This is a genomic window from Bacillus cereus group sp. MG9 (assembly GCF_040459995.1).
Taxonomy (GTDB): domain Bacteria; phylum Bacillota; class Bacilli; order Bacillales; family Bacillaceae_G; genus Bacillus_A; species Bacillus_A mycoides.
Genome location: NZ_JARVHC010000002.1, coordinates 346,030 through 403,700 on the forward strand (window position 1 = coordinate 346,030; position 57,671 = coordinate 403,700).

The following is a 57,671-nucleotide window of genomic DNA, read 5'->3' on the forward strand; positions in this document are numbered from 1 at the left end:
TTACTATCACATGGAATTTCACAGGTCTCTCTGGACCAGTTACCTTGTATTCCTTGTGAGCCTTGTGGAAAGAATCCGTTTATGACTAACGGGTTCTTTTATTTATTCTTCATACAATAACTATTTTGTTAAATTTTCAATAGTGAGGTTAATAGCTCCGGCTTGATCTAAACCTACTAATAAATTCTCTGCTACTGCCTTTGCCATATGAGTAGCACATGCGATTTCCTTACCATCCACAATAATTTTTAATTCTTCTCCGAGATCTTCAATTTTTACATCCTTCATATTTTTCATTCCCCTTTACGAATAATCTTTTTTGTATTACACATACTACCTCTAAGCCGGTTTCTCCCCGGCTGCACTCTTTCAAATCGGAGAATTCTCCTTCGTGTGCCGTGCAAGAACGTAGCAGGTAAATTAGTCAATTACCTGCCGTTTTTGCGTAGAAGCGTATAATTTTTTAACAAAATAACGCTTTTGTTTGGTTTTATTCCGTAAATATAGGTAATGCAGTGTCTATATGAATCGCTTTTCCACCAATAACGCGAATATCTAACGTTTTATTTTTATTTTCGTCGTACTTCATACTGTAAATAACTGTTGCATTGTTGCATGTGTACACAAATTCATCTCCAACTTCCATTTGCTCACCATTCAATTCTTCATTTAATGCTTTAAAAAACAAATGCAATTCTCTCATCTTTCATTCTCCCTTTCTTAATAAAATTCAAATTTGGTCTTACTTCACATCGACACGGTTTTGACTTACTTCTCTGCTAAATCCGTTCGGAAATCGCTTCATTAACTTATGAATGTTCTTCTCTGCGATCTCATTTAAATCAAGATGGTGAGTTTCCGTTAATGCCGCCAGGTACCAAAGTACATCACCTAATTCCTTCTCAACCTCGTCTTCATTTAAATTGTGGCCATGATATACAGCCTTCTTGATATGGTCCGTAACTTCTCCTGCTTCTCCGCATAATCCCATAGCATAGTTTGTAGCGTTCTGCTCGTATGTTCTTCCTGCTGCAAATGTTCTTGTAACTGCTGTTTGATAATCTTTAAAATTCATTCCATTCCGCTCCTTATAAATAACTTTTCAATTTCTCTTTCTGTTTCTTCAACACTTCCAAGGAAAGTTTCGTCTTCCGCTTCTCGTTATCCAATCCCACCAAGTGATATTCCATCTTACGAATTTCACCCTCCACTACTTTGAGTTCGCTTTGCACCTGCACCGCAGTTTCTTTTTTCATTATTTACCTCCCTTTGCTTCGCTAATTAACTTCGTGATCTCGTATACACCGTTCTCCATCTCCATCATTCCTGATACACTCCTTTTATTAGATTCCACAACTCTTGTTCAGTCATCTCATAAAGTTGTCGCCCTGTCTTTTCTTCTTTAAAAATTCCTTTTTGTAGTAATACATCGATGTAGATTTGTTTCCTGTCCATGTTGCCTCCTAGCTGATTTGTTTCTTTTTATATTCCCTCGTAGGCTTTGTAGCCGCTTTTATCTCATTCCATCCAAGTGAAAGCCTCTTAAGGTATGTGTGATATGCAATTCCATTCTTTTTAGCTAAATCCACATAATATTTATCAAATTTATTCAATGGCTTTGTTATCGCTTTTTCTATATCCAAATTAAGGGATTGAACACGAGCATCTACATTGTTTTTGCTAATTCCGTTCCTTTTAGCTATTTCATAGTTTTCCCACGTTGGTACAGGTTTATATTTCACGCTTATCCCCCTAATCCAATGCCATAATTTCATCAAGAGATCTATCTGATATATAAGTATCAACAATCTGTATCTCACCATATTTTTTCCTAGCCATTCCCTCGGCTTCGCTCTTCGTCTTCGCTTCAAACCACCGTAACTTTTGTCGTTGGTCCTTATCGAAGATTCCGTTTTCTAACATTTCTCATTCCTCCTTGTTTTTAGGAGAAAACATTTGATATAATGTAAGTGAGTCATTACAAATGTGTTTTCTCCAAACCGTCCTAGGCATAGGGCGGTTTTTTATTTTCTCAATAGAAATTAATGAATAATTCTGTTAATATTTAATTACCGATATGTGTAACAACCTGCCTGTACTTCTGTACGGGCTTTTTATTATGCTAGTTTTTAACTAGCGGATACATTTTCCCCACCCTTTCTCGATGCTTTCACGCATTGAGAAAGGGTGGGAACCTATTTGCTAGGTGGGGAATACCATTGTATTCCTGAATATTCTGACAAGCGAAGGCTTGTCCATTGTTCATAATTCCGTAACACATATACACGAGTTCCTGTGTTAGACTAAGGTCATTCGAAGAAGTCATTCGTTATTAATAGAATCAACAATTCTTAATACCCCATCCCCTGCCCTAGCTCCCCTGCTAGGGCTTTTTGTTTTCTCTCGACTCTTTTTGGATTTCTAAAAGAGCATGGAACGTATTTCTTTTAATCGTTTCCAACAATCGAAAAGCTTCATGAGCTGTATAACCTTCTTCTTCAACTAATCTTGTAAGACCAGTGATTATTAGTTGTTGACCGAAACTATCTAGATTTAATTCATCTTTACTCATTTTTCACTCCCCTTTGTTCATAATTTCGTAATATCTATATATAAATTTTTTATAAATTATGTGTTACACTTTGTACATTCCAAGAAGTCCTTATGGAATCGACAACTCAATACCCTTAGTTATTACCCTGCATCCCCTGTAGGGTTTTTTCTTATTTAGCTAGAGTGATGATATACTTGTATGTTTCCTCAACCTTATCTGCGCTGTTATGTACTCCTCTAGCTCTTAAATCCTTTATGATCCACAAGATTTTCTTTCGTTCGTATTCATCACGCTGCTGTTTATTCATTATCTTCCATCCATCCTGCTTTCTTTGCTGCAGCATCTATTCGATGCACTAAGTATGCCGATAAACATATAGCTATCGCGACAATTATCAAAGATAGTGAGCTTTCCATCCTAAACCGCCTCCTGTTCCAGTTCTTTCTTCAGTCGGTCTATGATATAAGCTTGTCCTTTTGGCGTTACGTATGTTGTTGTCCATGTGAAAAAAGGATTTATGAGCTTATTAATAGCTACTACGTGTCTTATATTTACTGGTTGTTCAGCAGATATGAAAGTTGTAGAAGAAGATGCTACGGAGAAATTACAAGATAGCAAGTTGTCGCCGTATATTGAAGAGACTATTTACAAGGCCGGTAATAGGAATAAAGATGAAACCTCAGTAAACATTAAAATAAATGTAGATGAAGGATTCTCTGACTTAGAAAAAGTAGAGAAATACGAGGTAATGAGTGACGCTATTGCGAAATTGGTGGGGTCCTCTAATCTAATCAAATGTGGAGATGACAACTATTGTATTTACGACAATATACAGATTTCTTATGATAATAACAACTACAAAATGAGTGTTATTGATAAAGAATTAGTTATTAATGATAACGAAAGGTACACAAAGTCAGATTACAAGTCTGATATAGATCAAGTAAACAAAATAGATCCGTCTGAAAAATATAAGGGGAATTACAACTCAGTTCCTTCTTCTTCAACAGGGCAAGGACAATCATCCACAAATGCCCCTAAAAAGGACTCAGCTAACTATGATGCTAATGGTAATTATAAACCCGTTGACCAGATGAAACCTGAGGAAATCAAAAAAGAGTTAGAAGGAATGCTGGAGGAATCTTTAAAAAGGTAGTTTGAACAAAATATAGATTTGAATCATATTTCTCAATGAATACAATAACTTAACGTGGCAAAATATTATTGGGATGGAAGTCCAATACATATTATTAAAATTGAAGTGGTTCAAGTCGGAGAAAGGCACCTTAGGGTGTCTTTTTTTCTATCTATAATCCCGCTATTATTATATTTCAGGAGGAACATAAATGAACAAGAAACTAATCATTGGCATTATCGCCGTAATATTTGTTATCATTGCTTCCATATCTATTTTTAAGGATTCCAAATCAGAAGATATGAAACCTAAGTATTCACAAAAAGATATGGATAAACTTATCGATCAACACTTTAATGAACAGCAAGAATTAAAAACACAAATCAAAGAATTGAAATCTAAAGTAACCTCCTATGAAAAAGAGCAAACTAGGTCACTTCAAAAAACTACACAGCCGAGTCAAGAAACACCTAAACTGCAAGAACAACCAGCACAAGAAAAGCCTAAAAGTGAATCAACAACTACAAATGAGTATACTCTTCAACAATTAAAAGAGGCTTTCCCAGTTGGAATGGAATTTAATCAATATGTAGAGAAGAAAAAAACTATGCATGTAGATAATCCTTTTAGTATTTCTCTAAAAAAGGGCAATGTCGGAAGTGTTATTAAAGCTAAAGATGGATTATTAGCAGTATGTGTTGATGGTAACAAAATAATTGACCTAAAAACATTTGGATCAACTGATGAAGTTAAAGCATATGAACAGAGTCTACGAGGAAAATAAAATGCGGTTATTAAGCCGAGGAAGGCACCTTAGGGTGTCTTTTCTTTTGGTATTAAAAAGCACATGGTTATCTCCAAGTGCTAACAGCATTCACAACAAAAAATATATTAAATGTTTTTTACCAAAATAGAGCTTTCAAACGTAAACTTCCCATATATTTATAATTCTTATATAAATGATGGTTTTGAATTTTACTCAAAATCACCTTAGAAAAAGAATTATCACAACCTACTATTCCATCCTTATCTAAAGTGAAGCTTTCTGCATCTTCATTATCACCTTCGAAACCAATATCAATTGTTAATTCTTCTCCATCAGACATAACTCCCATTGGAGCAGCCCAATCAATATTACTCATTACCTTTCCCCCTTTAAATATTCCACAGCAATGAATCTTGTTTATGCTTACATTTCACATTTAACTTATTTCTTCCGATACGCTCGATAATCTCATCTTAAGAATGTAATAAATTAGAAATAGGCACTCAAAAGAGTGCTTTTACTATTTCTCAATACTCGAAATTATTTAACGTGGTAAAATAATAATTGGATTGGCATCCAATACCATATTACGATGGTTCAAATCGCAGGAAGGCACCTTAGGGTGTCTTTTCTTTATGTTATTTTTTTATTTATAAAGTGTTTGAATTCAAAAAATACATAGATTAGAACTTAATATAATAATCCTAATAAATCGATAATCTCAATAATTTTCTTATCTTCTACTCTACAATAAAGCCTTGTACCCTTGCGCTCACTAATTACCATATTACCTTTAGTTAGTTTGCGTACATGTTGTAAAGTCATAGGTTCCGAAATATGCGTCGCAGCACTCAACTGAGAAACTGTCAAAGTCCCACTTACAATCAATTCACGTACAATTAATAAACGACTTAAACTACCTAATAACTCTAAGATTTCAGCACCACTTTCATAATTACTAGGATCCATATTGAAATCGCCCGACATACTATTCATCTCCCTAATATCAATACAAATATTAAATAGCTTAACATAAAAACAAAAAGTATTCTCCTAATATTTTCTATAAAAATGCAAAAAAAATTCAAGTCGGAGGAAGGTACCTTAGGGTGTCTTTTCTTTATTTTTAAGAGGACCTGCTCAATTCATACGTAAAAACATAAGGTAAAGTGAATCCATTAAAATACATGAGTGACCTTGAATTTCCCCTCCTACTCAAAGGAGAGATTAAAATGGGCTTTGGTGGTAGTTGCGGCGGCGGTTTCGCTGGAGGCTTTGCTTTATTAGTTGTATTATTTATTTTATTAATCATCGTTGGAGCTTCTTGCTTCTGCTAAAAAACTATCGGAAAAGACACTCTTATATGGGTGTCTTTTCTTTATGCGTTAAAAAGCCCACCTATTTCCGTAGGTGGGCCTTATCTTTATTACACAATATCAAAGTATACTCTCTTTTTCTCATAAATTTTATGTAATTATACATACTCATAAAATTTACACTAAATGAATATTACATGTAGTAAAATATAACTTGTGGACACATTCTATAAAGCAGATTCTCTGATTAGAAGGCGTAACACATCACAACCATATAGATGTGGCGTTGCTTTAATCTAGCCAAGCAAACGATCTCGATTCTCTTGTATTTGTACACTAACAATCTGGTAAAAATAAATGATTCTGTTTTATAGGACGTGTTTATTTATGTTTACATGAAAAATAAAGTACGTGAAATCATTTTATTCTATATTGAAAATGCCCCTTTTAAGGAGCCACTTATTTTACAATGTACTGTTGTATTTTTTTTATTAATACTTTTGCCCCTTCTGGACTTAATGTTATCTTTGCGCTCGCTAGAGAAATGTTATCCTCTGAAATCTCCTCTGTTATAGCGCAAACACCTCCAGGTTGATACTTCTGTAAAACAATATTTTCGCCTTCCACAAAGATTTCTAATGGTGATTTTTCTTTCATACCTAGCGTAGTTCTAAGTTCCTTTGGTATTATCACACGCCCTAATTCATCTACTTTTCGATTCATTCCTGTTGATTTCATTTTGTTCATTTCCCCTCTTCATAATCTATTTTTCCCATGTTTATTCTTTGCTATTGTAACAAGCTTTCACTAAATATGAAAAACAAAATAATCGCAAAAATCATGGTAATTCTATACAAATAAAAACTCCATTATATTCTGTAACAAGACAGATGTAACGGAGTTTTTATTTGTATGTTCTATTTTACGAATCATCTAGCATTATGAACCCAGTTTTACAAACTAATAAAATATTATCTTTCTTTTCCTTCTGTTTGGTTAGCTTGGAACTCCATTTTTAAAGCGATACTATCTCCTTGAAAAACATTTTGGTCCATTCCATTGTCTTCAAATATAAACTTTATCCAAAACCAATCTGTTTTTCCAGCTTTTAGCCCTCCTGTTTCAGACCATTTTGAGTGAAAAACTTTTTTAGAGGCAATCTCTGGATGTTGTGATTTTAATTCCGCAAGAGTAGTTTCATATACAGGGTTCTTAGCTGGATCCCAATCCCAAAGGAATTGTACTTTAATATGTTTACCAAATTCTTCTGTGTTGTTGTCTTGTTTCAAATCATTCACCGTGTAGTCCATTTTCATAACAATATCTTTGATATCCAATGTACCACTATTTTTTAAATTGAATTTCTTTAATATCTTGTCCCCAGGTTTCAAATTTTCTAAATTTAGAGATGTTGTAGGCTGCATAACAAGATCTAGCGTACCAGCAGCAAATGTATTGTTTGTAACTACCTGATCGCTAAAGAATGCGTATGTTCCTCCACCTATTAAAGATAAACCAAGGGCAGCTGAGACAACCCCTACACCTAATTTCGTTTTAAATGACATTTTTATTCCTCCCTATCCCATTTTATTTTCTATGCAACTCCCTAACAAAAATAATAACCCCCAATATTGGTATACCATGTAATTCCATTTTTTTATATAAAATCAAAAAAATTCTTATTGAGAAAATTTTTGGTTGATCGAAAATAGATGTGACAATGGACAATCGACTACATTGTAGTTCCTAAGGAAACTACAATGGGATATACTCATATACATATCAAACAAGTGTAGGGAATAGGTAGGGAATCTCTATTGATGTGCCCTCAACTTGCTTATTTACGTTATGAATTTATACACAGTCGTTTTTTCTAAACCGTATATATGGGATGAAGGAATAAACGGTATCGATCAAAATTTGTACCCCTTAGAACAAAAAAAAGAGGGAATCTATTTCTAGATTCCCTCTTTTATATGCTATAGACGTTTATCTTTCTGGAAATTCAGCTGAAAATGATCTGCTTCATTATATACTCCAAATTCATATCCTTTTTCCTTATAAAACTTAATAATTTCTGGAAGTGCCTGTAATGTCTGTGGTTTTTCATGCATGAGAACAACTTCCACATCATCTGTCGTTGCCTTTTTAGCATTTTCTATAAGCTGGTTTGGATTATCTTTTAACTTCCAATCATTAGAATCAATTGTCCAGTCCCAAACTTTTATTCCAGCCTCTACAATTTGATTTCGAATTTCTTCATTTTTCAATCCTGGTGCTGAACCATACGGTGGACGAACCAATTTAGGACTTGTACCCGTAATATCATGGATAAGAGCTAATGCTTCTTTCATTTCTGGCACAAATTGCCCGGTTTTGTATAACTTGTTGCTATTATGTGTCATACTATGTGCACCAATATAATGCCCCTCTTTTATTGCTCGTTTTACATTTTCCTGAAGACTGGTATTTTGCAAATTACTTCCTTGCATAAAAAATGTTGATTTAACATTGTTCTCTTTTAATACATCTAAAAATTGACCAGTTAATGTGCTCGGACCGTCATCAAATGTTAAGTAGACTACTTTTCCTACAGGTTTTCCATCCGGCCTTTTTTGTCTTGTCGGCAGTGTTTCGTTTTTCTTCTCTTGTAGTTGTGTATTAACTTGTTTGGTACTTTCTTGAGCTCCCCCTTTCGCAGGAGTGGAGTTAAATTTTCCAATTAAAAAGAACATTAAAAAAGCCGTCGCTAGAACACCCCCTAACGATATTAGTGCTTTTATTATTACACTTGCTTTATTCTGGCTTCTTGATTTCTTCATTACTTATCTATCCTTTCTCACTTGATTTTTATATTCATTGTTTATAAATTCGAACCTTTATTTGGTTGACTCATTATTTCCAGTCGGTTCTTACAATAAATAGATTAATAGATAAAGATAAAGATAAAATGCAGATAATGTCGAAATCAGTTAAAGAATCATTCATTGTCTTCACTCTTTAATAATGTATGAAATAAAAAGTATTTTCCGTTCTATTAAAAATATTAGCTTGATAGCGATGGGGTAGCGCCAACAAAACGCGAATTTCGTACGCTAAACAAAATTTTATAAAAAAAGCCGGCTTCCTGTACGCTAAGGAGCCAACTTTTTTGGATTTAAAAGTTTGATTATTATATATGACTCTATTGCAAATTTACATTAAACATATTTCTTGAAGATTTTTACTAAAGAAGCCGTTTTCCCACTAAGAAAACGGCTTCTTCTTAATACTAATTCAGTTATTTTGCTTCTTCAGACCAGTGTTTCTATAAGTTATCTTAAATGGTCGACATTATAATTAATTCATTAATTTTTGGTTCGGCACTTTATCTTTTACTGAATTTAGTTTTAATGCAGAAGCCATTATAATTACCATGCTTACTAATCCAATCCAAACAAGTATTGATACAGGAGAACTCCAAGTTAATCCGTTACCGAGACATGAAAGTCCCTACAAAATTTGTAATAATGTTTAATTATCAACGTTTTTTTATAAATTTTTAGTTTAGAGATTCATGTCTTTCTACACCCATCTGTACATGTAGAAAGACATGAAAATGGGTACTAAATGAACTTTCTCTGTAGATAATTCAGCATTTTACACTATATAATTAGTTCTTACTTTCATGATTTTTTACAAACGACGTGAATCTCTAAACTGTTTTGATAGGAAAGTAAAAGATTTATTTACTTTCTATTTATCAACGTTTGTTAGTGTAATTTTAGTTTAGACTTTCATGCCATTCTACACTTCTTATTAGAACTGTATTACTCCATATTAATTTCTTCTAAGATTATAGATGGATTAACAACAAATATAATGAAGTTTAAATTTGTAGTATGTATTAGTATTCTATTCTTCGAGGAAGATGGAGTCCCAATATAAACAACATGATCGAGCTTATTATGAGGAACGTCATTCGTAGATATAGTAATTATATCTTTTAAAGGGATGGTAATCTCTGCTGATTGCCATGCAATCATTATACTATCTTGGGATTTTTTTATGCTAATTCTTGACATTTATATCAATCCTTTATTAGTTTTAGATAAATAATTAACCAATTATCTAAATTATTTTAAATTAACCATCTATTATGATATACGGATTTTAAAAATTTTTGCTTATGTATGCAAAATTACATGTGTAAACTTCTTATTTTCATAAAAATACATAGCATAAATGGAAAATAAGATAGCCATAATTCCAACAGTAAGCCCTAATATATATTCTGTTATTCTTCTTAAGATTAACATTCCTTAAAATACAATATTATTCGAAATTATTCTATTAAAAGTAAATTACAAATTATTTACTTTTATAGCTATAGTGATTTATATTTTTACGAACCAAAAAAGCACTCTTTCAAGTGCTTTTTCTAATACTGCATAAAAAATTATGCTTTTTCGATCTTAAAACATATTGTAAATAGAGTTTACTAACTACCTCAATTAGAATTATATAAAGGTATAAAAATGTAATTTTATTTAAACAAATCTAGCTTTAAATGACAAAGAAATTTTATATGAGTTAGTTTAAGCTATCCTCTTTCTAAAATGTTATCGAGGTATTTATTTAGAGAAATATTAAATACTTCTTTAAGAATCTGCTGATATTCTTCTTCATTTATAGTTCGTTTACTTTTTTGGCCTTTTCTTGTTTCTGTAAAACTTCTTTTAGTCACTACTCAGCCCCTCTATGAAAAAAAGCCAGAAAAGCATCTTTTTAAATGGGCGAGAGGGACTGGCCATGCATAGAAGCATTCAGGGCCTTTTCCTGCCACGCGCAAAGCTTTAAAACAAAGAAAGGCAGCGAGGTGTAGGTCCATTTTTATCTTCATGGCTGGAGGTATACTCCTTACCAAACTTCTAAATGAAATGTATAGCTGAGTAGTTACCTTATTTTTTAAAAAAACATTCTGACTATTTCTTTTTCACTTCTTCTACAAATTCCCATGTCTCTCCGTTATCTTTTGATTGATAAAGTGCACTACTATCGCCATTGTAGTCTCCATCTGCCCCTTGTCCAACTAACATATTAAAAACCCGATCTTTCTCATATGGCATACTAGGAGAATCAAAAGGACTTATTGTCGACTGTGTATGATCTAATTTCACTTCATGCGGCGGATATTCTACCTTTTTGAAAGATCCCCCCCCATCATCTGTGCGATATAACTCTCCCTCATTACCAGAAGGTCTAACTGCTCCTAAAAACCCAAGTTTATCATTTATAAAAGTGATTCCTGATACACTACCAATCCCCCTATTAAATGGGTCTGGATTGATAACCTCCCATGTTTCCCCTTCATCACTAGTCTTGCTTAATGAATAAAAGGCGCTCCCTAATGCTTTATCTGTCATATTTAGTTTATAACCAACTTCTTTTGATAGGAAAAACTGTTCTTTTTCATTCTTTAAATCTTGTTGTTTCTTCTCTTTAAGCCTATCTTCATTTGGAGGCGTCTTTGATTTACTCCAACTTGCGTCACATATTAAATTATATCTAGCAGGGACTAGCTCTTGCTCTTTTCCAGGGACAAATATAGATACAGTATATCCAATGATATTAGAAGCTGCTTCTTTAAGACTCTGCCCCTTACCATCCTCAGTAATATTAATAATTCCCTCTGTATTGGATCCCCAATTTCTTTTTCCATAATAAATCAACCCATACTTACTTTCATTCCACTTTCTAACCGTTTGCTTAACTGGAATTGCCTTAACCGTTTTAATTAAAGGTTCTACTAATTTATCATCATCATAATCAGGCTTTGCATATCCGTCTCGTATTATAGTAATATCTTCTGATTTCTTCTCATTATAAGAGATTAAATAAGTTTCTTCTTTCCCATCAACATTTTTCCCATAAACAAATGTATCAAACGCTGTGATTGTTCCATCTGAATGAAATGTAAGATCAAAATCAGTTGCCATATACAATTTCTTTGGCAAAGGATATTTTTTATTTATATCTTCAAAAATACCTTCTACTCCAGATTCATATATATTATTATGTTTAAGTTTAACTGACCTTTCATGTTTTAACCTTTCTATAAACCATGCTAATTTGCCATTGTAATTTATTGCACTTTTATAAATCTGCATCCCATAAAATGATGTAATTGCAACAATAATGATAATAGAAATGGATCTCCATGCTATTGAATTAGTTAATTTTTTAGATTCATATTCTCTATTTTTTATCACCCGCATTGTAGTAAATGTAGTCATGGATATAAAAAGTACTATACATAATAAAAAAATATAAATATTATAATTCATTCTTCCGTACTTACAGTATAAGGCTAACTCATAACAAAAAATCCCGTATACAATTATTAGTATTGGATTTGTTACTAATGACAGAAGTATCCTTTTTGCATTTTCCCTAAATATAGAAACCACTCCTAATTACATGAATTACTGATATTAAGTATACTTTATTGTAAAGTAACAAAAAAGCTATTTAATCTTGCCGCCAAAAATACAATAGACATCTGTCTATTAAAGCCGTTTAAAAATCTAGTTGTTTCATAGACAATGGATTTTTGAGTGAATACTAAAGTTGCTTCATTTGAGAGCCAAATAATGAAAATGAACCCTCATAATAAACATAACAAATAGAGTATTTGCATTTAAACTCTATAAAACTCAAATGTATTTTTTTCTAGACATATTGCTTCATCGGAATTTTTGATAATAATATCAAAACATTGACTGCATGGATGCTCTTTAAAAAAGCATCCATTTTCAGGTTTTACAATTGATTAATTTTTTTCATTTCCTTTTTACGCTCAGCTCGCAGTTGCTCTAAAAAGCCTAAAAGTCCTAACAAAGTAGCGAAGATAGCTGCTTCAGCAAAAACGCAGTTGAACCAAGTAACCGTGTTAAGAATTCACCGGAAAATATTTGTAATTATACGAATAATTAGATATTTATTTATCGAATCCCAAATATATAATATTTTAACAGAATATTTTAATATTTAAACGTAAGTGAAATAAAAATATTAGGAGGATTTGCAATGTTCAAAAAAATCATTTTATCTAGTACTATTCTTTTGGGAACTTTAGGTATAACAACTTTGTCTTTTCCAGAATTAAGTTTAACAAAAGCAGAAGCTGCGATTAATGATGCGAAGATTCAAAAGGTTAAGGTTGCTGGTAGAGATTATGAAAATGGAACTGATGTACCAGCTTATATGACAGGTTCTTTTTCTATGGTAGGAGATAAAGGAGTAACATATACTATTAAACAATATGAGTTTAATAAAGTTATTGGTACGACAAATGTTACTACAAAGGGGTTATCTTCTCCAGTTGTTTTCCCTATGCCAATCACAGAGGGAAATAAATATGAGGTAACTTACAATGGCCGAGTGATTAGTACTTTTGTTGTCCGAGGACATTAATTAATCAAAAAGAACTGAAGTCAATTTTGACTTCAGTTCTTTTTCTGGAACCTTATAATCCATTTTTTATTTAATTCGACCATATCCTGCAATATATTTACTCCAATACGTACTATCTAAGCTAGCTTCACCTACTCCGGAATTACTAGCATTATAAAACTTGTTATTACCAATATACATACCAACATGAGTAATACCTGATTTGCCCGCAACCGTTCCTTTAAAGAAAACTAAATCTCCTGGTTGAAGAGCCTTTTTTTCAACGCGTATTGTTTGATTATATTGATCTTGTGATGTGCGTGGTAATTTAATCCCTTGTGTTCCATATCCCCATTGCATTAATCCCGAACAATCAAATCCAGTTTTAGGACTATTTCCACCATATTTATATGGTTTACCGTCATATTTTTTCATCTCTGCATAGACTTTGCTAAACTGGCTCGCAGTTATTGATTTTGTGGTGGAAGTTGATATAGATTGTATAGTGTTTCCATTTTGAGAAACACTATCAAGTTCATCTGCAGATGCAAAACTACCACCCGATCCTAGCATGACACCTAACGTTAATGCCCCAATAATAATTTTCTTCATAAATTTCTCCTCCTATAATCTTTTGCAAGAATTTATTCTTCTCACCTAATAGATTAATTGGGATATACGGAGAAATAAACGTAGAGAATTAGACAATATTCAACATATTTTTATATTTTGTATATTTATCGATGTTTCATTTTCCTATATTTGTTTAAATTTGATAAATACAGGAACTAGATTAATGAATTATACAATAAAAGCATAAAAATTTATTATTAAAACATTCAGATATTAATTGAGAAATAAAAATAACTCTTTTATTTATTCCTTATTATCTTTAAGAAAAAGCATTAATTCTATTGGCGTTAGTGTTACAGATTCATTAGCTCCAATAATATGTAATTTGGTTTTTTGTGTGGTTGTTTTTCCAACAACTACGGGTTTTTATAAAATTTATGATAATGGCTATTTATCAACGATTGTTCATGAGATTTTAGTTTAGACTAGTATGTCTTTCTACATCAGATGTAAAAAGATATGAAACTAGAAACTTTTCAGACAAGAAAATGGGTACTAAATAAACTGTCTCCGTTGATAATTCAGCATTTCACACTATAAAGTAAGCTCATTCTTTCATTTTTAAAAGACTTAAATTCTATAACATACGCTTTAAAGTAGTATTTGTATCCATTAATAGATTGTAGGCCTTTAACCAGAGGGCCTCTTTATCACGATAATACCAGTTTCCATCTTTTTGAAACCATTTAACCCAAGGATATTTCTCACTAACTTCTTTTATATTAAAATATTATATTTTTAAACAAATAACATCCAGGCTAACTAAAAAAGATAGATGTAATTTAATATACTACTTTTACGTTTCTATATAATTCTAGTTTTTTTATTAGTCCAAACATTTCATATTGTTACCACATACAATATGAAATGTTTGAATTGTATTATATTAATCAAAACTTAAAGTTAGGAGGGCTTAATATGGCAGAATGTACAGGTTTAGCTTGTTTTTTATTCTCTTCGTGGCCAACAGGAACGGTTGTTACAATTACCACTAAATCAGGACAAATTATTGGACCTGCTACTTTTTCATTGTTCTTCCCGAATATTTGTGCGGTTGTATTAGTTGAAGAAGATGTGATAACCCCCTCTTCTACCAATACTATATTCATAAGTTGTGAAGATATTGAAAGTGTTACTTTAACCACCCCTTAAGATGCTTCAGGTGGTTAAAGTTCAATCTATAGTTAAGACATTCTAATGAATGTCTTAACTATGGATAATCTAATCAAAATGCTCCAAAGTGTATTATTCCATTGTATCTATCATTTCAATAAGTTGCTTTAAACTGAATTTTTTCCCTTCTAAAGGTTACTTGTCTACACATCCCTCTACATACTTTCATATGATATAGTATATTGTTTAAAGGAGGGATAAATTTGTTCTTATGTAATTTATTTCGTTGTTCAGGTGGAGTATGTAGTATTTTTAAAAATTTACAACCAGGCGAAGTCGTTACTGTGACTGGTAAATCTGGAAATATTATTGGACCTGCTATTTTTACAAATTTTAACCCTAATACTTGTATCGTCACATTAGAAGAGGAAAATTCAGTTACTCCTCCTACTACAAGTATTACTAAGATCAGTTGTAAAGAAATAGAAAGTGTTACATTTATCTCATAATATATTTTAAACCTAAAGCAGGGATTGAAATATGAAACTCTTATACATTACTTCTGGTTACTCAAAAATCTATCAATATCTAGATCAAAGCATACAGAGAACTCTTATCGATCAAAATTTCGAATTGTTAGCAGTACAGCCGAGTGAATTAATAGAGCAATTGGATTTCATTACAACAACGTTTCATCCTGATATTGTTTTCACCTTATTAGGTAATCATCTACCACAAAAAGCAATTCAATATTTTAAAAAAAGGAACATTAAATTAGCTGTCTGGTTAACAGAGGACCCATTTTATATAGATACCTCTCTTCTTCTATTAAATAACTTTGATTTTATATTTACTATTGATAGTGAAGCACTTAAATATTATTCAGGTTTAGGATATACCAATGTATACCACTTACCATTAGCAACTAATATAGATGTATTTAAGCCTGGTCTAAGAAATTCGAAATATAAAAGTGAAATATTGTTCATTGGATATCCTTATCCAACCCGAGTAAAATTGATGCAGTTTCTTTTGGAAAAAACCCCTTATCACTATACTGTTATTGGTCAACACTGGAGAAATAAGTTAATTAAAAAATGGAAAAATCACCGAAGAATTAAAATTATAGAAGAATGGATTCCCCCTCAAGAAGTTGCACTCTATTATAATAACGCTAGTCTTATATTAAACCCTCATCGTAGTCATCTATTTTCACAGAATAAAAATAAAAATAAAGTAAAAAATAATACCATTAATAATCGTACGTTTGATATTGCAGCTTGCCAAGGCTTTCAAATTATTGAAGAAAAATCTGACCTTTCATCTTTCTTCAATAAAGATGAAATTATATCCTATAATAGCTTTGAGGACTGTTTAAATAAAGTATCTTTTCATTTGAATGATACGATTCCGAAAAGATTAATGGTCGAAAAAATTCATACAAAAGTTATTACACAGCATACTTTTCATGAGAGAATCCATTTTATTACGACTATTTTACAATCACAACTTTATTAGGTTATTAAATTAAAAATATCTTTTTTTCTATAATCATTCTGAATAAATTAAAATGCCTTTTCATTAAATTGAAAAGGCATTTTAATTTATTCAACGAATTCCTAGTAGTATCTAATTGTACCCTATCAAATAAGATCCCACGAAACAGGCGTTCCTTTTTCAATGTCCTTATTCGCTTTCTTTCCGATAATTTTGGATAGGTGTTTTGGTAATAAGCCATTACCTGGTCTAATAGCTTTAATATTTTCTATCGTGAAAGCCTCTCCCGCTTTTATGTTTTCTACAACATATAATGACCTTCTAAATTTTAAAGAATCTTTTTCTAAATCAGTAGGGCCATAATATACTTTCCCCAAAGATTCCCATGCTTTTTCAGTTTCGCTTACTAATAATTTAAATTCAGCAGGTTCCATTGAAAAATCAGCGTCAACTCCTCCATCCGATCTCGAAAGCGTTAAATGTTTCTCTATTACTGTGGCTCCCAAGGCGACACTCGCTACAGATACTCCTACCCCAAGTGTATGATCAGACAAACCTACTTCACATTTAAATAACTCCTTCATATGAGGTATCGTAGCTATATTTGTAGATTTCGGAGATGCAGGATACGTACTTGTACATTTTAATAGAATTAATTCTTTACATCCCTCTTCTCTCGCAGCTCTTACTGTTTCATCTAATTCAGCAATAGAAGCCATACCTGTCGAAATGATTATTGGTTTTCCTGTCGTTGCTACTTTACGTATGAGAGGAATATCAGTATTTTCAAAAGATGCGATTTTATAACAAGAAACATTCAATGATTCTAGAAAATCTACAGCAGTTTCATCAAATGGAGTACTAAATGGTATCATTCCTAATTCTATACAGCGATCAAAAATGGGTTTATGCCACTCCCATGGTGTATATGCTTCTTTATATAAATGATAAAGTGTTTTACCTTTCCATAAGCTTTTCGTATCCTGAATTAAAAAATCACCATTTTCTATATTTAAAGTCATTGTATCTGGTGTATATGTTTGAATTTTAAATCCTTGTGCTCCAGCCTCTGCTGCTGCCTCTACAATTTGCAAGGCTCTATCTAATGATTGATTATGATTCCCTGACATTTCTGCAATAATAAATGGTGGCGAGCTATTGCCAATCTCTCTACCCCCGATATATAAATTACTCATATTTTTCACCTTCAATTTCTTTTTTTATAGCTTCTTTCCTTTCCATCCATTGTTCATAAAAAAGGGTCATTGTAATAACGTCGATAAATTCATTATCCCTGAAAATATGGTTCACATATCTTCCATCTTCCTGGAAGCCGAGTTTCTGATGAAAGTTTAAACTAATACGATTTGATTCTAATATTTCTGCACATACTTTTTGTATGCCATTTGTTTCAAAAATATAGTCTAATGCTACTATACCTAATACAGTTCCAGCACGCCTTACACTCTGTTTGTCTCCTATATAAAATCCCCAATTACAAGTTCGATCTATTTTATTTATTTTTGTAAAATTAACAAATCCAATTGGCTTTTCTTTATATATTAGTAATCTTGCAATCATTGTTTCATCATATTTTAGTTTTTCAAACCATTTATAGTGTTCGTCTATTGTTATTTTATGATCTTCGTACATAACAGAACGAATTTCTTCTGTATTCCTCCACTTTAAAATAAGATTTAAATCTTTCTTTTCTATACATTTCAAATGGAATTTTTCAATGTTTAACATACTATCCTCCTAAAATAATTTTTGTTATTTCATCCGAATTACTGGCACACTTTATGGCAAGAGCTTTATTAGACATTTCTCTCACTTTATCTGAATCTGTTAAAAGTTTGTTTAGACATTTCGTAATGGTTTCATCTGAAACACTTTCAGCTGTACCGATATTCCATGTAGCTCCGGCCTCCGCCACAGCTTTGGTTACTTCTATTTGATTTTGTGCAGTTGTAATTGTTATAGAAGGTAATCCAAGAAAACAGCGCTCCCATGTTGTTGTGCCCCCAGCTCCTATCCCTAAATCCGCTCGTATCATAAACTCTTCAATATTCTCTATTTGACAATAAAATGAAGCGTTTGAAATGCTCTTGCAATAATTTTGAATATCTTTCTTATGAGGATTTTGGCTTCCTACCACTACATCTATTTTTAAAGTATCACTATTAATATTTTGTATAGCTCTTAACGTTTTTAATGTCTCATTCGTTACATCGTGCCCACCAAAAAATATAAAAATATGTTCAACAGCACCCGTTCTTTTTCGTAAAAATTTCTTAGCAGAATGGAACTCTGGCCGTAATATGGCATATTTAGGTCCTAATTTTATTAAAGAGTGCTCTGGTATTAATTCTTTATAGCGTTCATTAAGACTTTCGTATAGATTTTGATCTAATAACAATTCACAATCATGTACTCGATCTGCAAGATCGTCAATTACCATAATCTTTTTTACAGTTTTTTTTAAAACAGTCTCCCACTTTTTATCTAACCCATAATGATCAACTATTAACCAATCAAATTGGGGGAGTTGAGACAAAATGTCATTGGTTTGTTGTGCATCAACAAACCAATGACGTTTTAGCCAATTTAAATAACTACCATATACTGCATTTGAGTATTCAGTATTTTCATCATTTGTATCTAATAAAAATACGTGGAATCCCTTACTTAAAATATATTGCTGAAGATCACCTTGTAGCTTACGACAAATGAAATAAATTTGCGCACCTTTATTCTGTAACTCCTGAGCGAGTGTTAAACAACGCATAATATGGCCGGTCCCTATTTCAATAGATGCATCAGCGCGAAAGACAATTTTTTTCTCATCCAAGTTACTCCCTCCTCGTTAAAAGTAATACAATTTATTGATTTATAATTTTGTTTCTCTATTTAGCTCATCTACTAATGATTGTTGATTTGCCCATTTCAATTTCACATGACTATTGATTCGAATGAGTTCAGGGTTTCGAAGGATGTAATCTTTTATTTGGTGAAAATATATAGGTTTGGTTTTTACATTAAGATTTTTATAAAGTTCATTGAACAAATCTAAATCTGGTTGTTCATCTAATGTTAACCTCCAAGAAGGATAACAAAATGAAGGAGGGAGTTTTACTATATTGACCCGGAATAAATGAGGGTTATTTGTAAAATAAAATGGAAGGTATTCTGTATAGGTTAAGGTTTTCGGGGTTTGTAGCAATCGTTCGATTGCTTCTAATGTGAAAATATCGCCTGCTGTTCCGACAGGTAACGTACTTAGCTGTGCTTGTGTATAATCTGCTCCACTTTTCAAATGTTGCTCTAGTAAATAATTATTGATTTCTGGTGATACAACTGGGCAATCTCCTGTAATCCGCATAACAATGTTTGCATTTTCTTGTTTTGCAGCTTGGAGTATGCGATCTGCGGTATTTTCTGGATCACCTCTGAAAATTTTAACCTTCCCACCTAGATCGAATTTTTCTAAAGGATCATCTTGTGCTACATCTGAAGTAGCAAGTATGACTTGGTGTCCCCCAGGAATAGCTAATGCATTTATAAGACAGCGTTCAATAGAAGGGATTCCATGTATTGGCAATATTGCTTTTAAAGGCAACCTAGTAGATTTTAATCGACAAAGTACAATAATTACTACTTTAGGAGGTTCAATAACCTCTTTCGTTAATGGAGTTCCTGCTTGCAAATTATATAAAGCTACTTGAGGTAATAATTCCTCAAACTGAAGCTGGTTCAGTGCATTTTCAACGATACCTAGTTCCATATCAACTTTATTAGCTGTAATGATTTCTCCTTTTTTTATATCAACTTTTGTTACTGCTCTTAACAACTTTTTGTTTCGCAATTCTAATAACACCCCTTTCATTTAATGTTTAGCAACTCTATAAAACGAAAGAACTTTTCTTACTGCTTTTATTACATCCCCTACATCAACTTTTGTCATTTTAGGAAATAGAGGAAGTGTAATAATTTCCTCATATAAATTTTCGGCTTGTGGACAAAGGCCTTTTCTATAACCCAAATTTTGATAAAACGGTTGTAAATGTACTGGTATATAGTGCACATTCACACCAATATTTTCTTTTTGTAATGCCTCATAAATTTCTTTTCGATTACCCTTTAATAATTTAGTATTTAACCGAATGATATAAAGGTGCCAACTTGAGTGGGTTTGGGGCAATTGCTTTGGTATGATGATTTCAGGTAAACTATTAAATTCTTTATTATAAATGTCTACATATTTCTTTCTAATCTTAATAAAAGAATCTAATTTACTTAACTGTGATAAGCCAAGAGCAGCCTGTATATCAGTCATCCTGTAGTTGTAACCCAAAAATTGCATTTCATAATACCAAGGCCCATGATTATCAAGAAGTTTTTGAGGATTCCTTTCAATTCCATGTGTACGAAATTGAACAAGCTTTTCATAAAGCAAAGTATTATTTGTAGTAATTACTCCACCCTCTCCTGTTGTAATATGTTTCACAGGATGAAAGCTAAACATTGTCATATCACCAATTGAACCAATCTTTTGGTTTTTATAAGTGGCTCCTAATGCATGTGCTGCATCTTCAATGATAATCAAGTTATTCTCATTTGCTATTTTTTTTATTTTATCTAATTCTACAGGCTGCCCAGTAAAGTGTACGGGAATAATAGCCTTTGTTTTGTTTGTAATCTTTTCCTCTATAGACTTAGTACTGATATTGTATGTTTCATAGTCTATATCAGCGAAAACTGGCTTTCCACCCTGGTATAAAATACAATTTGCACTTGCTACAAATGTCATTGAGGTTGTAATTACTTCGTCTCCCTCTGTGATTCCAGCTGCATAGCAGGCAGCATGCAAAGCAGCTGTACCACTTGAAAAAGAAACAGCGTATTTTGCCCCGACGTATTTTGCTATAGCCTCCTCAAACTGTTGAATCGTTGGTCCTGTCGTTAAAAAGTCTCCTTTTAATATATCTATAACTGCCTGAATATCATGGTCATCAATTTGTTGTTGACCATAAGGCAAATATGTTCCTCTAACAGGATTTCCCCCATGTATACCGAGAATTTCCTTGGCCATTATTCTTTCTCCTTAGGGTTAATTTTTAAAGATTTAATCCACTCTTCTGTTTTAATAACTCCATCTTCTAAAGAAACTTTCGGTTCCCAATTTAATATTGTTTTTGCTTTTTCATAGTTACATAATAATTTTTGAATTTCACTTTGTGGATGGATATGAGTTACATGTTGAATACTTACTTTATTTCCCGAAATCAATTCTGCTAATTTATTAATTGATATATCTTGTCCTGTTCCTGCGTTGATAATATGACCATTTGCTTTAGAAGAATAGCCTGCTTTTACAACGAAATCTGCACAATCTTCAACGTATAAAAGGTCTCTCGTTTGTTTCCCATCTCCATAAATATTTACTGGTATTTTATCTAATTTATTATTTATAAAAATGGCAACAACCCCACCTTCACCTCCAGTTTTCTGGAATGGCCCGTACGTATTAAATGGACGAATTACCACAACTGGAAGCTTATAAGCATAATAGTAAGATAGAACCATATTTTCAGCAGCTATTTTTGATCCAGCATATGGAGAAGCTGGTTTAATGGGGTCTAATTCTGATATTCCTTGTGTATTAGTAGCTTTATCATATACCATACAAGTACTCATAAAGACCATTTTGACATTATGCTTATGACATTGTTCTAACAAATTAAAAGTACCTATTGTATCATTTTCAAAAGTCGTTCTAGCATCATCTATACTATCTTGAACATTAATACTTGCTGCTAAATGATAACAAAGGTCAAATGAATGATTTTTAAATAATTGGTCAACCAATTTTTTATCTTTAATATCTCCTTGTATACATTGCTTCAAGTTTAAATCATGAACGAACTCGATAATATTTGCTGTAGTTGAATTCGCTAAATTGTCTAATATCCATACTTCATGCTTATCTTGCAATAATCGCTTTACAACCCACCTACCAATAAATCCTGCACCACCAGTTACTAATATTTTCATAATTTCTCCCCTCCTGCTAGTAGTTGCTGGTTTATAATCAAATTTCTAAGCTCTTCTTTTGAAATCGCATCTTGATGATCAGAGCGATAAAATCCTGGCTTCGCTCTATTGGCATTTTCATATTGAGCACCCTTTTTTAGTGGACTTGGTATGATAAACATATCCGGTAATTCAAAAGCCTGTAAAGATTCATCATGTGTCATAAGTTCTTCATACATTTTTTCACCAGGTTTTAATCCAATTTCTTCAATCTTAATACTATCCTTGGACAAACTATACAACTTTGTAACTTCTTCTATCATCACTTCACTTAAATCTTTTAATGAAATAACTGGCATTTTCAATATGAAGGTTTCACCGCCCTTTGCTATTTTCATTGCTTCAATGGTTAACATCGTTGCTTGTTTCAGTGTCATCATAAATCTGCTCATACTAAGATCAGTTACAGTTATTTTGTGATTTTCTTTAATTTGATTTTCAAATAAGGGAATAACAGAACCTCTCGATCCCATAACATTTCCGAAACGTACACTTGCAAATATTGTTTCACTAGATCCTTTTGAATATTCCGCTGATGTTATCAATCTTTCAGCTGTTAGTTTTGTTGCACCGTAATTATTTGTTGGTGAAATTGCTTTATCAGAGCTTGTGAAAATCACCTTTTTTACTTTCTGGGCAATTGCTGCTTTTATTACATTTTGTGTTCCAAAAATGTTGGTCAATACCGCTTCAAACGGATTATATTCACAAAATGAAACATGCTTCATCGCCGCAACATGGAACACATAATCAATATTTTCCATTGCGCTATATAGGCGATCATAATTTCGAATATCCCCAATTAAATAGCGAATATTTTGATTTTTACCCCTAAACTCTTCTTGTAATAAAAATTGATTATATTCACTTCTACTAAAAATTCTTATAACTTTTGGCTTTCCCTCTAAAACATTAGAAAGAATGCTTTTTCCAATTGTTCCTGTTCCACCAATAATTAAAACGTTTTTATTTTTAAAAAACATAGATATGAATACCTCCTCTTTTTAAAATACTGTTTATCCTTGTGCGCTTTGAATTAAGCCTTGCAACCTTTTGGTGCTTACTTCTTGTGGATAATTTTCACTAATAAATTGTTGTCTTAATTCTTTTGCTAGACTAGACTGCAAAGAATCGTTTAGGACTTTTTCAATTGTGCTCACCATATCTTCAATAGAGTGATTTACAAGCCAATCTAATTTATCATAATATTTATAATCTCTATCCTCTAATAACGATTTATAAACAACTACAGGTATATCTAATAACATTGCCTCTAACCCTACTGTTGAATTGGAAATAACCACTAGATTCGCATGCAAAATTACATCGTACATGTTCACTTCATTTGTTATATATTTAACATTAGGATATACGTTACTTAACCGAACATATTCTCCCACTAGGTTACGCCCTTTTTCCCAAGGATGAGGCTTTATAATAACTGTGATATTTTTGTCTTTCACTAATTTTTCTGTCAATTCGATATAAAATGAAGTTTTAAATGGCTGGGTTGCAATAAAAACCACTTTTGTAGAGGGGTCTATTTTTAATTGTTTAAAAAGATTCTTTTTATCCATATATACCCTATCGAAGATATCATCATATCTGGGATGCCCTATAATCTCAATTTGAGATTCACTGACCCCTTTTTGAAGGTACCAATCTCGTTCATATCTTCCATATACAACCTGTTTTGTAGCGAAAACTGGAAAGTATGCTTCTTCACCCATTATCGCACCATGCTGAAGACAATAACTCGGTATCCCTTCACTTTTAGATAGAAAAGTAAGAGCTCTGCTTGCTATATCCTCCGTTGTGCCAACAATCACACCAGAAATAACTTGTTCTTTAAAAATGAAATATGCCATATTAAGTTTCTCAATCATAATAGGTAGGTCGCTGAGTAATTTTTTTTGAAAAAACATGTTTGAAAATAGTGGATGTTTATTAAACTTTGAATAGATTTTTTTAGCCTTTTCGATGAAAACATGTGCAGTATTAGGGGCTTTATTTATATAATCTGGTGTACAAATTGTAGGAAGACCATAAAGTTCTGTCTTTTTTGATCTAGTTAATATCTTTGTATGATTTGGATTAAAGTGAGTAAAATTACTTACTGAAAAACGGAGATAATCTGAATTTAGGAGAATCACTCCATTTTGATTTATTCTTTTTATCTTTGATTGAAATGAAGACATTCTTTTTTCAAACTCTAACTGCAACTGTGTTTCCTCTATAGGTTCAATTGACAGTTGTTTATAAAAATCTTTTTCTTTCATTTTATTTTTTACATCTTCGTCCAAATATTGATAGAAATTACTCAGTAATGGTAAAGCAACATTATAATGCTTTAATTCTGAAAAAATATTTATATATTCTAGATTTAATAACCAATAATTTTTCAAATAGATATCACTCAACATTTCACCCTCTTTTTTTTCTTAAGTCTTCTCTTAATTCTTTACATGTTCTTTGTGGTGGTAATAATTGTACAAATTCATTTTTTTCTTCCGCAAATAACTGCGCATGTATTGAATGTGAAGTAATATAATTGATATCTAAAATTTCATCTAAAGGATGAAAATCCCAATAATGATTTAATCTCCAAAAAAAGCGTGCATCTCCAATACGATAAAACTGAGGATCTTCATCCCAGTAAGAACTCCACCTTTTTTCAAGAATCGGCAAAACAGATGCTCTATGCATTATAGAACAATGATCAATTGCGCATGGTGCATTATTAGTAATTTTTTTTGCAGGCCTTTCAACAGTTTTGATAGGTAAATCTGACTCATCTAGATGAATCGTTTTTGATGCAGAATAAATAATTTGAACATCTTTATTCTCATCAAGATAACTAGACATCATTTTAAGTCGCTCTTTTTCGTATTGATTATCATCTGTAATATAAGTAATATACTCCCCTTTTGCATGTTTAAGTGCCTCGTTAATTAAAGCAGCATATCTGACTTTTTTTGTTCGTTCAGAAATATGGGCTACATTACTTTTATAAAAGTGTACATTTTTCTTGTTTATGAATGGTTGAATCACTTTCTGAGTCATTTCGTTAGAATCATCATCCATAATAAAAAGTTCAAAATCTTGGAAAGTTTGGTTTAATACACTTAATATCGATTTTTCTACAAATGTGGGCTTATTATAACTCGTCATAATAACTGTAATTTTAGGCAAATTTCACTCTCCTCCTTATCATTAAATAGACAACAGTTACGTTATTATATAAAGAGAAAGGACGAACCGTTCCGATAATTTTAAAAAAGATTTATATATGTAATAAAATGATAAAGTAGCTATTTTATTTGTCCATACATCTTTTTTATAATCCGCTATAGTCTATACCTTATCTATGAACAAGTAATAAACTATTTAAGTACAAAAAATAAAATATCAATAGATAGAAATAACTAACTCCAAAGATTCAATTAATATCCACCTGAAAATATTAAGCTATTCAAAATTCTCACAAGAGGTGACCACTTTGAAACCCCTGATTTCAATTATCCTCACTAGCTATAATAAACCTTCTTTAATTAATCAAGTTATTGAAAGTGTTCAGATGCAAACTTTTAAAGAATGGGAACTTTTTATTATGGATGATAACTCTTGTCCAGATACTATAAATATCATAAAAAAATATTTAGATGACCCTCGAATTTATTATAAGAATAGTTTTATACAAAGTAATGAAAGGTATAAAACCACAAGATATGCAACGCTCATTAATGAGGCGCTTCCATTAACATGCGGAGATTATATTTGCTATTTAACCGATGATACTATGTACGTTCCAAATAGATTAGCTGAAATGTTATCTTTCTTACAAAAAAGTCCTGAAATAGATGTGGTGTATTCTTCTCAGCACGTAAAATGTGTTGATTATAATCTACAACCTACTCATGAATATGTAAGGAAAGCCTCGGAAATTTTATATACAGCTGCAAATGTTGTGGATCACTGTTCAGTTATGCATACAAGAAGAATCTTATTAAAGGTTTATCAAAAATACAGTAATTATTGGGAGACCGATCCACTATATTGGTTTAACGGAGATGCTATGTTTTGGAAACGTCTAAATACATTCCAACCTTTCTATCCTATTAACAAAGTGCTCGATATTACTTTCAAAACACCTTTTTCCTTCCAAAATCTATATGCCAATATACCATCTAAAGATTTAAATGGTATATTGCTTAGAAGTTCACTAGGTGACGTATTTTTAGTTGATAATTATAAACGTAGGCCCCTATCAAAAGAAATGCTTTCTTACTTCAAGTATAATGAAAATCAAATCGTTCTAATTCCCGAACCATTTATTTACAAATACACAGAAGGTCCCCCTATAACTCTTACAGAACTAATTCCAAATTTACGTGTTGTAAAAAATGAAAAAGGAGAACTATTTTATATAGAGAATAATCAGAAACGTCCATTTATTAACACTACAGCATTTCGCAAATTTAAATTCTCAGTTCAAGAAATTATTAAAGTTTCGCAACGTAGTTTAGATGAATTTTCAGATGGACCACCTATTCATCCGAATTTATCTAATTACACGATTCTACCTGAAGGGAAAGTATTTATCTATCATCATAATTATTTCATTATGACAGATCACATGCTTCACCCAATAGATAAAAACATGTTACAAAAACTGTATCTGTTAAAGAACTGTATACCAATTTCAAAAACCAGCTTATCCTATTTTAAAATTGGTCCTCCTATTTCATCATATCCATCTCACTTAGCTGAAGAGTACCAAAAAGACTAACAAACGAGATTGTGCCAAGAAGGACTATCCCCATGTCCATCAACTTAAGACAAGTAAATACCCCAAAACAAAAAAATGAGCTGTTTTCTCAAAATATCTACCTGTAGAGAAAGAAATTTTTCATTTAGGGGGTACTTCAAAACCTTAGCTTGCTAGTAGGGGTCACCATCTATCAATATTAGTAATGCAGATAACATCATCCTATCGAATAGATAGTGAAGTAACAGTTTATGTATGTCGAACAATTAAGATGGCTTCCTGCCATCTCTTGTCCGAAGCCAATTCATCTCCCACCTACTCACTTCGCGTTCCTAGAGGAAGGAGTCTTCTTGGCTAAAATGATAAAACTTATTGAGACTATTAGAAAAGAGTTGAGTACTTTTTGTATTAAGTACTCAACTCTTTTCTATTTCAGTATTTTTATTTTTTATTTTTTATTTATATAAGCATTTTTGTAGGTATATACACCACCGAATTGATGCTTTTTAATTCCTTTTACATACTCCTTTTGCACATACGCTAAACCAGTATGATAAAGCGGAGCAACAGCAGAATCTTCTAACAATACTCTCTCTGCTTCTCGTAAATAATCCCCTCTTTTCTGTTGATCTAATACAACGTCATGTTTAGCTTTACTTATAAGATTATCAAAACTAGAATTTGAATACTCCATTTTATTATTTGGATTATCTGTCGTAAATAATTCTAAATAGCTAATAGGATCTTTATAATCAGGTCCCCAACCTGCCATAGATATATCATACTGTCCTGTTTGTTCAAGTTGCAGTTTTTGTTTAGATGGTTGCTGCTTAATCTGTATCGTTAATCCTTGTAAATGTTTTTCAAGTTCTCCTTTTATATATTCTGCGATATGTTTTGCATTGTCTTGTTCAAATGTTAAAAATTCAAGTGTGACACTTTCTGTATTAAGTTCTTTTTTTTGCAACTTCCCAAGTTTGTTTCGCCTTTTGTAAATCATACACAGCAAGAGAACCATTTTCCTGACGAAAATCTTTTCCATTTGTTTCATCCTTATATCCTATTGGTATAAGACCTTCTGCGGGTGTAGCACCATTATTGATAAAGTGATCCACAATTCCCTCTTTATTTAGTGCTAAAGAAATAGATTGTCTGGTTTTTTTATTTGCTAACGCAGTATTCTTTTCATTAAAACGTAACATAGCTATCCCAGAATCTTTTTTCATATGTAATTCCTTTTTGCCCTTGTATTTATCTACGAATTTTGCACTAACAGGAGCACGATCAATACTACCCGATTCATATAAATTTATGGCCGTCATTGAATCTTTTACAATATGAAAATTTATAGCCTCTAGCTTCACTTGTTCCTTATCCCAATATGTATTATTTTTCTTCAATTGAAACTCTTGTTCATGCTGCCATTTTTCTAACACAAATGCTCCATTATATATAAGATGATTTGGTTCTAAACCATAACTAGTTCCTTTTTCTTTCACAGACGATTCATCCTGTGGTAAATAAATAGGCAGTGCTAATAATTGCAATAAATATGGAACAGGCTGTTCTAATTCTACTTCTAGCGTATGATTATCTAATGCCTTTACTCCTAACTGATCAGCAGCCACTATACCTTCATTAATTTCTTTTGCGTTTTTTATATAAATTAGTAAGTATGCATATTGAGATGCTGTTTCAGGACTTAATGTCCGTCTCCAAGCAAAAGTAAAGTCATGTGCTGTTACCATTTGACCATTTAGCATCTTTACGCAAATGGAATGTATATCTTTTCCCATCTTCACTTCTCTCAAATGACTTTGCTACACCAGGAATAGGCCTATCTTGATTATCCAGTACATATAATCCTTCAAATATATTTTGCATCACATGTGATGATGTACCATCCATGGCTTTTGCCGTATCTAGAGAAGGCATTTCTTCAGATATTGTTAAATTTAATACTTGTTTTTGATTCTCATTGACAGTTTTATTAGATTTACTACTACAAGCCGATAAAATTGAGGACGTGATAAGTGCAAATACTAATAAACCAATCTTTTTCTGTTTCATAAATTTCTCTCCATAAATCCTTTTAATTTTATAAATTGATATATATTATAGCGAAAATATTCACTCCTTTAAAATACTGATTATTCCGAAAACTATCATCATGTGTTACCTATACAAGGGCTACTTTCAATTTGTAGTGTACATAACTAAAAATAGCTTTTTTAAAAGATAATTTTTCTATCTTTCTCATCGGTTCTAATATAAATAGTAAAAAAGCACTTTTTCAAGTGCCCTTCCTTTTCTTTTTTTAAGATAGAAAATCTTTCCATTCCGAAAAATAGGAAAGCAAAAGCGGTTCGTTTTTCAACATTAGCAGCGATATGTAAGACTTTGGATTGTCAGTCTGTCGATATTTTGGAGTACAAAAGTGACGAAGACACTTAATAAAAACAGACAAAAACTTTCTTCAACCCACGGGATTAGATAGTGAAATTAAGATGAAGGGATAGCGATTAAGCTATCCCTCCTCTGCGTTTATTATTGTTACTTAATTAGAGAATCCCATTGATATTACTGCCCTCTTTTTATTACTGATTTCTTTTAGAGTATTTCAAAGGATTTTATTTCTCTCTCATTTGATTCTTCTGACATTTTTTGAACTTCTTGTTTTACCTGTTTTTCTTGTATTGATACCTGATTATTATCAGATGTCATTTTGTATCCAAAATAAATTATAAAAAACAACAAAATAATTATCCAAATACATATAAACACTTTATAAGAATTTTTCACTTTATATACCTCAATCACTCTATTTAAATCCATTTCGAGATTAATTTTTTAATGCTGTTATAATTACCGATCTCTTCATTTATTTCGATACACTCATATGCAAAAGAAGCTGTGCAGCAATTAGACTGAACCTTAAATATGTACTAAATTGTGTAGGAAAGGAAGTACATTTTATATAATCTCATTACCTAAAAACCCCTAAATAGTTGGTATTCTTCTTCTTTTAAGACAGAAAGGATTTTTAATATAATGTATGAAGTTCTAACTCAGACTTCTTACTACACACACTCTTACGCACATAGAAATAACGTTTCTAGTATATGATTTGTAACAAAATATAAACAACAAGAAAACAAAATGAAACAAAAGTTACATAAAGTAATACTTTCGTAACATAAATGTAACATATAAATTTTTAACATACAATAGTTTTTTACAGTTTTTTTATTTACTACTATTCTTAAAACTAAGTTGGTTTGTGAGCTTTCTTTTCAACCTCTCATATTTGCAACATTGTCTTCTTCATATGTCATTTATTACATAATTCCTCTAGAAATATATGTATCCTATGCTCTCTTATAGTATCTATGCACTACAACTCAATAAATAAGCACACCCTCTTCAATAGTAATCTCAAGATTCGTTCCGCTTTCATTTTCGTGCACTCTACTTTCGCACAAAAGAGAATTGACAAATAAATAAGTGCTAATATAAGAAATATATATAATGCCATACTTCATCATTATTGCATGCTTGTTTCTTTCATCTTTCACAACAAATTCTATATCATAATAGGTGCACTTCTTCTCTTCATGAAGTTTTTGATGTACCATTATGACTCTCTCAATTCTGTCAAAACAGTCACTTCTTTTTTTATTTTTTCTTTCTCAAATAGTTCTGATTTTCCCATTGATTCTTTTAGTTTCTGGTGCAAAAATAAAGTAAAAGAGAATAAAGCATATATATTCCTAACGGAATCGTATCTTATGCTACAAGTCCAAACAATTGATGGACGAATTCGTTTGTCCAATTCCGGGCCATACTGATGAACCCAACGCATAATCGTGGTATGAGAAATAGATAAGCCCCGTTCTTTCATCATTTCCACCAAATCACGAAAACTGAGATTATACCGTAGGTACCATCTTACCGTTAACAAAATTATATCAAGCTGATAATGCTTCCATTTGAACAAATTTTACTTTTTCATACTGATCACACACCTTTTCTAGAGTAGTAATATCAGTATGTCCAAGTCTTATAGATTTTTTGCACCAGAACCAGTCAACTCGTTCCTAATCCACCAAGTGAAAATACTGGAATCCCTATAGAAAGTATTGCTTTGAAAAACTCCCACTTGTAGTACCAAATAATCTCTAAAACATCCTTAAAACTTGTTGGCCCACACACATTCCCCTCACCCCTTATCATCCCTTAACAACAAACAAGACGCCACCAAGATAACGGCAGCGCCTACGATAATTGCTATTAGTTTAATCACTACTTCACGTAGGATTTCTGAGAACGAATAACCATACGCAAAACCTACAATACGAATTCCTGGAGTGCATCTATGTTCTAAATCTTCATTGTATGTTTTCTTATAATACGCTAGTTTAGAATCAATGTTATGTTTGTCATTAATAATTACTTCATCGCTAGGAAATCCATCCATTTCAATTTGAACAGCTACATACTCTGCTCCTTCATTTACAGCTTCATTAAAACACTTTTCTAATTCCTCTAATGTTACACCCATCATTAACCTCCTATTTAAATGTCCATTTTTCTCAATAAAAAAGAGCATCCACGTCAGTAGATGCTAAAATATGAGAAGGGGATTTCCCCAATGAGCATTGAATAGGATATAAGCGGTTAGCTTGTCCTACACTATACTATATGATTTCTATATTAAAATGGTTCATCAAAAAGACACCTTATACAGGTGCCCTTTCATGAACATAGAGGTAACACTAAAACGCAGCAATAAATTTGATATCGTGGTCAATATCATTCTATGCTCGATATTCCCTAATATGCTTAATGGTTAATGTGTAATTTCTATATAACAAAGAAAAAAGCACCCGTTTTGGATGCTTTTTTTGTATTTAATCCTTCTTCTCTTTTACCACTAAAGAGAATACATTGTCCAAATTAACCATACGATCTCCAAATCTGAAGAATCTAGCTTCTCTTGCTTGTATAGAATTTTCTATAGCAGCAACTGTTACTGTCTTTTTATGCTCAATTTCAAATTCGTGTTGTTTACCATCGACTGCTTCTATGCTTATTATAAATTTTTTCATTTACTTATTCCCCACCTCTCCCAATCTATCTATTCGACAGAAAAGAAGAATATCCTACAAAACAAAAAGCCATCACCGAAGTGACAGCTCCTGAAGGGGAAGAGAGAGAACAAATGGCAATAAGTATCTCTTCAAGCCTCTGGTATTCTAGATACTCTCAGGCTTCTCCAAATCACCGCATCAACTAATATTGCTACACGCCCTGTGTCGGTGACTGGGAGAAGACTAAGACTCTTCTCGTTTATACTCCGTAGAGTCGGCTACTTAATGTCATTTTCACCAATATCGAATTATAAAGGATTTATATCAAGACGCATATGTTTCTTCCTACGCCTTGTTTGAACCAACACATAAGACTGAGGGGAAGGTTTAGCTGTATTGGCTCAAACAAAGAGCGGAAGCTCTCTGCATAGCGAAAATTCGTGAGTAATCGCTATAAGTGTAATGCCCTGTCAAAATTGATGAAGAAGCCCTTTATTCTTGTTTTTCTTTTTAAAAACGCGATGTTCATCCAATCAAGAACAACCACCCCATTTCCATTTTCAAGAACGACATTAACAAAGAATAGAAAGGTATTATGTTCACCATCAACCCAGAGGACATGGCGGTCTCTGAGCTGAACACTAAGCATAATAGAAACAGCATGACGAATGCGAGTAATTTGCACCCACCACACTGGAATATGTCATTGTTATTATTCATTGGTCTTTTCGTCTTAACGCGGGTTCGTACCGCCTTTCCCGCCCTACTATGCGGTATACGTTACCGTGACATTCTCGCATCAGAACGTTTCACTTATAGGTGTACTAATCCTCTTCGATATGCGGTTTTCAAAGGGCTTGTACATTAAGAATACCGTTGATTTCATTATCAAAATCCCCCCCTATTTAGTCCCTATTTTTGTCGGCATTTTGTCGAAGTTTTGAAAAATATAAATATTCCAATTAATTATACTTTTCCTTTTTTTAACAAAATTTGTACCCAGTTCAGGTATTATCATCATATAATTAAACTATTATAATTTTATACAAGTGAGGATGGTTAGACATGACAGTAAAGCAAGAAAAAGTAACAAGGCGCGTAGTTTGTAGGAAATGTAAATCAGATCAAATAGTCGGTAATAAGCGTGGTTATAATTTCAAAAGGACATTTTTAATTCTGTTTCTTCTGTTAGTTACACTTATTACTATTTTTATAGTTTCTAATTCTGTTCATGATATAAATTCTCGAAAATCTCCACTTCATGATATTGATAAATTCGCTGCTGCTCTTATTATGTTACTAGGGCCACCGATAACTTTATTCAGTGGATTTGTTGGTAGAAAAAATATTGTTAATGGTTGCATGAATTGCGGACATACATGGATGCCTAAAAAATAAAACACAAAAAGCCAAATGGATAGTTAATTAAAAACTGTCAATTTGGCTTTTTTGTATTATTAAATCATCCCTAAAGATGTAGCAATCAATCGAATTGCGTTTTTCTTTTTATAATAGAAGTGATCTTTCTTCATTGATAACTCAGTGTAAATAAAGCTGTCTTTCGGTTTATCAGCATTTAAGTACTTTCTCTTGATGATTTCTGCCTCGTCATAGTCTAAAACGTACTGTAAAGCCTTATCGATCTGCTTGAACTTGATATTGCTAACATGTCTAGTATTCCTTATCTCAGGAAACAGACTAATTCCCTCCTGCATTTGCTCCACTTCATTCTCAAAACGTGCTTTTAAGGCGCGATACTCTTTTAGAATGCTGATAACTTCCTTTTGCACCTTCCTCTCCATTTCTTTGTCCATTACTGGTAAGAACGTTAATTGCTCCATCTGTAATCCCCCTATTTCTGAATTTGTTTTTTTAACATCACATAAGGTACGTGAAATTTTACTATCTAATTGTTGAATAAGGGAACGATGACTACAATACAGCCCCCACCACACTGTTAGTCATTGTTCCGTTATCCATTAAGCCTTTAATAACTTTCGTTTCTTGGTACTCATCTTCTCTTTCGCTGCTTCTATATTATTAACAACCCTTGCATTGTCCTGATCTAACTTAATCATCCGGTCTAACACCCCTGGAATCAATCCTGATTCATCGATGTATTGTAAGTAATCAACTGGTGCTCGTTCCGTCTGATCTACCAGGTATCCATAAATATTAAAGTCTGCTCTCGGTATAGACTTCTTTCCCTTCGGTTGATGAGACATCTTTATATAAGATTGGATCACTGATGACGGTACAAGAAATATCGCTTGATCTTTACTAAACTCTATAAGGAAGAAACAAACCGCTCCCATCTTCTCTGCTTTCTCCAAGTAATCTAATTGATGCTGTGCAATGTTACTTAAATCAAATCGTGTAAGATTCTGCGTTGACTTTACTTCAAATGCTACTGCTCGTCCTTTATAAACGCCGTCATAGTCTACTGTACTTTTAGCTTCATAGAATCCATTTAATACACGGCCACCTTTACTTTTTAACACCTTTACAGGAGTTGGACGCTTGTTTATAAGCGCCACTCCCCCTCTTTGATACATTTCATTTGATAGATTGATAAGCATTTCAAATGCCATCCCACGGTTTCCTTGTCCCATTATTATTCCTCGCTTTCTATTAGTTGCGATAGGTAAGACTTTGAAGTTATCTCCATCTTTTCCCCCGCTTAGCCCTGTACGTGCGACTTTCATCGCATACAGCGCCCCATCTTATCCTTTTATACTAAAGTAACTAGATTACAAGCTTTACGGAGTTTGTTTATTTTCTTCAATTGTTTATCGTTCAATTGAAGAATTCTCATATATGTTCTAATCGTCTCGTCATTTGTAGCGTGAATCAATCTGTGGACAAATTCATGTACAATAATCAGGTTATTAAACTCGTCAGTTCCTCCCATACCTTTCGGTATTTTATGGTGACAGTGCACATCTTCAGCTATTAAGAAGATTCCGATGACAGCGCATTTACCATTTTGCATGGAATACCTGGATATTCTGTTATCTGTATACTCCATGCTTTGTCCTTTATTGGAGGATAGCAACATCTTTTGCATTTCATTGGCAATGTTACCTTTTAGGCTTTTGATGAGTTTTTGTCTTCCTTGCTTAGTATAATTGCATATGTCTTGACTAAAACTTTGAGGGAATCGTGTTTGTATGTCCGCTAGTGGATATACATGATTGCCTGCTATTTCAAAGGTTCTATAATTGTTCCTATGAGTTCTTTTGTATAATGCATTCGCATTGGTAGGAACCTTATATTTCCCTATTGATTTTAGACGATTAAACAAAGTTTTCGAGAGACGAAAGGCTATTTCAGCAAAGTCTATAGTTACATGTGTTGCAATTTTGTAATAATTTTTTATACCAAGCACATAAGAGTTATAGTCCTGTACTGTTTTCCCTGATGGGCTTTTTTGAATTGCTTTAATCCTTGTCTTTGCTTTTTCAAGGATATCCTTTTTCTTTTTCTCGCTTACATGTGTGTTTGCCACATATCTTTCGCGCTTTTTAACAGATTTGATAGAGAACCCCAGAAAATCGGAAGATTTTCTTTTTAGGTTAGTTATAGTCGATTTTTCATTAGATATATTAAGGTTTAATTGATTTTTAAGATAACCTTCTACTGCATGGAATATTTTGATTGCAGATTGATGATTGTTAGTAAATATTTTAAAATCATCTGCGTATCTAACGATATGCATTTTCTTCAATTTTGTTTTTATCAGCAATGGATTTTTGGTTGCTGTTGTGTATGGTCTTCTTGTTTTAATATTCTCCCATTGCCTAGATATCCACCAATCCAAATCGTTTAATACAACATTACTAAGTAATGGGCTTAGGATTCCTCCTTGCGGAGTTCCTTTTGTAGGAATACCTTTTCCTTTGATTGGTGCTTTTAACATTTTAGAGATAATTGTCAGCACCCTTTTATCAGTTATGCCTATGTTGTATAGTTGTTTTAATAACTTGGAATGGTTCACATTGTCAAAGAAACCTTGTATATCAATGTCTACTACGTGACTAAATCTTCCTCTGTTTATCAGATATTGACACCTAGCCATTGCATGGTGTGTTGACCTGTTAGGTCTGAATCCATATGAATGCTTGTGGAATTTTGCCTCGCATATTGGTTCTAGAACCTGTTTGAACATTTGTTGAATCAATCTATCTCTCATTGTAGGGATTCCTAATGGGCGTTTCTTCCCATTAGGTTTAGGTATTTCTACCCTACGTACCGTATTTGGTTTGTAATTTGTGAGAGTTTTTCTAATATCGTCAACGAAGGAATTTACATCTTCCATTTTATAATGGTCGATTGTGATACCATCTGTTCCTTCAGTTTTAGAACCACTGTTAGCCTTTATACTTCTATATGCCAATAGAATATTTTCTTTTGATATGATGTATTTATATAGATTTACACCTTTAGTAGCGTTATTTTCACTACGTTGGTATAAATCATCGAACACTTTTTGTATATCGTAATATTCTGCATGTCGTAATGTTGTACTCACCGATGTATTATTTCCCCTTTCTTACGAAAAGTCCCATCATCTTACTCGATCCTGTGAGTTACATCTAGTTAATTTAGTTTTCAAAGAACAAGACTAGGGACTATCCCTCCACATTCGTTACATGCTTCGTCGGTACTTTGTCCCCACCTTCACAAGAATGAAGCAATTTCGGTTCGTTAGAACCTTATATGCATCTGTCCGCTAGTAGGCGTTGGTGACAGTTTCTTGCTTACCACGTTCCGATTGACTTAGCTATACATATATCCTTAGGTGCTTGCTTTAAGCCTGTTATCTTTACACCCTCATCGTTAGATGTTCCGAATTTCGTATCCTTTACTCTTACTTTTCGGTAGATAACGTCATCATTGACGACATACAAATTTCTATTGTATTAATAATTTAGACCCGTACATTCGCAAGTTCGCCAGTCCGTTATTTTAGACATTCTCACCATAGATATTTTGTAGCATCCCGACCTATCCATTACCATATGATTTCTCACTTAGGTTTTGTTCAGCCGACTTCACCTAGCTTCATACAATTTGTGACTACTATCACGCCTTGCATGTAGGAGTATTAGATAAGTAGTTTCAGCTCAACCTGACGGCTTTCATTCCTACTTTCAGTCAAACAGTTGTTGTTATCAAATTAATAACCCTCCTACTTCGTGTTTGCACACTTATGAGGAAACGTGTCGCGCAAATAACTATTTTGTTAAGTTTCTACAAAATGGTAATTAATATATAATTAAACTATTCAAATCTTAGGTGGTGATACTCATGACTGATACAATCCGAATTATTCTTTTCACTCTTTTAGGAATCAGTGCCGTATTCTCTGTAATTAAAGAATTTCAAAAACCAGAAAAAAGAAAATTTTGGATTACATTCGAAACTTTAATTCTAATCGGGGCAGCCTGGATGTTAATAGGACTTCTCATGTAACCTACATAATTAGTAAATCCCCTGAATAAAACTCAATATTCCGTCAATAATGTATATGACATTAGATTTTCTCCTTGTTCCCCCTTGGAGATGAGCAGTTAATTTTTGCTAACTGCTCTTTTATTTATGACAAAGATAAGATTCTTTAGAATGATTCTTCTTTATTTCTCAATATAAAGAGCCTAGGATTTTCATTAACAATCCTGTAGTATATGAACAAAGAGTAAGGTAAGAGTTACTCTTTGCCATTTTAGAAAAGGTTCTGTTGAAGACAACAGGGCCTTTTTTGCTCGAATTTCAATAAAACCATTCTTAAATTCTGTCTCATTGGAAATAACTATATAATGAAACTGATTAAATATTAGGAGTGCTGTTAATGTCTGATATAATCCGTCTCTTAATTATCATGATAATTGCAATCTTTTTATTTTCTTCCATAATAATGGAATTTAAAAAACCTCAAAAAAGCATGTTTTGGTTCTCAATTGAAGTCTTGTCTCTCCTCGGTGTTTTACTGCTAATAAAGGAATTTTTCGTCAATCAAATAACATAATCCCCTGAATAAAACTCAATATCCCGTCAATAATGTATATGACATTAGATTTTCTCCTTGTTCCCCCTTGGAGAACCGAGCAGTTAGCTTTTGCTAGCTGCTTTTTGTTTGTAAAAAATGAACTCAATTGACTGCACACGCATATAATATTCTGTGTTCCTTTCTCTATAAATTGAAATAGTCGTTACAAATGGATGATCTCGTCACGAGTGCATTTTATTAAGTGCTCTTTTTGTGTTCTAAATCAATACAAAATGAAATTTTTACCATGAAGGTAATTGTTAAATTTTTTACGCTTATACATTATAATGGAATAGTTATTGTATATTGGCATCGAGAGGAGCGTCCTGATTAAGCGCTTCTCTTTTTTTTATAAAATAGCGTTTCTGTTCAAAATGATGCCCTATTAATTTGGACACATTTACCAGTATTTTCACCAAAAAATTCATGATATGGTTAATTAGTCGAGTACGTCATTACTTGACGATTACCCTTAGGAGCCCCCAGACAAACGGGGCTTCTTTTATTTAAATAACGATTTTGTTCACTTTTATAGCTTGCTATTCCTCATAGTTGTGTTTTTCTTCTAGGACTTTTATAAAGTTAAAGTGTCCATCGAGATAACAATTATTGATATAACCCCCAAAATATATTTCATTAACTTCGCTTAAAGTAAAATATTCATTTTTTCATTCACCCAAGTTCATAACATATTCTTTTCCTCTGGTAAAATAATGATTAGGTGCCCCATGCGCATTTTATCCACTGGAAATAACACCTTTTACGTACTTAACTATTAGAAACTTCATTTCTGCTACTTCTGCAATAGCAATTTTGTTCACTTTTTCGATACATTTATGAAACATTCATATGTTATCTTCAGTATGTTCTATTCTTTTTATAAAACCGTGTGAGATATACCAAAATAAGAAGCCCTAGAGCCCTAACTCTAGGGCTTCTTGTTTTAAATAAGGATTTTGTTTAGTTTTTAACTTCCAAAAAATGATTTTCAAAGAATGTATTATCTGCTCCTTCATAACAATGTCTAATAATATGAAGCTCATCAAAATCGTTAGTAGCTCGTAATACTTTAACTGGTGTCCACGGGTCTTCTAAAGTTGTTGTATGATGTCGTGCTTTATACAAAGTCCCACTTGTAAAAACTTTCTTACCAGAATACTTACCGTATTTTTCGTGTGTGTTCATGACTACATCTTTGATACAAATTACTCTCATCTCGCCTTCTCCTTTTCTAAGAGTTTATTTAGTCCCTCTGGACTAATAAGTACTTCTGTTGATGCTTCTAAACAGCTAGATAACTGAGTTAAAGAAGTCGTAGCGACATTTTGGCTCATCCATACACATAAAGCGACTAAATCTTTTGCCTGGTACTTACTGGTTCGTTGCACAAAACCAACATCTCTAGCAAGATCTCGTAAGAGATTTGGGGATAAAAAGCTTTGAATTTCTTGAGCAAATAGTTGTAATTCATCAGATACAGAAACAGACATACCAAACGCCATCCTTTCCTATGATTCTACAGAAAGAATAGCGCATTTTTTCATTTTAGGGGGTATTTTGTTTTGTTAGCTTGATAGCGATGGGGTAGCACCATCAAAACGCGAATTTCGTACGCTAAGCAAAAGTTTATACAAAAAAGCCGATGTCCCTATATGTGCAGGACATCGGCTTTTGTTCATATTCTTTCACTTAGGTATTAAATTTTGACATAAAACTTAGAGTACTACATTTTTTAAAAGTAATAAAATTACCTATACTAAATAGAAAAGGGTTCATACTGTACATTTTAAAATATTAATTAAGCACTAATATTTTGATTATGCGCCGCTTCACTTTTGTGGGAAACATAACTATGTGCTATCATTCCTAACATTATTACAAACATACCACACCAAGATAAAATAGAAGGAAATGAAGAATGTAATAAAATTAGTTCTCCGATAACGGCAAAAAGTACCTCCATGGATTGTGTTGCTTCAACAGTTGCAAGTTTCTGCATATCTCCTTTAACCATATCAGTCGCTTTAAAAAATAAGATAGTTGCAATTAAACCCGAACAAATAGCAACTAAAATAGATTGCATAGTTTGTTCTTTACTAGGCACTCCTGCTGTAAAAAGACCGTACAAGGATAGTAACAACCAAAATGGCAAACTAGCTAATGTCATTCCAAGGACACGTTGATAAGCATCTAAACGATCTCCACAAACCTCCATCATCTTACGATTCCCAAGTGGGTAAGCAAAAGAAGCTATAATAACAGGGATAATACCTAACAAAATATCTTTGACAGCAAGCAATTTTGCTTGTTCCATTTGCATAAGGAAAATACCAAGAAGAATAATCAATGACATACCCATACCCTTCATTGGGATTTCCCCTCTTTTCTTAAGAATTCCATCTGGTGTTTGAACGGTTTGAATAAAAAGAGGAGCTAACAAAGATCCTGATATAATAGTAATTTGCCATGTCCCAGCAATTATCCATCCTGGTGCATGTGCAGCGGCAAAGCATAATGGAGCATAAAACAGACCAAAACCTACGAAACTCCATAAAAACCATGATCTTAAATTCTCTCTCATAACTTGTAATAATACTTTTAATTTTTTCCTACTCATAACAAGAAGTAAAAGAAATGGGAGCATGAAAATAAACCTTAATGAGGCACTCCATATCCAGCTACCACCTGATAATTCCATTGCTCGATTCAATATAAATGTGAAAGCAAAAAAGAAAGCAGCACATATACCTAAAAAAATAGGGCGCAAATTTCTCACCTCAATCTGTTTCATAAGTTAATAATTCCCCGAGGCTTAACCAGTTTTGTTCTACAAGTTGTGCCGTTGTTTCCTTATCTTTATTTTTGCATGCTTCTATAATTTGCTGGTGTTGTTCTACTGATTTTAAACCATTGATAGAAGTGAATTGAGAAATTTCAAGACGTTGAATCTTAGATATACTTCGTTCTAATGCACGAATGATTTCGGGATTTCCTGCCACATCTAAAAAAACGTTGTGAAATAACTCATCAGCTTCAATTGCTTTTATAATATCCTTTTTCTCAATAGATAGTAATAAGGCTTTGTTACTGAACTCCAATTCTTGAATATCTTCCTTTTTAAGTAATGGTACTGCTAAACGGGCAGCTAATGAATGTAAAGCAGCTACTACAGTAAATGCGTGTTTCGCCTCCTCAAGATTTAATGGTGCAACGCGAGTCGCTGAACCAGGAATAGACTCAACAAGTCCTTCATCTTCAAGACGTTTTAGAGCCTCTCTAACTGGAGTACGACTAATTCCAAATTCTTCTGCTAACTCTTTGTCATTTAAGCGTTGCTCTGGTTTTAACTCTAGTGTAACAATTGCTTTTCTCAAAGTGAGATAAACTTCATCTCTAAATGACATACGTTTAATGGGTTTAATAATTTCTTTTTTCATAAAACCAATATATCGGATATTGGTTTTATGGTCAACTATATTTTTTTAAATATATTTCATCAATCAACCCGTTCCAAAAATGACCGTTTAAGGAAACCTATTTAGTACTAGGGGTACCGCCAACCAAATGACATAAAACCCACGCTAAGACATTTTTTAGAAGTTGCAACTTTGATTTCCGTACGTTAAGGGTTTTCTATGCCACAAAAAGACAATAGATAGCCTAGAATATTTCGTAACAAAAAACAAAAGAAAAAAGTAATCAAATTTATTTTGACTACTTTTTTCGGAATTATAATAAAGGAGAAATTAGACGCATTAGGGATTCCAGTATTCGTTTTTGAATACTACGTTTTTGAAACGATTCCCATCGAATTTCAGTTGAATAATTAAAGTCCTTTTCAAAATCACGTTTAATATCAAGAACTGTCTTAGATTCATAAAGTACGCTAATGATTTCATAATTTAGTTCAAAGCTACGGACATCCATATTTGCTGTGCCAATTGTTGCGATTTTATCATCTACAAGTACAATTTTAGCGTGCATAAAACCATCTTTATAGCTGTAAATTGAAGCACCGGCTTTTAGAAGTGGTGTGAAGTATGATTGAGATGCTTGATCACTCATGATTCTATCTCTCTTACCTGGATATAGAATGCGTACATCTATTCCAGCTATTGCACTTAAACGTAGTAATGTTAATGTTTCTTGATCCGGAATGAAGTAGGGTGTTGCGATCCAAATTGATTTCTTAGCAGAACCTATAACAGCAAGTAAAGTATTACGAATACTTGTATCATCTGAACTTGGCCCACTTGCTACAATTTGAACAGCACCTTCTGCATGAGGATTTTCTCTATCTGGAAAGTACTTTGTATTCATAAATTGATTCCAAGAATAAGTATTTAGACTACTAGAGGCATAGAGCCAATCCTCAAGGAATACTGCTTATAATTTGTACAATGCTTTTCCTTCTATTCTTAAGTGGCTATCACGCCAAATTGGGAATTTTTTAGAACGACCAAGATACTCATCTCCAACGTTGAGTCCACCTGTAAAACCAATCTCTCCATCTACAATGACAATTTTACGATGGTTACGATAATTTACTGTTTCAAGTGGCCATGGCGAACGAATGGGATCAAATGCCACAACCTCAATTCCTGCATCTTTCATGGGTTGTAAGAAACGATTTCGTAATAAATTGCTTCCGATCCCATCATAAAGAAAGCGTACAGTTACACCAGATTTTGCTTTCTTTATTAATGCATCTCGAATTTTTTTACCAATTTCATCTGCTCGATAAATAAAGGCTTAAATAACAAGCCAACAGAACAAAAATCACGTATCACACATTCATATAAATGTAAATCATCAGGAAGTAGTTGATTAGCAGCAAGAATATCTTCATACGCTGCGATTTTATGTTGAAATAAAAATCTTGGTAAGTTCATGCGCTTTGTCATAAACTCAATATGCATTGGAATGGATGTTTGGCACTCATCCCATTTGTATCAACTTGTTTCTTTAAATCAGCCACACAAATATCTCTTAAGTATTCATGTTGAAGTGTATAAGCAGAAGCAATCACATTATCCGCTGGAATTAATGGTACTCGTGTTTCAGCTAACATGTTATATACTTGGACAACTTCATCCAACATTCATCTGTAATCAGCTAATTTACGTTTTACTTTATCCTGGTTCACAGTTCCATCTTTATTAAGAAGTAGCTGTGACCAGAGCACTTTAAATATTTCATTATGATCTACTATGTTATTTTCCGTCAGTAACACCACCTATGTAATTTTTGCACAATAAAAAGAGCAACCAATTAGTTGCTCTCAAATGACAAAAAACCGTTATCCTAATACATATAAATATACAGGGTTTTGGTTTTAAAATAGGAATTATAAAAATCATAAAAATTTTTATTTTGGTGTTTCCGCACCTTTCAACGTACAATTGAATACAACATTTATATATTCTCATCTTGTTGTACGCTCAAAGGAGGGAAACCCTCCCAAAAATCAGCGTTAAATATTTAATTGTTTACATGTGGATTTAATGCCACATCATTATAATTACACATATTTAACAATAAAACACATCTATTTTTTCCTCTATGAACGCAAATATACATAATAAAAGAGCAACCGTGCATCAGTTGCTCTTAAACGATAAAAAGCCCTGCATCCTAAATTATAGGAACAAACAGAGCTTTTCACCAAAAATGAAAATATAATATGTATGTACAATTTCTAGTGTTTCCGCACCTTTCAACGTACAATTGAATACGACATTATATATTTTTAATCTTACTGTACGTTCAAAGGAAGGGAAAACCCTTCCCTGTATATGAAGTTAATATTAAAACATGGAATGAGCGTCCACTTAATTATTTTCACATAATTTCATCACTTGAATGTCTATATTTTTTCCTTATAAGATGAAAATAAATATTTTAAAAGAGCAACCATGCAACAAATCCCTACCCAAAACACCAATACATACTCGTGAATAATAACACCACAAATTAAAAATATAACTGCTATTATTACTAATAGTGAATGTACTACACGCAAAAATAACCTCTCCTTATCTCATTGGAAAACCATTAATATATTATTATTTTATTTAGCAAACAGATGGTTTCCAATTTGCGCAACAGTTTGACGTGTTGTAATCCATTTGTCAGTCGATGTTTGAGGATTATAGAAATAAAGCCAATCAGAATTTGTTCCTTTTGAAGTGAGAGCCTCTTCTACTGCCATTCTTGCTTCCTGTGTAGCAGGCTGATTAATTCTACCATCTGTAACAGGAGTAAATGCATAACCATTTTTAATGGGTTCATAAATTACGTCTGTAATTGAATTTGGAAAACCATTTGCGTTAGCACGATTTAATACTACCTTTGCCACTGCAACCTTGCCTGCATACGGTTCTCCTCCTGCTTCTGCATTCGCTAATCGAGCCATTAAGTCCACTTCTTGAAATGAAATTCCAGTATCAATCTTTAAGTGCTGACCGACAAAAATTTGATTTTCATCTACGTTATTATTTTGTTTAATCGATTGTATTGAAACCTTATATTGTTGTGATATAGAACTTAATGTATCCCCGTTTTTCACTTGGTAAATTGCTTGATATGTATTAGTTGATTCTGTTGAATTATTTTTTTGAACATATTCGTTTGTAGTTGACGATCCTGGAATTGTTAAGCGTTCTCCAATATTAATTTGATCATTTACCTTGCTATTAGCTTGTTTAATTGATTGCACGGACACTCCATATTGTTTACTTATTGCTTCTAGGGTATCATTCTTTTGAACCGTATAAACCGTTGAAGCCGCAGCCCCTACTGGATTTGATACTATTGTAATCATTGCAGCAGATAATGGTAACCAGGTTTTAACCTTATATAACTTCATTCGAAAAATCCTCCTAAAAATTGTTAAGTGCTCTTAGTATGTTTAAGTTAAAAACAAATCAAGCTAGTTATAGCGTAACAAAACATAAAATATAAGTCATTGCATTTGTATTTCTATTTAATAATTTAATTATATATACTATTAAATAGAAATATCATTGTTAAGTTTCAAAAGAACCAGCGAATCTGCTCTAATTATCAAATTAAATATAGTGAATATAGAGGGATACTTCAATTTTTAAAGAAAAATTAAAACCTACCTTGAAGCTATAAGAATTTCAAGGTAGGTTTTTTAATACATCTCATCTTCTGTAGTTATACATATACGTAATTCCATTTTAGCTTTAATACGAATAATAATTCGTTCATACACAGGGTTTAACATAATTTTAATAGCCTTTTATTGTTTGCAAAGATACCTTCACTTCACAATTTTTTGTCTAATTGCCATTACAGCTGCTTGTGTACGATCTGTTACCCCTAATTTTTGGAGAATTTTATGAATATGAGTTTTGACCGTTCCTTCCGAGACACAAAGAATTTTTGCTATTTCATGATTTTGTTTCCCGTAGGCTAATAATTGTAAAACATCAATTTCTCGCTTCGTTAAAGCCTCAGTATATTCGTTTTCTACAATATCTTCCTGAGGAGCATTATCATATTTCAGAAATTGTGCAAAAGCATGATTTGCTGTCGTACTATTATAAATCATGGCTCCTCTATTCATGGCACGTATACCATCTAACATTTCCTCTGTTTCTGTATCTTTTAATATATAACCAACTGCACCGGCGCGAATGCCATCTAGGACATATTGTTGTACATCAAAAGTTGTTAATAAAACAACCTTAGTATTTGGTAATTTATCCATAATATTTTTAGTAGCCTCAATACCGGATATATCAGGCATTTGAATGTCCATAATAACCATATCTGGAACTGTCTCTAAAGTTGCACTAATTACCCCCTTCCCATTTTCACACTCTCCTATTATCTCCATATCATCTTGCATACCAATAATATAACATAGTCCCTTTCGAACAAAAGGTTCGTCATCAGCCAGTACAATTCGAATCTTTTCTGCCATCATTCTCCTCCATTCTTATGAATTGGAATCCTCACTTCCACACGTAATCCATTCGGTTCATTTAAAGTAAAAGAACAACTACCTCCGACCGACTCACAACGCTTTTTCATACCATTCAGACCAAATCCCAATTCTAATTCCATATCTCCCTTAAAAATGCCATTATCAGCAACTGACAAACTTACTACTCCACCTATTTCTATAACACTTACAACAACAGAATCTGCATGTGAATGTCTTAAAATATTCGTTAAAGACTCTTGTAAGATACGATATAATATTGTGCTTTCTTCCATCGTCCACTCTGATATTTTTTCACCGTGAATAAACTCTATTTGTAATAGTGAGTTTGCCTGAACTTGTGAAATTAATCCTTTTAATGAAATAAGTCCAAGGTCCTTTTCATCACTTGTCCAATCCCTTACAGCAGTTCGGATCTCTTCCATCCCTTTACGTGCTACTTTTAAAAGATCGTCAACAGATTCATTTGCTGCAGTCGGGTTTTTTTTTAACATAATTTTAAGCGCCTGTAATTGAATAATCAGTGAGGTCATTTGATGTCCAAGTCCATCGTGAATTTCTCTTGCTAATTTTGTTCTCTCTGCAAAAGCAGCATATCGCATTGAAAGTAAAGTTGTTTCTTGTAGTTCAGCATGAGCTTCATCTAATTCTTTTAACTGCTTTTGATTTTTTTGATATGCTTCCTTTAGCTTAGACGTACTACGAACCGAAACATAGATACCAGTTATCATTAATATTTCTTGATAAGGAAACAGATTAGAGCTTATAAATAAAATTAAAATTATGCCTGTTATACCAGATAACACAGTCGTAGTTCTTGCCCACTTTGGTTCAGCCGCAGCAAGAAAAATTAGAAGTGGTAATAATACAAGGTTGGGATAACCAGGATAAAAAAAATGTACTATACAAGACAATATTACTAATACAGAGAAAAACAACAAATATTTGATTTCATTCCAACGGTATTTAGGTGCATTTAACATCCATAGATAAATTGCGACAAATATACTACATACCCATATTGCAAAAGTACCGTAAGGTGCAAAGATTTTATAAAAAAACAGACACAATAAAATACTTCCAATTGCATTTCCTACATGACTACCAATAAATTCATAAAATGTTTTTTCCATATTAATAGTACCTCACACCCCTATTTATTAAAGCATTATATTTCCCCATAAAGATAAATTTTTTATTTACTGGGGGATTGTATCACCCTTATGATTTTAGAACATCTACCTTAAAGTGGATCTTTCAAAACGTATTCTATCTATAGGTAGCGTGTTGGTTAATGACAAAAGTATCTTTGGTTTTGAAAGTACAGCTACTGAATATCGAAATGATAAAAATTGGTCTAAATTCGATGAAAATGAGGGAAAGATTTTGGAATTGAAACTCTAGTAATACATATTGAAAATAAAACAGTAACCTTTTTTAAAAATAGGTTTCATTACGTTTAGAATTAAGAAAAGGACCAGTACAATATGTAGGGTCCTTTTCTTGAAATAATCGTTATTTTACAGCTTCTTTTAATTCTTTCCCAGCTTTGAAAGCAGGTACTTTCGCTGCTGCAATTTGCATCTCTTCACCTGTTTGTGGGTTACGACCTGTACGAGCAGCGCGTTCACGAACTTCAAATGTTCCAAATCCGATAAGCTGTACTTTCTCTCCGTTAGCTAAAGTGTTTGTAATTGCATCTAAGACAGCTTGCGTTGCTACAGCAGCATCCTTTTGTGACAATTCTACTTTTTCTGCTACATTTTTTACTAATTCTGTTTTATTCATTATCGTCACTCCTATAAATATACGTGAATGAAATTATAACGAAATTAATAATTTATTGCAAGAATGTTATATTTCATTACACGAATTAAACGCTTGCCATTGCTTATGATTATATAAAATAAAGGTAACCTAAATTTCTTATTACTTGATACAATAATCAAGATTAACATTATGGAAAAGGTAAACTGTTTACCTTTTCGTTACAAATTAAACAATTGATTTATTCGTAACATTATCACTATACATTAGTCGTTTAATCATTTATTTCCAAAGCAAGTTTTAAAAAAGTCTAAAACAGCTTCTTTTTGTAATGACCATGCTTAACCACTTGTCGAGATTCTATCTCTTCACATCCCCTATTTAGTATATCTTCTGAAATATCTACAACAATTGTATTAGTTAGTACACTTACTACATATCCTTGAAATTTCAATTTAGAATCATCTCGATATGTAAAGCGAACAAGATCTCCTTTATTAGCGTTGGGTAATTTGCACATATAGACCTCCTATCCAATCATCTCAACTATTCCTTCAAAACATCCCTTGGAATTTTATAATCATCAATTGAGTTGTTTTCTTTTTTCTACATTTTCTAAATGAAACGATAAATGAATGTCATTCATGTGTATGAGTATATACATTGTCTTGATAAAGTTAAAAATGAGTTTTCTATTTCAAAATCGAGCATGATCCTCTTTTTACACTATATATTAAGTCTATTTTCTTAAATATTAATGTCCCTCCTCGAGGGCATGATGAGGGGAGCATTAATATTTACAAACTATTTTTTAAAATTTAGCGCAATATACGCTTCTGGCTTTTTTTGATTTGCTTTTTCTGCTTCCTTTCCATTCTTAAAACACGAATTGTTAGAAAAGCGAAACCAAATGGTGCAATAAGAATAGAACTAATAAATAATCCAATAGCAAGTAAAACTTGTAAAATTAGGTGTGTAATAACATTACTTTTACGAACAGTTTCTTTGCGTTTTTTATTTATCATATTTCTTATTTGATAATAGACCATTCGTGAAAACGGATATAAGATTGCATTAGCAATAAGTAACAGCATATAACTTATTTTATTAGTAGGAACGAATCCCCAAAAAATTAGAAATATTAATACTGAAATTAAATAACTTGTAATTAAAAACTTAATATCAAAAGATCGAAAAACACTAATTATAATCCTCATTTGCTCATACCTTCCTTATTTTAGAACCACTGTTTAAAGCAATCACTAATGAAAAATAATTGCTTCATTCAAATAATATTGTTTTAAAAAACTCATAGTAAAAATTAACTTAATGCTATTGGATATCTCTAATTTAAAAACGCGCCTTTTAAATAGAAAGACCCCTCAATAGTATTGAGGAGTTTTCTTAGTAAACATGTCATAAACTAATGCTTATAATCAGAAAGTATGCATTCTTCCTTGAAGATATGGGAATACTTATGGATTAAATATATTATTTCATGAAAATGATTTTTGAAACGATATAAAATTTCCTGTTACAAGCAAAAATAGATTTACTAAAATTTATTCTCACATGTTAAAATGCATATTTATATTTCTAGCATTATTATTCTCTTGTACTCTTCTCTTTAATTGTTTTTAGGATGTTTTAAATACGTATTATTAATCTTGTCAAAAATGCTTCTTAATTAGATACTAAAAAACACGCATATTGTATATGCGTGTTTTTTAGTATACAAATTCTTTAGGCACATGAGACGGATACCAAAGAAAAACTTCTTATATATATTCTATCAAAGTAATTTCCCAAAAAAACTAATAAATTTTCTCTTGATACGGAAATTTTGTATCACTTTATCCTCATTTTTTTAAAATCAATCTTTTAGAATAAACAAAGATACATCATTGATTCAAATAATAACTACTCTCCTGTATCTAAGTTTTTCATGTTAGCAAAAACAAGGTAGGAAACAAGATAGATCCTTTATTTATATTGGAAGAACCCCTTCTGGCTAGGAGAGCAGAAGGGGTTCACAATAAGGGATCATTTTGTCGCAATTTGTAAGGAGACAAAATATTTAGTTGTCAGGTATTATTATTACACATATTTCTTTCGATAAGTGCTCTTAAATTTCCTTATTAAAAGCAAAAATGAAAACGTTCAACAAATACTATTATGTTATGATTTTATTGTAGAGATGGGAAAGCAATATTAGATATTATGACACGGAAAAATAGCCGATACTCAAATTGAGTATCGGCTATTTTTTTGTATTCATATAGACAACTCACTAAATTAACAAGTTATATTAACCCTACATATTAATTTATATTAAATAGAAATACCTCCAATTTCAATTGGAGGTATTTTTAAAACACGACGGAACAGTTAGTATTCTCTTACTACTTGAAGAGAATACTATTAATTATCCCATTAAATTATATTTAGTACATTATGGTCATTATAAGACAACGTGCTTATTAAAATATAAAAGATATTATTTTTCAGTATTCAATAAAGATTTTCCTACCATAGCAGCAGCGATCCCACCTAGGATTGGAGCTATAATGAATACCCATAATTGAGAAATCGCTTCTCCTCCAGCAAATAATGCTGGTGCAAGGCTACGAGCAGGATTCACAGAAGTTCCTGTTAATGAAATACCCAATAAGTGCACTAACACTAAAGTAAGACCAATTACAATTCCAGCTAAATTTGCATTACCCTTTTTACCTGTTACAGCGACAATAACTAAAATAAAGACGAATGTTAACACAAATTCAACTAAGAATGAACCAGATGCCCCTAAATTTCCAAAACTATTCTGACCTAAGTTATTTAATGTCATACCCGATGATTTTAAAATAGTTACTAGTGTTACAGTTCCTAATAAAGCACCTAAGATTTGTGCCATTACATAATATGCAAGTTCCTCAGCCGTCATACGTTTATTAATAAACATGGCAATAGATACCGCAGGATTCACATGGCAACCAGAAATTGTACCAATGCTATATGCCATAGCAACAATTGATAATCCAAAGGCCATCGCAATTCCTAAAATACCAATCCCTTCTACTCCACCACCTATTACAGCTGTTCCAGTTCCAAATAGTACTAATACAAATGTACCAATACATTCAGCAATTGCTTTTTTTATCATGATTTTCCTCCTTTAAATATGCATAAAACTAAATTTAATAATGGTTTAAATCGTTTCATGCTAATTAAGTTCTCTTTAAAAGAACTACAAATTAAATAGCACTCACTTTTACTACAAGTGAATGCTTTTTAACTTGTATTGAATAGATACTGAACTTGAATAAATACATTGCAGTTCATAAAGAACTCAATTAAATTATAGCAAACACAAAACAATATTTTTGCTACATTTTTTCCGGCTAAGCAGTAAAAATGTAGCAAAAATTATTTACTTAGATTTAATATTATCGTTACCAATACCTATTCCACTTAATCGATCTACACTACCGCTAATATACTTCTCATATTCAGGGGTAGTAAAGAATTCATAAGCAATCTAGTGATCTACATAGATTACAGTTTTTGTCTGAGTTCCTATTTCTAGTGTTACTGCCGAATTTGCGCTTGTCTATATATTAAACACACCTTTATTATTTTTTGAGATATTATAATTAAAACAAAAGGAACCAATTCGAATAAAATTCGAATTGGTTCCTTTTATTTCAATGTAAAACATGAACTTTTAGAGACGGTAAAGTTTAATTCAAATGATAAATACAACTTTTAATTGAATTAATGTCACTTTCCGTTAACCTACCTGAAAAGTATATAATTGGGGTTTTTGTATTTGGTGGCTGATAATTAGTAATTATAAAATCATATTTTATTCTATCATTAATTGAATTATATATTTTTACATTTCCCCCAATGCTATTGGTTAATGTTGAATATATAAACCGCTTCTCCACCTCTGTACCGTTAAATAAAAATAAAATATTAATTTCATCCGCGAAAGAATTTAAAAGGAGTGTCGCATAGGTGGTGAAAACTTCAATTTCTTCTTTATACATTCTATTTTCATTATGGGTTTTATTCCAAAAAGAAACCAAGGACCTATCTTTTTTGTAATCCTGTAAAGATTCATTTTCAAGTTTATCCAATGAACTGAAATAGAATCCTAATGATAAATTATATTGACTATAAATAAGACAATAATAAAAAATAGAACTTGAACTCACTACTAATTTTTCTTTTTTTTCTTCTTTTATATTATGTTTTTCCATAAGTATATCAATAAGCTTTAAATAGTTATGATAATCATCGTTTTTAAATTCCTTTAAATACTCAAGCGTTACCTCACTTTGTTTGCTTGTAGTAGCGAATACTAAAATCAAATAAACATTTAATGCTTTTATTTCATTTTCAGGTAATTTGATTGAATAATACCTCTCAAAAGTTAGAATAATTTCAGTTATACAATCGGCTTGGTAGCTATCATATATAGGTACATCATTAATTCCACTTTTTATATAACATTTATTAGAAACTCTATTTATACAAATAGATAAAATAACACACAACATCTCAAAATCTACCGTCACTTTATGCTCTCGTAGAATATTTAGGATCTCTTCCCTTAGTATATTTGGCAATAAGAATTGCCTTGTATATTTTTGTGTATTATAAAAAAAAGCGTGATAATAATGCCTAATATTTAGTTCCTCCCCCTCTAATTGGATTTCTCTTAATTTAATTTCTAACATACTCTTTGTAAGCATTTTTTTATGTTCTTTTATTTGTTTTTTTAGTGTTAATTTACTCACAAATAAATTTTGTGACCACTTTTCCAACGTATAGCATTTGTTATTAAATAGACCTAGCATAATTTTATATATTATACTTTCATCTAAATACGAATTTATGATAGGTAATATCGAATTAGTAATAGGTTTGATTAATATATACCCTTTCGATTTTACACTAATAATATCCCAATGTTCAGGAAGGTAGCTTTTCAGTTGAGAAATATCGCTTGAAACCGTCCTGATTGAACATTGAAGTTGTTCAGCAATATCTTTAGAAGGAACCAAATTTTGACCATTATCTAAAATTTCAAGAATTTGAATCATTCTTTTTACTGGTTTATCATGAATTAGACTCTGTGTAAACTCAAGCATTAATATTTCCTCTCTCTTAAATGTATTTACGATGCAGAATAGACTAATTAAGAAAGATTCTATTTAATGAAAGTAACTTTCCTACATACATATAAAATTTAGGACAACACTAATACTCTTTCTGTGTTACGACCATGTTATATATTATTTATTCCATTCTTAAATTATATATTGTTCATTCTATTTCTTCTTACTAAAAGTTAGTTTGTATTTTTTAATTGGAAGGGCATATGAATCAAGCTTTTCTAATGCATAAACTTATAAAAAATTAAGACTTAAAAGTACTATACATAAATGAATGAATGTCAATCATTTATGAACTCACATAAATTGAAAAATATTCTTGCATAGCAAAAAGTAATGGATTTCATTCTGTAGTGCAAATGTATCCTAATTATAACTGTATCATTCTTATTATTTTTAGACGTCTATCTTAAGATAGATTTTTTATAATCCTCTCTATCTCTAGATAGAGAGGATTATAAAAAATCCGGTTCTGGTGCAAATATATAATGAAGAGGCTGAAGATGATGAATTTTAATTTTTAGTTAGTTTATTCCTAAAGAACTAACGATTATTCGAATAGCATTTTTCTTCTTATAAAGAAACAAATCGCTCCCATCTTCTTTTCTTTTTCCAGGTAATCCAACTGACGCTGCGTAGTGTCCTTTAAATCAAAACGTGTAGGTTTCTCTGTAGATTTTGTTTCAAAGGCTATAGCTCGTCCCTTATATACGCCGTCATAGTCTACTGTACTTTTAGCTTCGCAGAATCCATTTAGTACACGACCACCTTTACTTTTTAAAACCTTTACAGGAGTCGGAGCTTGTTTTTAAGCGCCACTTCCCCTCTTTGATACATTCCATTCGCTAGATTGATAAGCATTTCAAATCCCATCACACGGTTTCCTAGTCTCATTGTTATTCCTCACTTTCTATTCAAAGGATTTTTTAAATTTTCATAAAACATTTTTAAAATCCCGTACTATTAGAAATACCTATATAATACAAATAATTAATTATTAGGAGTGCCTTGAACTACCCCCACTTTCACTTCGTTTAGAAGAGGGGGATTCCTAAGTAAAGAGTTCTACCGAACTCTAATTGATTAGGCTATCTCCGCAGTCCTTGCGGTTAGAAGCCTTATCGCTTCATTCTTTAGATTTATACTTGCGTTAATATCCCTATCATGGTGTGTACGACAAGAAGGGCAGTCCCATTTACGTAGGTTTAGATTTTTAACGTCTTTGTTTTGATATCCACAACAAGAACATAATTGGCTGGAAGCAAATGTTTTCGATACGACAATGACTTGTTTGCCGTACCATTTTGCTTTGTATTCCAACATGGTTCGAAACTGTGACCATGATACCTCACTAATTGCTTTTGCTAACTTATGATTCTTTAACATATTCGATACTTGCAAATTCTCTATACCAATAACATCGTGGTTTTTGATGATTTCAGTTGAGACTTTGTCCAAGTAATCTTTTCTAGCATTCGTCATGTATTCATGAATTCTAGCTACTTTTACTCGCTGTTTATTCCAGCGAGTAGATCCTTTTATTCTTCTAGAAAGAACACGCTGTGCTTTCGCCAACTTCTCTTCTAATGACCGAAAAAACTTCGGATTTTTATAGGTTGTTCCATCTGACAAAATGGCGAAATCTTTTAGTCCCACATCCATTCCAATGTAAGATTGTGTTTTCGGAAGTTCTTGCACTTCTGTTTCAACTAACAATGACACAAAGTATCTGCCAGAAGAGTTCCGTCTAACTGTAGCGTTTAAAATACGTCCCGTTATTTCACGACTTTTAGCAAATCGAACAAGACCTAGTTTCGGCAACTTTATCTTTTTTCCTACAATGGCAATGTTTTCATTTGTTTGTTTTGTGGTGTAAGATTGTACGTTGTTTTTCTTAGATTTGAAACGCGGGGCACTAGTTTGTTTTTTGAAAAAGCGTGTATAAGCATCCGCAAGGTTGCGAACAGACGACTGAATCGCAATACTATCCACTTCTTTTAACCAAACAAACTCTTTCTTCATTGCAGGAAGTTTGGCAGAGCACGTACCATATGTCAAACCTTTTCCTGTTTCTTTGTATGCATGATCCCATAGAGATAGGAAATGATTGAATACAAAACGAGAACAGCCAATTGTTTTATTAATTAGAGTTGCTTGTGTTTTATTTGGATAGATACGAAATTTATATGCTTTATTAATCATCATTCATTTCACCTCCATTTCGGCATATGTCTATTATACAACAAACATACATTCGATAGATAGTGAAGTAACAGATTATGTATGTCGAACAATTAAGATGGCTTCCTGCCATCTCTTGTCCGAAGCCAATTCATCTCCCACCTACTCACTTCGCGTTCCTTGAGGAAGGAGTCTTCTTGGCTAAAATGATAAAACTTGCTACAACAATTTTTCAAAACATCGTAACTTTTTTCAAAGTAATTAAACTTTGTTTTAATATCACAATCTCAGTCAAAAATACTATTGAGGAAGCTTTGTCCTTCAAAGCTATAAGAAGCCGACTTGTTATCCCATTTTAATTCGATTTCTAATATTTCTTCTTTATTCAGCACTGTATTTTTAGTACTACGATGTTCAATCCATTTTATTTTTTCTGGGACATCTGGAATGAATAACGCCGTAAAGTAAGCCTTCCTTAATATTGTTGCCAATTGAGCATAACGATCTCCTACTGATCGATTATCATTCCCATACATCACAAATCTTGCTCCTATACCGTTTGCTATATCTTTATCATTAAGAACATACACTTCTACAGGAAATCTATGCACCTCACGTACCTTATCTTCATTTGATTCCGTGGACATAAATTGCCCTGTAACGTATGGTAGTTCAAACTTATATACTCCTGAATGTATTTGTTGATATTTTGGTACTTCTTTAGTTTTATTAAACATTAATAATCCCCCTTAGTATTTAAATATAATCCTATCTAGTTTTTTGCTGCCTTCACTAAAATCTCTTTAAATGTAATTCATTTTTTGTTACCTATTACTCTTTATTTTATATATACTGTTCTTTAGCTTAGGCTTCTTGTGTAACCGTACTTTAGTCCCATTAATATCTAAGTCAATTTTTTCTTCCTCTAAAGCCTCAATTTTCTCTTTATGTTCCTTTTCAATTCTATCTCTTTCTTCTTTTCTCTTAGTCGCTTTGGGACCAATTACGAACAGAATTAAGAATATACTCACCATGACAACAAAAGTAGTCACTAGTACCTCTCCCCTCTTGCCAAAACTTCGTACAACAAAATTCCTTTTAATGTATAAGACTTAATTCAGAAAATTAGAGGAGAACAAGTGCTAGTATAATTACACAGAAAAATTATAGAAATCACCTGCACTATTCCTCCTTCTCCTATATAAACAAAGATTATAAATGACGCAGCAAGGCTGGTACTAGCAATGTCATTACAAATATAAAAATTGAACTATATCTCAAACTCGAACTCCATTTCCCATATTTCGGATGTTCAAATTTCTTATAAAGCATACCTAATGCTAAAGATATCAAAAACATTAATACAGCTGTTCCTAAAATTATAGAAGTAATTAAGCCCACCATATTACTCATAAAGGTTTGAAAATCAAAAGAACGTGTTGTCAACATTAACACTGGTAGAATTCTTATTAATAGTATGAGAATAAATGAACCTACTCCAAAATATATAGACCTTTTTTTCCACTTTATATGTTTAAACCATAAAGAAGCCCCAAAAACTAATAATGATATTAAAATTACTACAGAAAGTATAAGGAAAATAACATCAAAGAATGCAGGCACACTCGCATGGACTGCACCATCTATTTTATCTCCCCCATCTTTAATTACATCACTGCCGCCATTAAACAAAGAACCAAACCAGTCTACAATCCAATCAGTCATCCAGGAAATATCAAATGGTAAATCTTCATTTTTTGTTTGTGTAGGAGCAACTGAGTTGAAAACTTTCAAATTCTCCTCCCCCTTCATTAAAAATTACCCCCTTTACTTTAAGTATATAAATTTCCTTAACCAAAACTAAGAGAGTATTAAATCATATCTGATTAAATAGAAGGTTCATTTAATACATCTGTACACTCTCATTATGATAACTATCCGATGCATTTACTTTTGTCCCTATTATGGACTACGTAAAAAAGTACTCATCCAATTGTGATACACATAATAATTGGATGGGTACTTCATTACACATTCTTTATTCTGTTTTTATTGACATAGACGAGGTTTATACATTTCGTGGTGATACAAACTATAGTACCGAATTAAATAATTTT

At 32.2% G+C, this 57,671-nt stretch carries 61 protein-coding genes and 10 pseudogenes; 11 read left to right on the top strand and 60 right to left on the bottom strand.

The features are described 5' to 3' along the window. Positions 1-120 precede the first annotated feature (120 nt). The 10 genes and pseudogenes from QCI77_RS29390 to QCI77_RS29435 all read right to left on the bottom strand — a co-directional run. The gene (locus QCI77_RS29390) at positions 121-288 is read right to left on the bottom strand and encodes a hypothetical protein (RefSeq protein ID WP_193653553.1); all 168 of its coding nucleotides are present in this window, start codon (positions 286-288) and stop codon (positions 121-123) included. A gap of 202 nt (positions 289-490) precedes the next feature. After that, positions 491-703, bottom strand: coding sequence for a hypothetical protein (locus QCI77_RS29395; protein WP_353825992.1), 213 nt, complete (start codon positions 701-703; stop codon positions 491-493). 39 nt (positions 704-742) lie between these two features. Next, complete coding sequence (locus tag QCI77_RS29400; protein WP_353825993.1) at positions 743-1,075, bottom strand: nucleoside triphosphate pyrophosphohydrolase family protein; 333 nt, start codon at positions 1,073-1,075, stop codon at positions 743-745. A gap of 13 nt (positions 1,076-1,088) precedes the next feature. Beyond that, positions 1,089-1,256, bottom strand: a complete 168-nt coding sequence (locus tag QCI77_RS29405; RefSeq protein WP_193653550.1) for a hypothetical protein — start codon at positions 1,254-1,256, stop codon at positions 1,089-1,091. 64 nt (positions 1,257-1,320) lie between these two features. After that, complete coding sequence (locus QCI77_RS29410; RefSeq protein ID WP_353825994.1) at positions 1,321-1,455, bottom strand: Fur-regulated basic protein FbpA; 135 nt, start codon at positions 1,453-1,455, stop codon at positions 1,321-1,323. Between the two features lie 8 nt (positions 1,456-1,463). Next, positions 1,464-1,742 carry a hypothetical protein gene (locus QCI77_RS29415; RefSeq protein WP_353825995.1) on the bottom strand — a complete coding sequence of 93 codons (279 nt, stop codon included), beginning with the start codon at positions 1,740-1,742 and terminating at the stop codon, positions 1,464-1,466. A gap of 10 nt (positions 1,743-1,752) precedes the next feature. Then, complete coding sequence (locus QCI77_RS29420; protein WP_193653585.1) at positions 1,753-1,923, bottom strand: hypothetical protein; 171 nt, start codon at positions 1,921-1,923, stop codon at positions 1,753-1,755. A gap of 460 nt (positions 1,924-2,383) precedes the next feature. Further along, positions 2,384-2,572: a hypothetical protein gene (locus tag QCI77_RS29425; RefSeq protein WP_078205591.1), complete on the bottom strand. Its 189-nt coding sequence runs from the start codon at positions 2,570-2,572 to the stop codon at positions 2,384-2,386. A 151-nt stretch (positions 2,573-2,723) separates the two neighbouring features. After that, complete coding sequence (locus QCI77_RS29430; protein WP_353825996.1) at positions 2,724-2,861, bottom strand: hypothetical protein; 138 nt, start codon at positions 2,859-2,861, stop codon at positions 2,724-2,726. Between the two features lie 110 nt (positions 2,862-2,971). Further along, positions 2,972-3,061, bottom strand: a pseudogene (locus tag QCI77_RS29435) (phage antirepressor Ant); the annotation flags it as partial. A gap of 10 nt (positions 3,062-3,071) precedes the next feature. Between QCI77_RS29435 and QCI77_RS29440 the strand changes: the two are divergent. Both QCI77_RS29440 and QCI77_RS29445 read left to right on the top strand, forming a co-directional pair. Then, a complete protein-coding gene (locus QCI77_RS29440; RefSeq protein WP_353825997.1) occupies positions 3,072-3,710 on the top strand; it encodes a hypothetical protein in 639 nt (212 codons plus the stop codon). Positions 3,711-3,900: 190 nt separating this feature from the next. Further along, entirely contained in the window at positions 3,901-4,473 is a 573-nt protein-coding gene (locus tag QCI77_RS29445) for a hypothetical protein (RefSeq protein WP_353825998.1), read from the top strand. Between the two features lie 118 nt (positions 4,474-4,591). On the opposite strand, the gene QCI77_RS29450 is transcribed toward QCI77_RS29445, so the two are convergent. Then, the gene (locus tag QCI77_RS29450) at positions 4,592-4,831 is read right to left on the bottom strand and encodes a hypothetical protein (protein ID WP_353825999.1); all 240 of its coding nucleotides are present in this window, start codon (positions 4,829-4,831) and stop codon (positions 4,592-4,594) included. A 314-nt stretch (positions 4,832-5,145) separates the two neighbouring features. Beyond that, positions 5,146-5,442: an ArsR/SmtB family transcription factor gene (locus QCI77_RS29455; protein ID WP_193653545.1), complete on the bottom strand. Its 297-nt coding sequence runs from the start codon at positions 5,440-5,442 to the stop codon at positions 5,146-5,148. A gap of 245 nt (positions 5,443-5,687) precedes the next feature. Here QCI77_RS29455 and QCI77_RS29460 point away from each other — a divergent pair, with 245 nt between their 5' ends. Then, the gene (locus QCI77_RS29460; RefSeq protein ID WP_063219790.1) at positions 5,688-5,792 is read left to right on the top strand and encodes a YjcZ family sporulation protein; all 105 of its coding nucleotides are present in this window, start codon (positions 5,688-5,690) and stop codon (positions 5,790-5,792) included. Between the two features lie 438 nt (positions 5,793-6,230). Here QCI77_RS29460 and QCI77_RS29465 read toward each other — a convergent pair whose 3' ends face one another. The 7 genes and pseudogenes from QCI77_RS29465 to QCI77_RS29495 all read right to left on the bottom strand — a co-directional run. Beyond that, positions 6,231-6,509, bottom strand: coding sequence for an AbrB/MazE/SpoVT family DNA-binding domain-containing protein (locus QCI77_RS29465; RefSeq protein WP_353826000.1), 279 nt, complete (start codon positions 6,507-6,509; stop codon positions 6,231-6,233). A gap of 233 nt (positions 6,510-6,742) precedes the next feature. Continuing rightward, positions 6,743-7,336, bottom strand: coding sequence for a TasA family protein (locus QCI77_RS29470; protein ID WP_193653542.1), 594 nt, complete (start codon positions 7,334-7,336; stop codon positions 6,743-6,745). 414 nt (positions 7,337-7,750) lie between these two features. Continuing rightward, positions 7,751-8,593 (bottom strand): polysaccharide deacetylase family protein, encoded by an 843-nt coding sequence (locus tag QCI77_RS29475; protein ID WP_353826001.1) that lies wholly within the window; start codon positions 8,591-8,593, stop codon positions 7,751-7,753. Positions 8,594-9,580: 987 nt separating this feature from the next. Then, positions 9,581-9,835 carry a SunI/YnzG family protein gene (locus QCI77_RS29480; protein WP_353826002.1) on the bottom strand — a complete coding sequence of 85 codons (255 nt, stop codon included), beginning with the start codon at positions 9,833-9,835 and terminating at the stop codon, positions 9,581-9,583. Between the two features lie 518 nt (positions 9,836-10,353). Beyond that, a pseudogene (locus tag QCI77_RS29485) lies at positions 10,354-10,497 on the bottom strand (arylamine N-acetyltransferase family protein); the annotation flags it as partial. A gap of 238 nt (positions 10,498-10,735) precedes the next feature. Beyond that, positions 10,736-12,220: a WD40/YVTN/BNR-like repeat-containing protein gene (locus tag QCI77_RS29490; RefSeq protein ID WP_353826003.1), complete on the bottom strand. Its 1,485-nt coding sequence runs from the start codon at positions 12,218-12,220 to the stop codon at positions 10,736-10,738. A 230-nt stretch (positions 12,221-12,450) separates the two neighbouring features. Continuing rightward, positions 12,451-12,543: pseudogene (locus QCI77_RS29495) on the bottom strand (phosphoribulokinase); the annotation flags it as partial. 296 nt (positions 12,544-12,839) lie between these two features. On the opposite strand from QCI77_RS29495, the gene QCI77_RS29500 reads away from it, so the two are divergent. Then, positions 12,840-13,226 (top strand): hypothetical protein, encoded by a 387-nt coding sequence (locus QCI77_RS29500; RefSeq protein WP_002203991.1) that lies wholly within the window; start codon positions 12,840-12,842, stop codon positions 13,224-13,226. Between the two features lie 66 nt (positions 13,227-13,292). Here QCI77_RS29500 and QCI77_RS29505 read toward each other — a convergent pair whose 3' ends face one another. Continuing rightward, complete coding sequence (locus QCI77_RS29505; RefSeq protein WP_353826004.1) at positions 13,293-13,817, bottom strand: C40 family peptidase; 525 nt, start codon at positions 13,815-13,817, stop codon at positions 13,293-13,295. Positions 13,818-14,756: 939 nt separating this feature from the next. Between QCI77_RS29505 and QCI77_RS29510 the strand changes: the two genes are divergently transcribed. The 3 genes from QCI77_RS29510 (at position 14,757) to QCI77_RS29520 (ending at position 16,469) form a co-directional block, all read left to right on the top strand. Then, the gene (locus QCI77_RS29510; protein WP_193653970.1) at positions 14,757-14,990 is read left to right on the top strand and encodes a CGEA protein; all 234 of its coding nucleotides are present in this window, start codon (positions 14,757-14,759) and stop codon (positions 14,988-14,990) included. Between the two features lie 224 nt (positions 14,991-15,214). Further along, positions 15,215-15,460: a hypothetical protein gene (locus QCI77_RS29515; RefSeq protein ID WP_002169373.1), complete on the top strand. Its 246-nt coding sequence runs from the start codon at positions 15,215-15,217 to the stop codon at positions 15,458-15,460. Positions 15,461-15,491: 31 nt separating this feature from the next. Further along, positions 15,492-16,469 carry a CgeB family protein gene (locus tag QCI77_RS29520; protein ID WP_353826005.1) on the top strand — a complete coding sequence of 326 codons (978 nt, stop codon included), beginning with the start codon at positions 15,492-15,494 and terminating at the stop codon, positions 16,467-16,469. Positions 16,470-16,594: 125 nt separating this feature from the next. On the opposite strand, the gene pseI is transcribed toward QCI77_RS29520, so the two are convergent. The 9 genes from pseI to QCI77_RS29565 are packed head-to-tail and all read right to left on the bottom strand — an operon-like array spanning position 16,595 to position 25,733. After that, a complete protein-coding gene (gene pseI / locus QCI77_RS29525; protein WP_002169371.1) occupies positions 16,595-17,644 on the bottom strand; it encodes a pseudaminic acid synthase in 1,050 nt (349 codons plus the stop codon). After that, complete coding sequence (gene pseH, locus QCI77_RS29530) at positions 17,637-18,197, bottom strand: UDP-4-amino-4,6-dideoxy-N-acetyl-beta-L-altrosamine N-acetyltransferase (RefSeq protein ID WP_002016604.1); 561 nt, start codon at positions 18,195-18,197, stop codon at positions 17,637-17,639. The genes pseI and pseH overlap by 8 nt, the downstream gene beginning before the upstream one ends. Before the next feature lies 1 nt (position 18,198). Then, the gene (pseG, locus tag QCI77_RS29535) at positions 18,199-19,299 is read right to left on the bottom strand and encodes a UDP-2,4-diacetamido-2,4,6-trideoxy-beta-L-altropyranose hydrolase (RefSeq protein ID WP_353826006.1); all 1,101 of its coding nucleotides are present in this window, start codon (positions 19,297-19,299) and stop codon (positions 18,199-18,201) included. A 39-nt stretch (positions 19,300-19,338) separates the two neighbouring features. Then, positions 19,339-20,334: a cytidylyltransferase domain-containing protein gene (locus QCI77_RS29540; protein ID WP_341308287.1), complete on the bottom strand. Its 996-nt coding sequence runs from the start codon at positions 20,332-20,334 to the stop codon at positions 19,339-19,341. Next, positions 20,335-21,540 (bottom strand): UDP-4-amino-4,6-dideoxy-N-acetyl-beta-L-altrosamine transaminase, encoded by a 1,206-nt coding sequence (gene pseC, locus QCI77_RS29545; protein ID WP_353826007.1) that lies wholly within the window; start codon positions 21,538-21,540, stop codon positions 20,335-20,337. It lies immediately after the preceding gene. Continuing rightward, a complete protein-coding gene (locus tag QCI77_RS29550) occupies positions 21,540-22,502 on the bottom strand; it encodes a dTDP-glucose 4,6-dehydratase (protein WP_016127793.1) in 963 nt (320 codons plus the stop codon). The genes pseC and QCI77_RS29550 overlap by 1 nt, the downstream gene beginning before the upstream one ends. After that, positions 22,499-23,524, bottom strand: a complete 1,026-nt coding sequence (locus QCI77_RS29555; RefSeq protein ID WP_002191469.1) for an SDR family NAD(P)-dependent oxidoreductase — start codon at positions 23,522-23,524, stop codon at positions 22,499-22,501. Before QCI77_RS29555 ends, QCI77_RS29550 begins: the two co-directional genes overlap by 4 nt. A 33-nt stretch (positions 23,525-23,557) precedes the next feature. Further along, entirely contained in the window at positions 23,558-24,961 is a 1,404-nt protein-coding gene (locus QCI77_RS29560) for a CDP-glycerol glycerophosphotransferase family protein (protein WP_353826047.1), read from the bottom strand. Between the two features lie 4 nt (positions 24,962-24,965). Further along, a complete protein-coding gene (locus tag QCI77_RS29565) occupies positions 24,966-25,733 on the bottom strand; it encodes a glycosyltransferase family 2 protein (RefSeq protein ID WP_353826008.1) in 768 nt (255 codons plus the stop codon). A 307-nt stretch (positions 25,734-26,040) separates the two neighbouring features. Between QCI77_RS29565 and QCI77_RS29570 the strand changes: the two genes are divergently transcribed. Next, positions 26,041-27,330, top strand: coding sequence for a glycosyltransferase family 2 protein (locus tag QCI77_RS29570; RefSeq protein WP_353826009.1), 1,290 nt, complete (start codon positions 26,041-26,043; stop codon positions 27,328-27,330). 427 nt (positions 27,331-27,757) lie between these two features. On the opposite strand, the pseudogene QCI77_RS29575 reads toward QCI77_RS29570, so the two are convergent. Then, positions 27,758-29,379: pseudogene (locus QCI77_RS29575) on the bottom strand (peptide ABC transporter substrate-binding protein). A gap of 258 nt (positions 29,380-29,637) precedes the next feature. On the opposite strand from QCI77_RS29575, the pseudogene QCI77_RS29580 reads away from it, so the two are divergent. Continuing rightward, positions 29,638-29,763, top strand: a pseudogene (locus QCI77_RS29580) (helix-turn-helix domain-containing protein); the annotation flags it as partial. A gap of 156 nt (positions 29,764-29,919) precedes the next feature. Here QCI77_RS29580 and QCI77_RS29585 read toward each other — a convergent pair. The 7 genes and pseudogenes from QCI77_RS29585 to QCI77_RS29615 form a co-directional block, all read right to left on the bottom strand. Beyond that, complete coding sequence (locus QCI77_RS29585) at positions 29,920-30,144, bottom strand: hypothetical protein (RefSeq protein ID WP_353826010.1); 225 nt, start codon at positions 30,142-30,144, stop codon at positions 29,920-29,922. A 566-nt stretch (positions 30,145-30,710) separates the two neighbouring features. Then, the gene (locus tag QCI77_RS29590) at positions 30,711-30,944 is read right to left on the bottom strand and encodes a hypothetical protein (RefSeq protein WP_353826011.1); all 234 of its coding nucleotides are present in this window, start codon (positions 30,942-30,944) and stop codon (positions 30,711-30,713) included. 179 nt (positions 30,945-31,123) lie between these two features. Beyond that, positions 31,124-31,306 (bottom strand): annotated as a pseudogene (locus QCI77_RS29595) (IS6 family transposase); the annotation flags it as partial. Between the two features lie 89 nt (positions 31,307-31,395). Further along, positions 31,396-31,521 carry a hypothetical protein gene (locus QCI77_RS29600; protein WP_353826012.1) on the bottom strand — a complete coding sequence of 42 codons (126 nt, stop codon included), beginning with the start codon at positions 31,519-31,521 and terminating at the stop codon, positions 31,396-31,398. Between the two features lie 91 nt (positions 31,522-31,612). Then, positions 31,613-31,870, bottom strand: a pseudogene (locus QCI77_RS29605) (hypothetical protein); the annotation flags it as partial. Between the two features lie 349 nt (positions 31,871-32,219). Then, positions 32,220-32,417, bottom strand: coding sequence for a hypothetical protein (locus QCI77_RS29610; RefSeq protein WP_016119215.1), 198 nt, complete (start codon positions 32,415-32,417; stop codon positions 32,220-32,222). 433 nt (positions 32,418-32,850) lie between these two features. Next, complete coding sequence (locus tag QCI77_RS29615) at positions 32,851-33,093, bottom strand: hypothetical protein (RefSeq protein ID WP_353826013.1); 243 nt, start codon at positions 33,091-33,093, stop codon at positions 32,851-32,853. A 371-nt stretch (positions 33,094-33,464) separates the two neighbouring features. Between QCI77_RS29615 and QCI77_RS29620 the strand changes: the two genes are divergently transcribed. Beyond that, positions 33,465-33,797 (top strand): hypothetical protein, encoded by a 333-nt coding sequence (locus QCI77_RS29620; RefSeq protein ID WP_353826014.1) that lies wholly within the window; start codon positions 33,465-33,467, stop codon positions 33,795-33,797. Between the two features lie 59 nt (positions 33,798-33,856). Here the strand turns inward: QCI77_RS29620 and QCI77_RS29625 are convergent, their stop codons facing one another. From QCI77_RS29625 to ltrA, 3 genes are all read right to left on the bottom strand, one after another. Further along, positions 33,857-34,240 (bottom strand): ArpU family phage packaging/lysis transcriptional regulator, encoded by a 384-nt coding sequence (locus QCI77_RS29625; protein WP_353826015.1) that lies wholly within the window; start codon positions 34,238-34,240, stop codon positions 33,857-33,859. Between the two features lie 138 nt (positions 34,241-34,378). After that, positions 34,379-35,011, bottom strand: coding sequence for a Holliday junction resolvase RecU (locus tag QCI77_RS29630; RefSeq protein WP_353826048.1), 633 nt, complete (start codon positions 35,009-35,011; stop codon positions 34,379-34,381). A gap of 119 nt (positions 35,012-35,130) precedes the next feature. Further along, positions 35,131-36,930, bottom strand: a complete 1,800-nt coding sequence (gene ltrA, locus QCI77_RS29635; RefSeq protein WP_193653901.1) for a group II intron reverse transcriptase/maturase — start codon at positions 36,928-36,930, stop codon at positions 35,131-35,133. A gap of 779 nt (positions 36,931-37,709) precedes the next feature. Between ltrA and QCI77_RS29640 the strand changes: the two genes are divergently transcribed. Beyond that, on the top strand, positions 37,710-37,874 hold the full coding sequence (locus QCI77_RS29640) for a hypothetical protein (protein WP_353826016.1): 165 nt from the start codon (positions 37,710-37,712) through the stop codon (positions 37,872-37,874). Between the two features lie 1,534 nt (positions 37,875-39,408). Here the strand turns inward: QCI77_RS29640 and QCI77_RS29645 are convergent. The 20 genes and pseudogenes from QCI77_RS29645 to QCI77_RS29740 all read right to left on the bottom strand — a co-directional run bounded on the left by QCI77_RS29645 (position 39,409) and on the right by QCI77_RS29740 (position 57,366). Then, positions 39,409-39,663 carry a hypothetical protein gene (locus QCI77_RS29645; RefSeq protein WP_353826017.1) on the bottom strand — a complete coding sequence of 85 codons (255 nt, stop codon included), beginning with the start codon at positions 39,661-39,663 and terminating at the stop codon, positions 39,409-39,411. Positions 39,664-39,686: 23 nt separating this feature from the next. After that, positions 39,687-39,938 (bottom strand): annotated as a pseudogene (locus tag QCI77_RS29650) (IS4 family transposase); the annotation flags it as partial. Positions 39,939-40,246: 308 nt separating this feature from the next. Beyond that, positions 40,247-41,239: a DMT family transporter gene (locus QCI77_RS29655; RefSeq protein WP_353826018.1), complete on the bottom strand. Its 993-nt coding sequence runs from the start codon at positions 41,237-41,239 to the stop codon at positions 40,247-40,249. Next, a complete protein-coding gene (locus tag QCI77_RS29660; protein WP_353826019.1) occupies positions 41,226-41,885 on the bottom strand; it encodes a GntR family transcriptional regulator in 660 nt (219 codons plus the stop codon). The genes QCI77_RS29655 and QCI77_RS29660 overlap by 14 nt, the downstream gene beginning before the upstream one ends. A gap of 292 nt (positions 41,886-42,177) precedes the next feature. Further along, a pseudogene (gene cls / locus QCI77_RS29665) lies at positions 42,178-43,197 on the bottom strand (cardiolipin synthase); the annotation flags it as partial. Further along, positions 43,149-43,352 (bottom strand): hypothetical protein, encoded by a 204-nt coding sequence (locus QCI77_RS29670; protein ID WP_483299000.1) that lies wholly within the window; start codon positions 43,350-43,352, stop codon positions 43,149-43,151. The gene QCI77_RS29670 and the pseudogene cls, both read right to left, overlap by 49 nt. Then, positions 43,349-43,549: a hypothetical protein gene (locus QCI77_RS29675; protein WP_353826020.1), complete on the bottom strand. Its 201-nt coding sequence runs from the start codon at positions 43,547-43,549 to the stop codon at positions 43,349-43,351. Before QCI77_RS29675 ends, QCI77_RS29670 begins: the two co-directional genes overlap by 4 nt. A 969-nt stretch (positions 43,550-44,518) precedes the next feature. Continuing rightward, the gene (locus QCI77_RS29680) at positions 44,519-45,316 is read right to left on the bottom strand and encodes a cell wall hydrolase (RefSeq protein ID WP_353826021.1); all 798 of its coding nucleotides are present in this window, start codon (positions 45,314-45,316) and stop codon (positions 44,519-44,521) included. Positions 45,317-45,736: 420 nt separating this feature from the next. Next, entirely contained in the window at positions 45,737-46,402 is a 666-nt protein-coding gene (locus QCI77_RS29685) for a response regulator (RefSeq protein WP_353826022.1), read from the bottom strand. Then, on the bottom strand, positions 46,402-47,556 hold the full coding sequence (locus tag QCI77_RS29690; protein WP_353826023.1) for a sensor histidine kinase: 1,155 nt from the start codon (positions 47,554-47,556) through the stop codon (positions 46,402-46,404). Before QCI77_RS29690 ends, QCI77_RS29685 begins: the two co-directional genes overlap by 1 nt. Before the next feature lie 382 nt (positions 47,557-47,938). Continuing rightward, the gene (locus tag QCI77_RS29695) at positions 47,939-48,211 is read right to left on the bottom strand and encodes an HU family DNA-binding protein (protein WP_097811950.1); all 273 of its coding nucleotides are present in this window, start codon (positions 48,209-48,211) and stop codon (positions 47,939-47,941) included. Between the two features lie 289 nt (positions 48,212-48,500). Continuing rightward, entirely contained in the window at positions 48,501-48,710 is a 210-nt protein-coding gene (locus QCI77_RS29700; RefSeq protein WP_000335215.1) for a DUF2187 family protein, read from the bottom strand. Positions 48,711-49,008: 298 nt separating this feature from the next. Further along, a complete protein-coding gene (locus tag QCI77_RS29705) occupies positions 49,009-49,407 on the bottom strand; it encodes a hypothetical protein (RefSeq protein WP_353826024.1) in 399 nt (132 codons plus the stop codon). A 1,280-nt stretch (positions 49,408-50,687) separates the two neighbouring features. Beyond that, positions 50,688-51,353 carry an aquaporin gene (locus QCI77_RS29710; RefSeq protein ID WP_000591169.1) on the bottom strand — a complete coding sequence of 222 codons (666 nt, stop codon included), beginning with the start codon at positions 51,351-51,353 and terminating at the stop codon, positions 50,688-50,690. Between the two features lie 577 nt (positions 51,354-51,930). Next, positions 51,931-53,349 (bottom strand): AcpB/EbpR/MafR family transcriptional regulator, encoded by a 1,419-nt coding sequence (locus QCI77_RS29715; RefSeq protein ID WP_353826025.1) that lies wholly within the window; start codon positions 53,347-53,349, stop codon positions 51,931-51,933. 598 nt (positions 53,350-53,947) lie between these two features. Next, positions 53,948-54,267, bottom strand: a pseudogene (locus tag QCI77_RS29720) (Holliday junction resolvase RecU); the annotation flags it as partial. Positions 54,268-54,456: 189 nt separating this feature from the next. Continuing rightward, positions 54,457-55,578, bottom strand: coding sequence for an IS200/IS605 family element RNA-guided endonuclease TnpB (gene tnpB / locus QCI77_RS29725; RefSeq protein ID WP_353826026.1), 1,122 nt, complete (start codon positions 55,576-55,578; stop codon positions 54,457-54,459). A gap of 263 nt (positions 55,579-55,841) precedes the next feature. Further along, positions 55,842-56,291 (bottom strand): hypothetical protein, encoded by a 450-nt coding sequence (locus QCI77_RS29730; RefSeq protein ID WP_353826027.1) that lies wholly within the window; start codon positions 56,289-56,291, stop codon positions 55,842-55,844. A gap of 87 nt (positions 56,292-56,378) precedes the next feature. Then, positions 56,379-56,606, bottom strand: a complete 228-nt coding sequence (locus QCI77_RS29735) for a hypothetical protein (RefSeq protein WP_000206851.1) — start codon at positions 56,604-56,606, stop codon at positions 56,379-56,381. Between the two features lie 160 nt (positions 56,607-56,766). Then, positions 56,767-57,366, bottom strand: coding sequence for a hypothetical protein (locus tag QCI77_RS29740; RefSeq protein ID WP_353826028.1), 600 nt, complete (start codon positions 57,364-57,366; stop codon positions 56,767-56,769). Positions 57,367-57,671: the final 305 nt, after the last annotated feature.

Coding starts and splice junctions, on each gene's coding strand:
- QCI77_RS29465 (WP_353826000.1), bottom strand. CDS start 6,509: ATGAAATCAACAGGAATGAATCGAAAAGTAGATGAATTAGGGCGTGTG.
- pseC (WP_353826007.1), bottom strand. CDS start 21,540: ATGGCCAAGGAAATTCTCGGTATACATGGGGGAAATCCTGTTAGAGGA.
- QCI77_RS29540 (WP_341308287.1), bottom strand. CDS start 20,334: ATGAAAGGGGTGTTATTAGAATTGCGAAACAAAAAGTTGTTAAGAGCA.
- QCI77_RS29500 (WP_002203991.1), top strand. CDS start 12,840: ATGTTCAAAAAAATCATTTTATCTAGTACTATTCTTTTGGGAACTTTA.
- QCI77_RS29505 (WP_353826004.1), bottom strand. CDS start 13,817: ATGAAGAAAATTATTATTGGGGCATTAACGTTAGGTGTCATGCTAGGA.
- QCI77_RS29420 (WP_193653585.1), bottom strand. CDS start 1,923: ATGTTAGAAAACGGAATCTTCGATAAGGACCAACGACAAAAGTTACGG.
- QCI77_RS29480 (WP_353826002.1), bottom strand. CDS start 9,835: ATGTCAAGAATTAGCATAAAAAAATCCCAAGATAGTATAATGATTGCA.
- pseI (WP_002169371.1), bottom strand. CDS start 17,644: ATGAGTAATTTATATATCGGGGGTAGAGAGATTGGCAATAGCTCGCCA.
- tnpB (WP_353826026.1), bottom strand. CDS start 55,578: ATGATGATTAATAAAGCATATAAATTTCGTATCTATCCAAATAAAACA.
- QCI77_RS29700 (WP_000335215.1), bottom strand. CDS start 48,710: ATGTGCAAATTACCCAACGCTAATAAAGGAGATCTTGTTCGCTTTACA.
- QCI77_RS29705 (WP_353826024.1), bottom strand. CDS start 49,407: ATGAGGATTATAATTAGTGTTTTTCGATCTTTTGATATTAAGTTTTTA.
- QCI77_RS29455 (WP_193653545.1), bottom strand. CDS start 5,442: ATGTCGGGCGATTTCAATATGGATCCTAGTAATTATGAAAGTGGTGCT.
- QCI77_RS29740 (WP_353826028.1), bottom strand. CDS start 57,366: ATGAAGGGGGAGGAGAATTTGAAAGTTTTCAACTCAGTTGCTCCTACA.
- QCI77_RS29655 (WP_353826018.1), bottom strand. CDS start 41,239: ATGAAACAGATTGAGGTGAGAAATTTGCGCCCTATTTTTTTAGGTATA.
- QCI77_RS29550 (WP_016127793.1), bottom strand. CDS start 22,502: ATGAAAATATTAGTAACTGGTGGTGCAGGATTTATTGGTAGGTGGGTT.
- QCI77_RS29395 (WP_353825992.1), bottom strand. CDS start 703: ATGAGAGAATTGCATTTGTTTTTTAAAGCATTAAATGAAGAATTGAAT.
- QCI77_RS29590 (WP_353826011.1), bottom strand. CDS start 30,944: ATGGTACATCAAAAACTTCATGAAGAGAAGAAGTGCACCTATTATGAT.
- QCI77_RS29685 (WP_353826022.1), bottom strand. CDS start 46,402: ATGGCAGAAAAGATTCGAATTGTACTGGCTGATGACGAACCTTTTGTT.
- QCI77_RS29520 (WP_353826005.1), top strand. CDS start 15,492: ATGAAACTCTTATACATTACTTCTGGTTACTCAAAAATCTATCAATAT.
- QCI77_RS29630 (WP_353826048.1), bottom strand. CDS start 35,011: ATGGGACAAGGAAACCGTGGGATGGCATTTGAAATGCTTATCAATCTA.
- QCI77_RS29695 (WP_097811950.1), bottom strand. CDS start 48,211: ATGAATAAAACAGAATTAGTAAAAAATGTAGCAGAAAAAGTAGAATTG.
- QCI77_RS29625 (WP_353826015.1), bottom strand. CDS start 34,240: ATGGAGCAATTAACGTTCTTACCAGTAATGGACAAAGAAATGGAGAGG.
- QCI77_RS29710 (WP_000591169.1), bottom strand. CDS start 51,353: ATGATAAAAAAAGCAATTGCTGAATGTATTGGTACATTTGTATTAGTA.
- QCI77_RS29390 (WP_193653553.1), bottom strand. CDS start 288: ATGAAGGATGTAAAAATTGAAGATCTCGGAGAAGAATTAAAAATTATT.
- QCI77_RS29410 (WP_353825994.1), bottom strand. CDS start 1,455: ATGGACAGGAAACAAATCTACATCGATGTATTACTACAAAAAGGAATT.
- QCI77_RS29690 (WP_353826023.1), bottom strand. CDS start 47,556: ATGGAAAAAACATTTTATGAATTTATTGGTAGTCATGTAGGAAATGCA.
- QCI77_RS29445 (WP_353825998.1), top strand. CDS start 3,901: ATGAACAAGAAACTAATCATTGGCATTATCGCCGTAATATTTGTTATC.
- QCI77_RS29675 (WP_353826020.1), bottom strand. CDS start 43,549: ATGTTGGATGAAGTTGTCCAAGTATATAACATGTTAGCTGAAACACGA.
- QCI77_RS29660 (WP_353826019.1), bottom strand. CDS start 41,885: ATGAAAAAAGAAATTATTAAACCCATTAAACGTATGTCATTTAGAGAT.
- QCI77_RS29645 (WP_353826017.1), bottom strand. CDS start 39,663: ATGAGAGTAATTTGTATCAAAGATGTAGTCATGAACACACACGAAAAA.
- QCI77_RS29670 (WP_483299000.1), bottom strand. CDS start 43,352: ATGACAAAGCGCATGAACTTACCAAGATTTTTATTTCAACATAAAATC.
- QCI77_RS29555 (WP_002191469.1), bottom strand. CDS start 23,524: ATGTTTTTTAAAAATAAAAACGTTTTAATTATTGGTGGAACAGGAACA.
- QCI77_RS29475 (WP_353826001.1), bottom strand. CDS start 8,593: ATGAAGAAATCAAGAAGCCAGAATAAAGCAAGTGTAATAATAAAAGCA.
- QCI77_RS29715 (WP_353826025.1), bottom strand. CDS start 53,349: ATGCTTGAGTTTACACAGAGTCTAATTCATGATAAACCAGTAAAAAGA.
- QCI77_RS29610 (WP_016119215.1), bottom strand. CDS start 32,417: ATGAAAAAATTTATAATAAGCATAGAAGCAGTCGATGGTAAACAACAC.
- QCI77_RS29640 (WP_353826016.1), top strand. CDS start 37,710: ATGACTGATACAATCCGAATTATTCTTTTCACTCTTTTAGGAATCAGT.
- QCI77_RS29405 (WP_193653550.1), bottom strand. CDS start 1,256: ATGAAAAAAGAAACTGCGGTGCAGGTGCAAAGCGAACTCAAAGTAGTG.
- QCI77_RS29425 (WP_078205591.1), bottom strand. CDS start 2,572: ATGAGTAAAGATGAATTAAATCTAGATAGTTTCGGTCAACAACTAATA.
- QCI77_RS29585 (WP_353826010.1), bottom strand. CDS start 30,144: ATGGATTTAAATAGAGTGATTGAGGTATATAAAGTGAAAAATTCTTAT.
- QCI77_RS29730 (WP_353826027.1), bottom strand. CDS start 56,291: ATGTTTAATAAAACTAAAGAAGTACCAAAATATCAACAAATACATTCA.
- QCI77_RS29440 (WP_353825997.1), top strand. CDS start 3,072: ATGAGCTTATTAATAGCTACTACGTGTCTTATATTTACTGGTTGTTCA.
- QCI77_RS29470 (WP_193653542.1), bottom strand. CDS start 7,336: ATGTCATTTAAAACGAAATTAGGTGTAGGGGTTGTCTCAGCTGCCCTT.
- pseH (WP_002016604.1), bottom strand. CDS start 18,197: ATGTTAAACATTGAAAAATTCCATTTGAAATGTATAGAAAAGAAAGAT.
- QCI77_RS29460 (WP_063219790.1), top strand. CDS start 5,688: ATGGGCTTTGGTGGTAGTTGCGGCGGCGGTTTCGCTGGAGGCTTTGCT.
- QCI77_RS29510 (WP_193653970.1), top strand. CDS start 14,757: ATGGCAGAATGTACAGGTTTAGCTTGTTTTTTATTCTCTTCGTGGCCA.
- QCI77_RS29400 (WP_353825993.1), bottom strand. CDS start 1,075: ATGAATTTTAAAGATTATCAAACAGCAGTTACAAGAACATTTGCAGCA.
- QCI77_RS29620 (WP_353826014.1), top strand. CDS start 33,465: ATGACAGTAAAGCAAGAAAAAGTAACAAGGCGCGTAGTTTGTAGGAAA.
- QCI77_RS29450 (WP_353825999.1), bottom strand. CDS start 4,831: ATGAGTAATATTGATTGGGCTGCTCCAATGGGAGTTATGTCTGATGGA.
- QCI77_RS29430 (WP_353825996.1), bottom strand. CDS start 2,861: ATGAATAAACAGCAGCGTGATGAATACGAACGAAAGAAAATCTTGTGG.
- QCI77_RS29680 (WP_353826021.1), bottom strand. CDS start 45,316: ATGAAGTTATATAAGGTTAAAACCTGGTTACCATTATCTGCTGCAATG.